The following is a 57,671-nucleotide window of genomic DNA, read 5'->3' as shown; positions in this document are numbered from 1 at the left end:
GCCCATTGGAGTACCTGTTCCTCGGTCCAATCCTGAGAGGTCTCGATTCGAACCAGACGCGGTTTGCCCTCGGTCACCGTTCCGGTTTTGTCCAGCACGATGCAGGTCAGTTTCCCCGCCGATTGAAGCGCGTCGCCGTTGCGGATGAGGATGCCCTTCTGCGCCGCCTTTCCGACCGCCACCATGATGGATATCGGCGTAGCCAGCCCCAAGGCGCAGGGACAGGCGATTACCAGCACCGTCATGGCCGTGACGAAGGCGTAGCCGAGCGCCGGGGCCGGCCCGGCCGTCCACCAAACCAGGAAGGTCAGCAGCGAAACCGCCACGACTGCCGGAACGAACACGGAAGCAACACGGTCCACGAGGCGGGCGATTTCCGGCTTGCTCGCCTGCGCCTTTCGAACGCTGGCGATGATTTGCGCCAATACGGTGTCGCGCCCGATCCGGGTTGCCTTGAACAGCAGCGTTCCAGACTGATTGAGCGTGCCGGCGACGACTTCGTCTCCCACGGTTTTCTCGACCGGCATGGGTTCGCCGGTGAGCATGGATTCGTCCAGGCTGGAATGACCCTCGATGACGACGCCGTCCACCGGGATTTTTTCGCCCGGCCTCACCCGCAAGGTTTCATCCAGACCAACCTCCGCGATGGGAATATCGATCTCTTGACCATCCCTCAACACGCGTGCCGTTCGCGGCTGAAGACCGATCAACTGACGGATTGCGGACGACGTTTTGCCGCGGGCGCGCATTTCCAGGGCGCTTCCCAGGTTGATGAACGCCAGAATGATGGTCGCCGCTTCGAAGTAGGCGTGCCGCGCCAGCATCGGCAGGCTGTCGGAAAAGAAAATGGCCATGGTCGAGTAGAACCAGGCGGCGCCGGTGCCGAGCGCGATCAGGGTATCCATATTGGCCTGGCGATGCTGCAAACTCTTGATCGCCCCCCTGAAGAAATGGCCGCCTGAGAAATACAGAACCCACAACGTGACCATGGAAACGATCAGCCACACGCCGCGGGCGGTCGGCTCCCCCAGCATAGGAAACCATCCGAAGTGCTCTACCAGCATCAAAGGCGCGCCGACCGCGCCGGCGACGGCGGCCTTGTTGAGCAGCGTATGGTAACGGGCGGTTTCCAGCGCCTCCTGTTCGGCCGGATCTTCCAATCCCTCCATTACCGCCGCATCGTAACCCGCATCCTGCACGGCCTTGCGCAAGACGTCCGGGTCCACGTTCCCTCGCACCAGAGCGGAATGATCGGCAAAATTGACATCGGCGGAAAACACATTGGGCAGCGAGCGCAGCGCGGTCTCGACGGCCTCGACACACCCGGCGCAGCGCATGCCGGAGACGGAAAGGCGGATAGTTTTCGATTCGGGATGGAGAGTCGATGCCATAGTGTTCTCTATGAAAAAAAGCTCTTGTGCGGAATTAATACCCTTTCGCCGCCATTATTTTTATCGGCTGTCCAGCGGAGTTGCTGTCCGCATAACGTATTGGGCCGTGCCTAATACCCCGCTACCGTATACCAAACCGAGCGCCCCCGCTACTACGGATGTTTTACGGTACAATAATCGGTTTTTCCGGAACCGATATTCTGACCGTGACATCATCACTTTTATCCGTTTTGGTGCCCGAATGGGCGGAGCAATCAGCGGTTTTGATCGCTTGGCCTTATTCTCAAGGCGATTTCGAGCCGTGGCTAAATGCGGTCGAAAAAACATACGACCTGATCGCACTCGAAATCGCTAGCCGTGAAACTGTGATTATTATTTGCCGGGATGATGCCCATCAAAGGCATATCCATCAACGGTTGGCGGCATGCGCCGCGAATCTCGACCGGGTTCGGTTCGCTCAGATGTCTTACGACGACGTGTGGGTGCGGGATACGGCGCCGCTCACGCTAGCAACCGAACAAGGCGTAAGGCTTATCGACTTTCGCTTCAACGGATGGGGCGGAAAATATCCGCACGAGGCTGATGCCCGATTGGCTCAGCACCTCCACGCGTCTGGATTGCTTGGCGACATCCCGATGGATAGAGTCGACTTTACATTAGAAGGCGGAAGTGTGGAATCGGACGGTGAAGGCACGATCATGACAACCAGCCGCTGCCTGCTCAATCCCAACCGCAATCCGGAACTGACGCGCGAACAAATCGACAATCGGCTGAAAACCAGCCTCGGCGCCAACCGTATTCTTTGGCTCGACCATGGCCATGCCGAGGGCGACGATACCGATGCCCATATCGATACCCTGGCCCGCTTTTGTTCGGCAGATACGATCGCCTACACCGCCTGCAACGATCCCGGCGATCCGCTATACGACGAATTCAAAGCGATGGAAAATCAACTGCGAACCTTCGTCACGTTTTCGGGTCAATCTTATCGCTTGATACCTTTAAATATTCCGCAACCGATTTTCAGCGAAGAAGGCGATCGATTGCCGGCGACTTACGCCAATTTTCTAATCATCAATGGAGCCGTTCTAGTCCCTGTATATGACGATCCGGCGGACTCCGAAGCTGTGGCGCGTTTGGCCGATGCCTTTCCGGATCGCGAAATCGTGGGCATACCTTGTATACCGCTCATCCGACAATACGGCAGCCTGCACTGCATGACCATGCAGTTTCCGAGAATAGTTCGAGTAACCTGATATGACACAATCGATCAAAATAGGTTTGGTACAACAAGCCTGCGGCTCTGCGGACAAGGATGTCAATCTGAAGATATCGATTCAGGGTGTGAAAGATGGCGCGGCCCAGGGTGCGAAACTGGTATTGCTGCCGGAACTCCATCTCGGCCCTTATTTCTGCCAGACGGAAGATTGCAGCCGTTTCGATCTGGCCGAACCCATACCGGGACCGACCACCGAAATCTTGGGCGTACTTGCTAAAGAGCTTGGAATAGTCATCGTAGCTTCGCTATTCGAACGGCGCGCTCCGGGGCTATATCACAACACGGCTGTCGTACTGGAAAAAAACGGCAGTTTAGCGGGTAAATACCGAAAAATGCATATACCCGATGATCCGGGATATTATGAAAAATTTTATTTCACGCCCGGTGATATAGGTTTCAAACCGATAACCACCTCATTGGGAAAACTCGGAGTCTTGGTATGCTGGGACCAATGGTATCCGGAAGCCGCGCGGCTAATGGCCCTTGCGGGTGCCGATCTGCTGCTGTACCCCACGGCCATCGGCTGGAATCCGGACGACGACGCCGACGAACAGCAAAGGCAATTGCAAGCCTGGATAACCATTCAACGGGCACACGCCGTTGCCAATGGCCTACCGGTCATCTCCTGCAATCGCATCGGGCACGAGCCTGATCCAAGCGGTCAAACCAGAGGCATCATGTTCTGGGGAAATAGTTTTGTCGCCGGCCCCCAAGGGGAAATTCTTTGTCAGGCCAACGAGAAAGAAGAGCGGGTTATGGTGGTTGAAATAAACCGCCGCCGATCGGAGGACGTCCGTCGAATCTGGCCGTACCTGCGTGACCGGCGGATCGAAGAGTATGGCGGATTGACTAAACGTTATCTGGATTAGCAAAATCGCCGCGAAACCAGGTACAAGAATTCATCGGCAGCCAAGTTTCAGGAGCCAAAATCCTTTCGATCCTGTTCACTCGATAGCAGAATTGCAGTGGAACCCGGCGGTCCGGCCGGGGACCTTATCTTGCTCTCGATCAGGACTTCACTTCAAAGTCCTCCAGCTTATGGCCTTGCTCGATGAGCGTTTGCAGCCATTTCGGTTTCATACCACGGCCGGTCCATTTTTGAGACAGATTATTGGGGTTTTGGTATTTAACCGGAACTTTACTGCCCTTTCTCCCGGAGACCTTTGTGCCTTCAGTGATGTCCACATTAACACCGATCGAAGCAGCCAATTCCTTTATCTTGCTTATGACTTCCTTGCGCTTAGTTTCCTTCTTTTCTTTCAACGCTTTCTGAGCGTTTTCGATCATGTTTGCCAGTTCGGCTTCGGAAAGGTCTGCTAAATTGCCCTTCATAAACTACCTCTATTATAAAATTGACGTAACAAGATATAGGTTAACCTTGTGAAGACGTAATTAGTATATTAAAAAAATATAAAAAATAAATCGCTCATATTTTAGACAATTAGATAGAAGCAATGAGCGCTGATTCCGCAGTGCCCGTGTTAAAACGGAAGATTGGCGTTATTTCGATTGAATTCCAAGAACCAGGCTGTATCGATGCCGGTCCTACCTGTCAACAATTTGACCGTATATATATAGGTAGACATCCGAATACCGCTAACCCGGTCGCACGAGAGCCTAGAGCGGATTTTTCTGCGACACTACCCCTTTAGTTATTCGTTCGACATTCATCACTTCAGAGCCATGAATCAAGCTGCAAAACAGTTCGGAGCCATTTCACCGTTCACGCCGACCGTTCCGGGCTACAACGCCCCGTCCATGGTCTGGCAAAACCTAAATGGCTGCGGCGATTCTCTGGCCTTGGCTCAGGCGGTAAAGCAAGATAAACGGCTCTATCTGATCGTGACCGAAGATACGCAAACCGCTCTGAGGCTCGAACACGAAATCGAGTTTTTTCTGGACGGAAGCGCGCCGGTACTCCACTTTCCCGATTGGGAAACCCTGCCTTACGACGTTTTCTCTCCCCTGCCCGAAATCGTCTCGGAACGGCTGAAAACGCTCGCCCAATTGGCGCGCATCGAACACGGAATACTGATTACTCCGGTCGCCACCTTGATGCAGCGGTTGGCGCCGCGCTCGCATGTATTGGCCAACACCTTTGCGCTAAAAGTAGGCAGCCGGCTTAATCTAGAAGAGACCCGGCAAAGACTGGAAAGCGTCGGATACGAGTGCGTGTCGCAAGTTCTGCAACACGGGGAATTTGCGGTACGGGGATCGATCATCGATCTTTTCCCTATGGGCAGTACCGTCCCGTATCGTATCGAGCTTTTCGACGATGAAGTGGAATCGATCAGGACTTTCGATACCGAGACTCAACGTTCCCTGGAGAAAGTCAGAGAAATCAGCTTATTTCCCGCTCGCGAGTTTCCTTTCGACGAGGAAGCGATCAAACGGTTTAGACGGGCATTCCGAACGCATTTTTCCGAGGCGTCCATCAACAATCCTTTGTATCAGGACGTCAGCAAAGGCATCGCGTCGGGCGGCATCGAGTACTATCTGCCGCTGTTCGTGGACCAAACCGAAACCTTGTTCGACTATCTGCCGAAAACGGCCGCGGTCGTTCTACACCGTGCCATCGACGATGCCGCCGAGGTTTTCTTTCGAGAGGTCGAAAAGCGGCACGATCACCGGTCGGGGCATATCGACCGCCCTCCACTCCCGCCGGAATCGCTGTTTCTGACGCCCAGCATTCTGGCCGAACGGCTTGCCGTCCATCCCAGAATCTGGATTGCGTCCTCTCCCGCGCGTCCTACCGAAAAATTCGATTCGGTCGACTACGATTGCCGGCCGCTTCCCCCTGTCGCGATAGACCCGAAATTGAAGCAGCCGGCTGTCGCATTGTCCTCTTTCCTAAGCGAGAAGGCTGGCAGGATTTTGTTCGTCGCGGAAACCGCGGGTCATCGGGAAGCACTGCTGGATACTCTGGCGAAATACGCCATAAAGCCGCAAGTCGTCGAAAACTGGCAAGGATTTCTCGCCGCCGAGAAAAGCCCCTGCCTGGTCGTCGCGCCGATGGACCACGGCCTCTGGCTTACCGATCCGCCGTTGGCCATCATTACCGAAACTCAGCTTTCCGGAGAAAGGGCTCAACAACGGAGACGGCGCCGGACCGCAGCCGATCGCAACCTCGAACAGATCTTCCGTAACCTGGAGGAACTGGATATCGGCTCACCGGTCGTGCATCAGGATCACGGCGTCGGCCGCTATCTCGGCCTGACCAAGCTGACAGTAGGCGGGATCGAAACCGAGTTCCTCGCACTGGAGTATGCAAACAACGACAAGCTGTACGTCCCGGTTTCCTCTTTGCACCTGATCAGCCGGTACAGCGGCGCCAGCCCTGACACCGCCCCCCTGCACAAACTGGGCGGGGAACAGTGGCAAAAGGCCAGGCGCAAGGCACTCGAGAGGGTAAGGGATATCGCGGCGGAACTGCTGAATATTTACGCCAAGCGAGCGGCCAAGGAGGGACACGCCTATAAAACGGTGACCGAGGAATATGCCGCTTTCGCCGCCGGCTTTCCCTTCGAGGAAACGCCCGATCAGGAGAACGCCATCCTCGACGTCGTCAAGGACATGGCCGCGCCCCTCCCCATGGATAGAGTCATCTGCGGCGATGTCGGCTTCGGCAAGACCGAAGTAGCCATGCGAGCGGCTTTCATCGCGGCGCAAAACGGCAGACAGGTGGCGGTTCTGGTGCCCACGACCCTATTGGCACAGCAGCATTTTCAGAATTTCCGGGACCGCTTTGCCGACTGGCCGATTCGGGTCGAGGTGGTTTCACGCTTCGTCGGCAAAAAACAGCAGGAGCAGCTCCTCGAAGACTTGGAGAAGGGCACGATAGATATCCTCATCGGCACCCACAAGATTCTGCAAAAGGATGTCCGCTTCAAGAACCTGGGACTGGTGATCGTCGACGAGGAGCACCGGTTCGGCGTCGCCCAGAAAGAGCATTTCAAGAAACTCCGCAGCGAACTGGATTTTCTCACCCTGACCGCGACGCCGATTCCGCGCACGCTCAATATGGCGATGTCCGGGCTCCGGGATATTTCCATCATCGCCACTCCGCCGCCTAACCGGCACGCCATCAAGACCTTCGTCAGCGAATGGGACGATGCCCTGATTCAGGAAGCAATACTCCGAGAAATCAAACGCGGCGGGCAGGTTTATTTCCTGCACAACAAGATCGAAACCATGGAAAAAGCGGCGCGGGACTTGGAGAAGCTGGTGCCGGTCGCCCGTGTCCGCACCGCTCATGGGCAGATGGCGGAGCGGGAACTGGAGCGGATCATGCTGGATTTTTACCATCAGCGTTTCAACGTACTGCTTTGCACCACCATCATCGAAAGCGGTATCGACGTTCCGACGGCAAACACCATCATCATCCACCGCGCCGATTTGCTGGGACTCGCCCAGCTGCACCAGATTCGAGGGCGGGTCGGCCGCTCGCATCATCGCGCTTACGCTTATCTGGTGGTACCGCCGAAATCCTTGATGACCGCCGACGCGGTCAAGCGGCTCGAGGCGATCGAGGCCACGGGCGAACTCGGAGCAGGGTTCATGCTATCTTCCCATGACCTCGAAATCCGCGGCGCCGGCGAGTTGTTGGGCGATGAACAAAGCGGCCAGATTCAAGAAATCGGTCTCAGCCTGTATACCGAGTTGCTGGAACGGGCTGTGGCGGCACTCAAATCGGGCAAATCGCTGGATCTCGACATGCTTCCCCACGAGGCCGGCCCCGAGATCGACCTCCAGTGTCCAGCCCTCATTCCCGACACTTATCTGCCGGACGTTCACACCCGTCTCGTGCTCTACAAGCGCATCGCCAATGCCAAGAACGAAGAGGATTTGCGCAAGCTGCAGGTGGAAATGATCGACCGGTTCGGACTCCTGCCTCCGCAGACCAAGAACTTGTTCGCGATCACCGAACTCAAACTGAGAGCGGAAGCCCTCGGGGTCCACAAGATCGAAGCGGGCTCCGGAAACGGCCGGCTATTATTCAATCCGAATCCGGCCGTCGATCCGGCCCAGGTGATTCGTCTGATCCAAGCCCAACCGCAAACCTACAAACTGGACGGCCCGGATAAACTGAAATTTTTTGCCCGCTTCGATACTCCCGAGAGTAAGGTCGTTTTCATCGGCCAATTGCTGGAGCAACTTGCCGCTTAGTTCGACTGACCGCTTTCGCCTGGACGGCGGCTCTTGGCGGAAAGAACGGTTACCGACCCTCATGGCCGTACTTTTATTTAATGCGGAGTTTTTTGTGCGGTATTTCTTGTTTTCGTTCTTGATTTTGCTGATCGGCTTATCGACCGCTTACTACTGGGCCGGACTGGCCGGTCTCTTCCTGGCGGGCATTTTGAGCGTGATGGAGGTCAGCCTTTCGTTCGACAATGCCGTGGTCAACGCCTCGGTACTGAAAAAAATGACCCCGCGCTGGCAGAGGCGTTTTCTCACCTGGGGCATGGTTATCGCCGTATTCGGGGCCCGTTTTCTCCTGCCCATCCTGATCGTCGCCGTCATCACCGGGCACAGCCTACAGGATGTGGTGATCATGGCTTTCCGAGAAAGCGACGAGTACGCCCGTCACATCACGTCCGCGCACATACAGATTTCCGCGTTCGGCGGCATGTACCTGCTGCTCGTGTTTTTCAGCTTTCTGTTCGAATCGGAAAGAACGCTGCACTGGCTGGGCTGGGTCGAACGCCGCTTGTCGCGCCTGGGCAAACTGGAATCGATCGAGGTCATCACCGCGCTCACGGCTCTTTTGACCGCTCAACACTATCTGCCGCACGAAGAGCGCCTGGACGCCCTGATCGCCGGATTGGCCGGCGTCATCCTATTCGTCCTGGTAAAAAGTCTGTCCGCCCTTTTCGAAACCCCGAAAGCCGCCGAACACACGGCACACAAAGCCGGCTTCATGTCCTTTCTTTATCTGGAAATACTCGATCTGTCTTTCTCTTTCGACGGCGTCATCGGCGCTTTCGCATTATCCAAGGACGTCGTGATCATCATGCTGGGCCTGACCATAGGCGCGATGTTCGTGCGCAGCCTCACGGTTTTCCTGGTTCACAAGCGCACCCTGGACGAATACCTGTTCCTCGAACACGGCGCCCACTACGCCATAGGCGCGCTGGCCCTCCTGATGCTGGCCAGCATGGTCGTCGAAGTGTCCGAAGTGATAACCGGACTGACCGGGATGGGGTTCATTCTGCTGTCGCTGCTGTCGTCTGTTCGTCACAAACGGAGACACCTACGCCGGAAGACCGCTTGAGACAAACGTTATATAGCCTTGAAGCCGGACTCTTAATCGACGATAATACGTTCTCTTCAGCCCCGCCATAGGACATGGCCGGGTCTTCGAGTTCAATGGCGAGTCGCGTCGGTCCCCTCGCAACGATACGCTGTAAACCCCGTCAGGCCCGGAAGGGAGCAGCGGTAGCAGCGGATTCGTGTGCCGAGGTGCGGCTGGCGCGGCTTGCCGCCCTAATTCATTCATCCCGGTCGATAGCGTGCACAAACCCAGAATGCCGTATCAGGCCCTAGCCCGGAAATGGCGACCCCGCACTTTTAGCGAAATCGTAGGCCAGGAGCATGTGGTCCGAGCGTTGACCCACGCGCTCGAATTCGACCGTATGCACCATGCCTATCTCTTCACCGGCACCCGCGGCGTCGGCAAAACCACCATCGCTCGAATCCTGGCCAAGGCGCTCAATTGCGAGGATCGAAAAACTTACGACCCGTGCGGCGAGTGCGTGATCTGCCGCGAAGTGGACGAAGGCCGCTTCGTCGATTTGATCGAAGTGGATGCCGCTTCGCGCACCAAAGTCGAAGATACCCGCGACCTGCTCGAAAACGTGCAGTACGCCCCCAACCAGGGGCGGTACAAGGTCTACTTGATCGACGAAGTGCACATGCTTTCGGGGCATAGCTTCAATGCCCTGCTCAAGACGCTTGAAGAACCGCCGCCCCACATCAAATTCCTGCTGGCCACGACCGATCCGCAGAAAATTCCGGTCACGGTGCTGTCGCGATGCCTGCAATTCAATTTGAAGCGGCTGACGCCGGATCAGATTCGCGCCCAGATGGAAGAAATCCTAAGGCGCGAGAGCATCGAATACGAGGCCGCCGCCGTGAAGCTGCTAGCCCGTGCCGCGGAAGGCTCCATGCGCGACGGGCTGAGTCTTCTCGATCAGGCAATCGTCCACGGCGGCGGCCGGCTCAGGGAAGCCGAAGTCAGCCTGATGCTGGGCACCGTGGCGAGGCATCCGGTCTTCGAGCTTCTTTCGGCACTGGCCGAAGGCGATGCCGCAACCTTGCTCCGGCACATCGAGCAGATGGCGGAGCACACGCCGAATTTCGCCGACGTGCTGCAACAAATCCTGATCATCCTGCACCATGCATCGCTCGCCCAATGGATTCCCGAGGCGATCAAGCGGGAGGACGACGCCGACCTGATTTTGAATCTCGCACAACGGATCGGCGCAGAGGATTTGCAGCTGTTTTATCAGATCGGCTTGATCGGACAGCGGGACTTGCCGCTCGCCCCCGATCCGCGCTCGGGTTTCGAAATGGTGATGCTGCGCATGCTGGCCTTTCGTCCGGCGACGAAATCTGCGGACCTGCGGAGTGCCGTCGACGCGGCTCCCCCACGGAAAACCGATCCGCCGAAAATTGCTCGTCCGCTCGACGCCAGCCCCGTCTCCATGCCGACTCAGGTCGAAGCCGAGCCTGCTCCCGAACCGATTAAGACCGAGATCGGAACAGCTCCTGCGCCGCCCGCGTCTCGAATCGGATCGAGCCATGACTGGCACGGACTGATCCAGGCGATGGGCGTCGCCGGACTGACTCGCGAACTGGCGAACAATTGCGTATTGCAAGACCTGGACGAAAAATCCTGTATCCTGGTGCTCGATCCACAACATGCTCACCTCCGCGTCAGCCGGGTGGAGGCCAACCTGGAAAAGGCTCTGAGGGATTATTTCCGAAGTCCTTTGAAACTGACGATCAAAATCGAGGCGCCCGGACGGGAAACGCCTGCTTCGCTGATTCAACGCGAAAAAGAGGAACGCCAGCGGACCGCGGAAATCGAAATAGAGCAAGACGAGAACATCAGGGCACTGAAAGAGCGTTTCGACGCCCGTATCATCCCAGGTTCCACCAAACCCATTGACTGACGGAGAATCCCATGAAAAACCCGCTCGCCAATCTCATGCAGCAGGCGCAGAAGATGCAGGAAAACCTGCAGAAGGCCCAGGAGGAATTAGCCGCTTTGGAAGTTCAAGGCGAATCGGGCGGCGGACTGGTCAAGGTCGTCATGAACGGCAAAAAGGAAGTGAAAAAGGTCAGCATCGACGAAAGTCTGGTAAGAGACGATCGCGACATGTTGGAAGACTTGGTCGCCGCCGCCGTAAATGACGCGGTAAACCGGGTCAATCGCCTCAAACAGGAAAAAATGTCGGCTTTAACCGGCGGTATCGAGCTGCCCGCCGGATTCAAACTTCCGTTTTGAACGAGTCCTGCCCTAACATTCGACCGCTCTATCGCCAATGCCAAAGACCGGGGCCTTGTCCCAATTGATGCAAGCCCTGCGCTGCCTGCCGGGCGTGGGTCCGAAATCGGCCCAGCGGATGACGTTCTATCTTCTTCAGCGCGACCGGCAAGGCGCGCGGAGTCTCGCCGAATCCCTGCTTTCCGCTCTCGAAAAAATCGGACATTGCGCGCTATGCCGCACCTTGACCGAAGGCGAACTGTGTAATATCTGCGCCAGTCCCAATCGCGACAGAACGCAGTTGTGCATCGTAGAAACGCCTGCCGAGGTTTATGCAATCAGTCAGGCAACCGGATTCAAGGGTCTCTTTTTCGTGCTCAACGGAAGGCTTTCTCCGCTGGATGGCATCGGCCCGGAGGAGTTGCGCCTCGATTTGTTGGAACAGCGGTTGAGGTCGGGCGAAGTCGCGGAAATCATCCTAGCCACCAATACCACGGTGGAAGGAGAAGCCACAGCTCACTACATCAGCGAGATGGCGAGGAAGAACGGAGTTCGGACGACCCGCATAGCCTACGGCGTACCCTTCGGCGGCGAACTGGAATACGTCGACGGCGCCACCTTGGCACATGCGTTCGACGGCCGCAAAGACTTTTGAACCTCGAGACGGCAGTTGACCGCTTTGATGGTGTAGAAAAGCCCTAGGGATTCCGACTGTCCAGCCTTACTATTCCCGTTTCTAGGTTAGACCCAGCGGAGGAAACGATGACGGATTGTCTGTTTTGCAAGATGGTCGCCGGCGACATCAAGCCTGCGGTGGTATACGAGAACGATCACGTGCTGGCGTTTCGGGATATTCGGCCGCGTGCGCCGGTTCATGTGCTGGTCATACCGAAGCGGCACATCCCGACTCTCGACGATCTGCCCGAGGCCGACTCGGTATTGGCTTCCGAGCTACTGCAAGCGGCCAGGAAAGTCGCCCGATCCGAAGGCATCGCGGAATCGGGCTACCGCACGGTCATCAATTGCCGAGGGGATTCCGGCCAAGAGGTCTACCACCTCCACCTCCACGTTCTCGGCGGACGCCCGATGAGCTGGCCGCCGGGTTAATGCCGACGCCGACGGGCTACTCAGATCCGGATTAAAGATCCGGCGTTTTTCCGCCGGATCTTTAATCCGCCACTACGGATTTTCCGGAAACCCCGGCCGGGTACTTATTCCTCCTCGTCTTCCGAGTGGAAATCGATACCCAGAATCGACCAATTCTTGAAATCCGTCGGGTCGTTCTCGACCAAACGGATTTTGCAAGCAAACTTCCTCTCCATCTGTCCCTTCTCGGGATCGACCACCCTGATGCCTGAACGAATGATGTAGGTTCGATTGCCCAAGGCCCACGCATCGTACTTGGCGTCGAGAAAGTCGGCATTTTCAGGCAACATACCCTCTTCTTTCATCGAATTTTTGCAGTGCATCAGCGCGAAGTCGGTACGTTCATTTTTGACGTTACCCAACTGTTCTTCTTCCGTTTCTTGCTCAAAGAACACATCCGATTCGACCACTTTCATCACGAAAGGAAGCACTGCTTTGTCCAAAAGGACATAAAGCAGGATGATGAAGAGGAATAAGAAAAGAAGTGAATACTTGCTACGCAATAAATCTTTCATGGCTGACGCTTTGTTATAGTCTTAGGTAAATTGATAATTGAATAATTTTGGCACGTTCATAAAAGGAGGACAGATTTTGCGGCAGCAGAAAAAAAATGTATATATTGATCGCTTAACCAAACGGCTTTTCGAAGCTCCCTCGGCTGGGCGAAGCAACAGACCGCAAAACAGCAGCTAAGACCCCTCAGATTGCTATTAGTGCCCGCATTGACGTTACGAATTATTTTTCTATGGATTTTTTCGCGACGTGACCAGCCTTCCAGATTTGACAGCCAAGCTTACCAAACAGGATAAGAAACTGGTCGTGGCCATCTCGTCCAGAGCACTATTCGACTTGGACGAATCCCACGCTATTTTCGAACAGGACGGCAAAGAAGCCTTCTGCCGGTACCAGGTCGAACACGAAGACAGCGTCTTGGCGCCGGGCGTGGCTTTTTCGCTGGTCAAGAAACTCCTGGCACTGAACCGGGTATTGGCCGCCCCGATGGTCGAGGTCATCCTGCTGTCGCGCAATAGCGCGGATACCGGACTCCGGGTTTTCAACTCGATTCGGCATCATGAACTCGATATCTGTCGCGCGGCGTTCACCAGCGGCCAATCGCCTTTCAATTACATCGCGGCTTTCGGCGCGCACCTGTTTCTCTCCGCGAACGCGGAGGACGTGGCCAAGGCCTTGGATGCCGGATACGCGGCGGCGACCATCATGTCGGCCAGCAAGTCCGCGAACGAATCCGAGCAACTGAGGATCGCTTTCGACGGCGATGCCGTGCTGTTTTCCGACGAATCGGAGCGCATCTATCGCTCCGACGGGCTGCAAGCGTTTACTGAGAATGAAATTACCGAGGCGCGAAATCCGCTCTCCGGCGGCCCGTTCAAGGCCTTTCTGGCCGCGCTCCACCAAATTCAGACCCTGTTCGGCCCGGACCAGTCGCCGATCCGGACCGCTCTCGTAACGGCCCGCGCGGCTCCCGCCCACGAACGGGTGGTCCGTACCTTGCGCGCCTGGAACATCCGCATCGACGAAGCGCTGTTTCTGGGCGGGATGGATAAAGGCCCGTTTCTGCGGGCGTTCGGCGCGGACATTTTTTTCGACGACCAAAAAGGCCATTGCGAATCCGCCTGCCTCCACGTCGCCACCGGCCACGTACCGCACGGCATCGCCAATCGTTAGCGTCCTACGCTTTTAAAACCGGCGTCAGCGGACTTCCGGACCACGTCACACAAATGCTCGAGAAAGATAACGCCTTCTTTTCCTCCGGAGCGTGTCGTGAGCCCAACATGTAAGTTGGGTTGAGAAACGAAACCGGGCATTTTCGCGGAAATGGCGGGATCCTTCGTCATCCGAGCCTACTAGTCCACCTCAAATGCCTATGGCGCTTCCGCTCGGCGTCGATTTGCTCCTCGACCTCGCCTTTTGAAAAACCGAGCATGGTCAGAACTTCCGCCGCAATCAGCAGGCTGGCCTCGAACATCTCGGGCACCACGTGATTGGCGCCGGCCATGATCAAGCCGGTGTAATCGCTGTGGTGCTGGGTCCTGACGATGACGGGCAGCGCATAACCCGAGGAGCGTATTTTCGAAACCGCTCGCTGGGCTTCCTTAAGCGATTTGAAGGTTAGAATCGCCAGGCGCGCGCGGGCGATGTGGCAACGCTCGAGCAGCTCGATCCGCTCACAACTCCCGTAAATCACCAACTCGCCGTCCTTACGCCCTTTTTTGACCTGCTCGCTGTCGATATCCATCGCGATGAACGGAATCTGGTTGGTCCGCAAAAATCTCCCGATCATTTGCCCGACCCTACCATAACCGGCAAGGATCACGTGATCGCTCAAATCCGGCGGGACATGCTCACTCTCTCTGTCGCGCGCCGAGAACCGCTGCCCTGCCATTCCGGCCAGAGCTTCGCTGATTTCGAAGTTGTAGCGGATCAGCACGGGACTCAAAACCATAGTGGCCCAGGCAATCAAAAGCACCCGTGAACTGGTGTCCGTGGCGAGTATGCCCACTTCGGTGGCCAAGGCGATCAGGGCGAAACCGAACTCGCTCACCTGAGCCAACAGCAGCCCGGCCTTGCAGGCGGTGGGGAAGGATTCGCCGACGATCAGAGCCGATGCGACTGTGATGGCCCATTTGCCCAGTACCGCCAAGGCGGTACCGATCAGGAGCATGGACCACTCGCCGCTCAACAGCCCGATGTCGAGCTTCATGCCGAGACTCGCGAAAAACAGTCCCATCAAGATATCGCGGAACGGCCGTATGCTCATCTCGACCTGATGGCGGAATTCGCTCTCGCCCAGCATGACCCCGATGATGAAGGCGCCGAGCGCCATCGATAGGCCAAAGGCACTCATCAGCCAACCGGAGAGCAATACGATTACCAGAGTCGTCAGCACGAAGATTTCTTCGGATTGAATCTTGGTGATCTCATAGAAAACGTGCGGCAACACCCATCGCGCCACGCCGAGAAGAAAACCTCCCAAGAGCAGACTCGATCCGAGAGTCCACGCGATTTGCCGGTAAACCGGTTGATCGGGGGTAACGGCGAGCGCCGGAATGAGTATCAAAAGAATTACGGCGGCGAGATCCTGAAGAATCGAAACGCTTATGGACAGCTGGGCGTGGTGCCGATTGATGAGTCTCAGCTCATTTAATTCCCGCACGATGATCGCGGTCGACGACACCGTCAGCGCACCGGCGATCACCAGAGAGGCGGCGGACGAATAACCGCCGAACCAGATCAGGACGCCGGACATTACGGCGATCGTAAGGGTCAGTTGCAATACCCCCAAGCCGAACACCGACCGGCGCAGAACGAGCAGCCTGGGCAGGGAGAATTCGAGCCCCAGATCGAATAGCAGGAAGGTGACGCCCAGATCGGAGAAGAGACGGATATTCGCGTCGTCTTTCACCAGGCCCAGCGCATAAGGCCCAATCACGGCGCCGGCGAATAGATAAGCCAGAATGTCCGGAATGCGGAAACGCCGAAAAACGACGACACTGACCAGCGAACTGGTCAGAATGACCAGCAGTTCAAGAAAAAATGCCGGTTGTTTCCAGTCGATCATGACTACCCCGGCTTAGGCGTGGCAGCTACTTTATAGATAAAGCCGGCGGCGAATAAATATCCGACAGGCGCTTATCCCGTTCGTTCAGCTAATCGAACAAGTAAATTTGATCCGGCGATACCGTCAAACGAACGGCCTCATCCTTGGAGAAGAGATGCAATCCGGGCAGTCTTGCCGTCCAGACCGGCGCATCCGACAGTTGATCGCTGGCGCGTCCGGGACGAAAGTGAAGCAAAGTCTCGTGGCCCAGGTATTCCGCGTTGACGACTACGGCCGGAAAGCCGTTTCCGCCCTCTTCCGACAAACGCACGGCTTCCGGGCGAAAACCCGCGGTTACCGGCAAGCCGCGGTCGCGAAGGCTTGCCGCGCACTTGTCGGGCAACACCAGGAGGGCTTGTCCGTTGACCAAGAGTTGCAAGCGTCCGTCTAAGTCCTTTCGCAATTCCGCGGTAAACAAATTCATCGGCGGGTTGCCGATAAATCCCGCGACGAAGGCATTCGCCGGATGCTCATACAGTTCCTTGGGATTGGCCACCTGCTGAATGCGGCCTTGATCCAGCACGGCGATACGCTGCCCCAAGGTCATGGCCTCCACCTGGTCGTGAGTGACATAGATCATGGTCGCGCCCGTGCGCCGCTGCAGATCGCCGATTTCCGCCCGAACCTGAGTGCGCAGCTTCGCATCGAGATTCGATAGCGGTTCGTCGAGCAAGAACACCGTCGGCTCCCGCACCAGCGCCCGCCCCATGGCGACACGCTGACGCTGGCCGCCGGAAAGCTGCTTGGGCAGGCGGTCCATGACATCCCCCAATCCGAGCATGTCCGCGGCCCAGCCTACCCGCCGTCTGATTTCCTCCTTGGAGAGCTTCCGCATCTTCAAGGGAAATTCGAGATTGCCGCGCACAGTCATGGTCGGGTACAAGGCATAATCCTGGAACACCATGGCGATATTCCGCTGCTGCGGACTGAGCTCGTTCGCCACGCGGTCGCCGATTCTTATGATTCCCCCGGTGATCTCCTCGAGTCCCGCGAGCAGTCTCAGCAGGGTGGATTTGCCGCAACCCGAGGGACCGACGAAAACCATCAGCTCGCCGTCCTCGATGCGGAGACTCAGGTCGGAAATGGCCCGATGGCCATTCGGATAGGTTTTATCGACGTGCTCGAATTCGACGCTGGCCATCCTCGACAGGCCTAAAGTGGATGATGGACGTTTCGGCGCGCTGCGCCGCGATCGAAGGTGCGGATAAGCTTCGCTGTCGATGCCACGGTCAAGGCGCCTGATCGACGAACTTCTCGAAGCCGATCAGGGGCAAGGCCCGTTGTACGATCGGATCGGCCGCGAAGCGCTTCTGCACCGCATGGTCGGCGAGATGGTCCGCCAGAGCCACGAGAATCATCGCCTGATTCAGGCACAGATAGTTGTACGCCACTTCGCCCGTCACCGGATTCACCGCGTCGTAGAATCCGAAATCGCCGTAAATGGGATAAAGTTCGATCAGTTTCCGCAAATTGACCGCCGCTTCGGAGGGTTCGGTGAGCAGGGCCAGGGCCGCCGCATGAGGCGTTACCACGCCCTCGCCGTAGCCCGCCGCACCGAGAAACTTTACCCCGTACTCCGAATAACGGTCCGCGCCCGGAGTAGAACTGGGCGACATGCCCCAGACCGGATAACCGAGCGACTCCAGCGCGTATGCCCGCTGTATGTCGGTATGCACTTTGCCGTTGTAGCCGAGGCTGCCCGGTGCGTGCTGCGCTTCATCCAGCACCAGCGCCGGCATCAGCGCCTCGAACAAACTGCCTCCCCACGAAGGCACATAGCGGTAATCCCGCCATTGGTAATAGCCGCCGATCCAGCGAAAACCGTTCACGCTCTTCTCCGTGCGCTCCAGAGGCGTAAGCGACTGCCAATCGAATTCCGCCGGCAGGGTGCGCGCCATCCTGAACCAGTGTTCCTCGGGAACATCGCCCTTGCCGATGGCGATCAAGCTTCCGATGCGGGATTCGGCGTAAAACACCCCGTAATGGAAGGTCGACCGCAAGGCCATGTTCACATAATACCCGTGGGACATGAGCTTATGGTCGGGATCGTAAAAAAAACGGTAGTTGCCGTTTTCGATCAGCCGCGTGCAACGGGCAGCGAACTCCGGAAACGTCTGCCGCGCAACGACGAGACCCGCCGTCAGCCAGGACGAATCCACGAACGAGACGAAATTGCTGGTACGCTCCAGTGTCGTGGTGTTGTAGTAATTGAAATAAAAGCCCCGATAGGTTTCCAGAACTTCCAAGGTCGCGAGCGTCGCCGCGAGCCGTTCCAGCGCCTGCTCGCGGGTAATGAATCCGAGCTCGTGAGCGGCAACCACCGCTAGAAAATGAAAACCGATATTGGTGACGCTAGTGTAATCGCCGATTTTCGAAACCGAGAGATCGACGGAGCCGTTGCCGAAATGCACGCGATCCAGCGGCAAACCGTGCAGCTTGTCGGTCAAAGCGTCGAGGCCGCGCCAGGTATCCTGCGCGATGCGGCGGAGAAATTCCCGCTCGTCGGCAGGCAGGGTTTTGCCGTCGATCAAGGGCGTAGCGGGCCAGCCGGCCAGTCGCTCCCGCAGTTTGGGACGCGCCGCCGCTTCGCCGCCTAAAGCGTCTTCCCAGGCTTTCTTCTTTTCGGCGATGACTAGATCGCCGGTGCCGGGCCCCGGTTTGCCGGTTTTGATCAGCGCGATATCGTCGATCCAATAGGCCCCATTATGGACGCGCATCTCGCGCGGCGAAAAAGTAATGACGAAGGAAGACAATTGGCTCCAGTCCTTGATGCCGATCATGTAATTCAAAGGCACGACGACCTGTTTCCATTGATCGGTAATACCGCTCACCATAAAGCTGCCGACTTCCTTCATCCCGCTCCCTGCCGGTTCCGGACGGCGAAACTGCACCTCGAACTCGGGGTTGAAACCCTCGGCCGGATCTCCCTTGACCCAGAACCTCAAATGATCGTAGTCCGCCGCATCCAGCGAGTTCAAATTCAGCGACGCGCTGAACTCGCCGCTGGTTTCCGGGAGATCCACCGAATCGGCCGACGGCGGCAAGGCGTATCTCACCTGGAGGGACTTCCCCGAAACACCGTTTGTTCGGTCTTCGCCCAGCCGAAACGCCATGCTGGCCGGTTGTCGCTCCACTATGATCTTCCAATCGCTCAATAAGGCGGCTTCGTCCGCCTTACCGTCGAAATCCGCCAAATGAAATTCTTTTAATAAAGGTTCGTCGCTCAGGCCCAGATCGCTTCCCTTAACCGAAACAGCCATCAAACCCAGGCCGACCGTCAATAACAATTGCTGGATTAGGTTCACATCTCCGCCCGCCGGTTATCGTCTTATTGAGCACGAATCGGCTAATTTCATTAAAGTCGCTAAGAATAGAGGATGCCGGCAGGCATCTCAATTCGCGGACGGCGGGCTCGTGCGATGCCGAGTATGCGTAGTTCTCGTGCAGCTCGGCTTATTTCCAGGTCTGAAAAAAGTCTCCGCGTGAAACGGTCATGCTTTTTCGAACCGCCTCAGACAGCATTGCGCAATGGAATGGATTCCAAGCGGAACGATGTACCCCATTTTATTTCCAGTTTCAGCATGAGCGATGCTTTTCACGGTGTGCCAAGATAATAAGAGGGGTGGCAATGCCTCCTCATCTTGCCACCCCTTCATGCGCTCCACCGCTCGAGACTACCTGCGATTCAGCGCGATGATGTTCTCGATCAAGCTTCTACCGGGAAAATCGGCCCAGATGAGGCCGACGCGGGGATAGGGGATGCGCTCCCGGTCTTTGTTTCTCGGGTCCATGTTGAGCAGGTCCACCGTCATCCGCTGCGTCAGAAGCCAAAGGTTGGTCAACTGGTTGGTGCCCAGAAAGGCGATGGAGCAGATGCCCAACACGCAGTTGACCCGCGGAAAATCCGGATACCAGTCCTTCCAGCCCGGCGTGGTCAGGCCGGTCATCAGTTGGGGCGCGTTGGTGCCCGGCGAGCTATGGCCGCTGGCGACGAAGTAGGGAAAAGCGATTTCGGCGCCGTTCAAGCCGATGGAAAAAACCGTATCGGTCGACGCCGTCGCGGCCAGTTGGAGCTGGGATTTGACCGAGGTCCATTTGTCGTAGAGTTTCCAGTTGGTGCTGACTTTCCAATCGTTATCCCGCTTGACGAAGCGGTCGTAATCGAGACCCACTGCGGGCGAGTGATAGAAATTCTGAATGACGACGACCTTGCCTCGGGTTTCGCCCAGGGTCGGATTCTCGCCGGTATACTCCCAGAACAGACCGGGATACCGGGACTTGTAGTCGTCGAAGGTTTCGGCGAAGGACCGGGTGTTTCCCTTGGCCGGCGTGATGTCTGTGGTTTCCGACTGGATATACATGTAAACGGTTTCCCGGGGGTTTTGATTCAGGAACTGCTGCACGGCGTCCAGCACGGTCTCGAAGCTCGCAAACTGGTACACGAAGCCGTGATAGATCTGGAAAGTGTTTTCGTAATGGCGGCAGCGGATATCCAGTGCCCGGATGCCCGCATCGAGTTGTTTCGCGAGCGACATGGATTGCGCCTGAGCATAGTCGCCGCCGTACAACGCCATGGTGTCGTGGGTTCCCGGCACGGATAGTTCGCTGAACTTGCGGCTATCGGGCAGCGAACTCATCCACTGCGGATTGCGGGCGCCGTTGTCGGCGTCGTGCGAATAGGCGGAGTTGTCGATGGCCTGGGAAACCGTGCTTCCCAGGGCGGTGGCTGCGGTAAGGAACCAGGCGGTCAGTGTTTTAAGAGTGTTCACGGCTCGTCTCCTGAATGTATGTAAAGAGATTTCTTTTCGGGTACGGTGACGATGCGTACTGGCGCAAACCGCGGGCCAACACTCGCCTCCTCATGTAAGCGACTGAATTGACTGGGTTATGCCTAAGAGCATGGGGCAGCGAGCCGATCGTAATCCGTCGAGGAATTACGATATTTCGTACACAAAACGATATGGCGTAAAAATGGCGCTGATTTGAGGGGGGCGACCGAGGGGGAACCCAATCCGAAGCGCGTCACCCTGCCTGGCGAGCTTCCCGAGTGCGGGAATTCGGCGCGCGTGTGTCCAGTCTTCGAGGCGATGGCATCCCGGTTGCTTTCAAGGTAAAAGCGCCGTCGTGCCCGGCGGGGCATGGCGAAAGTAACGGGCGAACCCACACCGAACGAGGTCTTGTGATCATGATCCACCGGAAAACCATTTTAGGAGCCGTCGCACTGTTGGCGGGAGTTTGCGGCGAAGCGCTTCCGGCCACTTCCACGGTTGAACCCGAAGCGCGCTATACCGATCAGCGCCTGAGCCTGCGCTGCGAAAATCAAACCTTGCAGCGTTGCCTGGAAGAAGTCGGGGCCGCCGCCGGAATCCGCTTCCTCATCGGCGAGGCGGAAGCCGACCGCCGAAAGGTATCGGTGACGTTCGCCGACCTCGACGTGCCCGAGGCGCTGCGACGACTGCTCGACGGTTATTCCTTCGTAGCTTATCCCGACAACCAAGGACGTTGGGTGACGCGAGTCCTGGGAAATCCGGGCAGCGCGGACACGCTCCGGCTGATCGCCGCGGAGCCGAAACCCGCTCCCGGCGAGCCTAAGAGCCTGGACGAGTTCCGCCCACTGCCCGGATCGTACGCGGGGATCGATCCGGACGAAGCAAGAGATCCCGAAGCCCAACAGAAACTTTTCGAAGAGGCTCAAAGGCGCCGACTGTCCGCTTCGGTGGAACGGGCCCTGGATGCCTTACGATCGCCGTATAGCCGATTGCACGAGGAGGCGCTGGATGTACTGGAGGGCGTTGACGATCCCAGGGCTACGGAAGCGCTGATCGCCACCGCCCAAGCGTCCGGCCGCACCTCCGAGTTCCGTCAGCGTGCAGCGCACCACTTATGGCAGCATGGCGCTAGTCAGGGATTCCGCGATCGTGCGGTGATCGATGCATTCGAGCGACTCGCCGGAGATGCCGATCAAGGAGTGCGGTCGTTTGCGCAACGCGTGGTGCGGGACTGGAACGTCGCCATGAACTCGGGTGCCGAGACTGGCGAGGCTTCCACAGAAACAACGATGACGGAATTAGATGGCGGCGCCATTCCCTGACCGGCCTGCTGCGGCGGAAGCTGAAACTGGTCGGTCATCGCGGCCTGACTCAACGTTAACTGTCTCCGGGAAAACCGGGGCGGTTCAGCTGGACGGTGCACGCACCGCGCTGGAACGCGAAAGCTTTAGCGTGAACAAGGCTGCGCACCGGGCCGGTTTCACCAGTGCCGCCAACTTCGCCACCGCGTTTCGCCGCCAATTCGGCGCCCCCCCTGAATCAACTGCGTCCGCGGAACTGAGTCGGAATATCCCAAACGTCAGTCCGCATTTCTCAGATTGATTCGCAACAAGACCACACCGTCGATCCCGTTCGCGCTACCTATTACGCACTATTTTGCTGTGTTATTATCGGCCTCCACACTGCCTTATTTCACTCGTGTTACCGCCGAATTATGTCCGTATCCGCTCTTGCCATACAGCAATTTGCCCTATTGGATGACGCCGAGTGCGAGCAACGAATCATCGCCGCGAAGCGAAAACTCGGCGATCGTTGCGTGATTCTGGGCCATCATTACCAGCGCGATGAGGTGTTCCGCCACGCCGACCTGACCGGCGATTCCCTCAAGCTGTCCCGCGAAGCCTCCAAGTCCAGTGCCCAGTACATCGTGTTCTGCGGCGTGCATTTCATGGCGGAGGTGGCGGATATCCTGTCGCGTCCCGAACAAATCTCGATTCTCCCCGACCTCGCGGCCGGCTGCTCGATGGCCGACATGGCGAACTTGGCCGCCGTCGAGCGGTGCTGGAACGAACTCGGTCAACTGTTCGATCCCGACGAAATCGTGACGCCGGTGACCTACATCAATTCCGCAGCCGATCTGAAAGCCTTCTGCGGGCGGCATAACGGCATCGTCTGCACCTCCAGCAATGCCCAAAAGATTCTCGACTGGAGCTTCGCCCAGCGGCAGAAAGTGCTGTTCTTTCCCGACCAGCACCTCGGACGCAACACCGGCTATCGCATGGGCATTCCGCTCGACGAGATGGTGACCTGGGATTTCGCCAAACCCATGGGCGGCCTGACCGAAGAGGAAATCCGCCGGGCGAGGATCATTCTCTGGAAGGGCTTCTGCTCGGTGCATCAGATGTTCCGCCCGGAGCATATCGACCGCTTTTTGGAGCGTTCCCCGGACACACGGGTGATCTCCCATCCCGAGTGTTCTTTCGAAGTCTGCCAGAAAGCCCAGTACATCGGCTCGACCGAATACATTCTGAAAACCGTACGCGAGGCGGAGCCGAACACCCGCTGGCTGGTGGGCACCGAGCTCAACCTGGTCAATCGGCTGGCCGAGGAACTCAAGCCGCAGGGCAAGGAAGTTCATTTCATGTCCCCGACCGTGTGCATGTGCTCGACGATGTTCCGAACCGATCCGCAACACTTGCTCTGGGTGCTGGAAAACCTTGTGGAAGGACACGTCGTCAACCGCATCAAAGTACCCGAGGGTGACGCACGCTGGGCCAAGCTGGCTCTGAACAAGATGCTGCAACTGGCTTGATTCGCAACGCGTCGATGGCGAGCCGGTAGGATGCGCTGACGCAAGGAAGCGAATCGTTCGCAACCGATGCGCTTCCCTTCGGTCAGCACATCCTACGTGCTTTTTCTTTCAGCCACCCCATTTGTCGCAGTCGGTAAATTAGGCCGATTGCCTTATAATTCGTTTTTTTGTCCCGCGCTGTCACATGCGGATTCATTTGGTGGCCGTCGGTAACCGTATGCCGGATTGGGTGACGGAAGCTTATTCGGAGTATGCCAAACGCCTGCCCCGGGAGTGCGAACTGGCGCTGAAGGAAATCGCCCCGGCGAAACGCGGGAAGAATGCCGACATCGTCCGACTGACCGAGGATGAAGGAGAGCGGATGCTGGCGGCATTGCCGCGCGATGTGCATGTAGTCGCGCTCGATGTGGCGGGAAAGGAGTGGAGCACGCCGGACTTGGCCGCAACTTTGGCGCGCTGGCTGGAAAGCGGACGCGACGTGGCGCTTCTGGTGGGAGGACCGGACGGACTCTCTCCGGCTTGCCTGGAACGCGCGAATCAACGATGGAGCTTATCGAAGTTGACTTTTCCTCACCCGGTGGTGCGTATCATCGTAGCCGAGCAGATCTACCGGGCGTGGAGCATTCTGCAGCATCACCCTTATCACCGATAGCATGGACACCCGAAGTCCGCAGATTATTTTGGCGTCGGCATCGCCCCGCCGCCGCGAACTGCTCGATCAACTCGGCATCGCCTATGACGTGATGCCGGCCGCAGTTCACGAACACCCGCAGCCGAACGAGTCCCCCGAAGCCTATGTCCAGCGCGTGGCGGCGGAAAAATCGCTCGAAACATGGAAGAGCAGCGGCGGCAGGCTGCCGGTATTGGCGGCGGATACCGAGGTCGTATTGGACGGGAACATCTTGGGCAAGCCGCAAGATTTCGAGCACGCTTCGCGCATGCTCTCGCAGCTGGCCGGTAGGGAGCATCGGGTCCTGAGCGCCGTTTCGCTGCGGAAAGGCGACCGGCATTGGGAAGCGCTGACTGTCAGCAGCGTGAGCTTTCGCCGAATGAGCCAGGAAGAAATCGAAGCTTACTGGGCCACCGGCGAACCCCGCGACAAAGCCGGCGCCTACGCCATTCAGGGCAAGGGTGCGGTCTTCATTCGGCATCTGTCCGGCAGCTACTCGGGCGTCATGGGTTTGCCGCTTTTCGAGACGGCGGAACTGTTGAAATGTGTCGGGATCTCGGTCCTCAACGTTTCTGCCACCTAGCCGGCGCATGAGCGACGAAATACTCATCAACGTCACACCGCGGGAGACTCGCGTAGCCATCGTCGAAAACGGCGTCTTGCAAGAGGTCTTGATCGAGCGGACCCGCCGCCGCGGGCTGGTCGGCAACATCTACAAGGGCAAGATCTGCCGAGTGCTGCCCGGCATGCAGGCCGCTTTCGTGGATATCGGGCTGGAACGGGCGGCATTCCTGCACATATCGGATCTAGGAGCCACCGATCGGGAGAAAACACCGACCGACCAGATCGAGCTGATTTTTCACGAAGGGCAGGAACTGGTCGTACAAGTCGTCAAAGACCCCATAGGTGCCAAGGGCGCGCGGCTCACCACCGAAATCGCCATTCCGTCGGTGTACGAGGTCTATATGCCTTACAGCCGAACCTGCGGCGTATCGCAGCGCATCGAGTGCGCTCAGGAACGGATTCGGCTGCGCACCGTCATCGAAACCTTTCAGAAGGAGCACGCCACCGGAGGATTCATCTCGCGCACCGCCGCCGAGGGCATCGAAGAAACCGCGCTCCGCACCGACATGCTGTTCCTGCTTAAGCTGTGGAACTCCATCGCTCAGCGGATCAAGACCGTCAAGCCGAAAACCTTGCTTCATGAGGACCTGCCGCTCAGCATGCGGGTCTTGCGCGATCTGCACCGCGCCCGAGTCGAGAAAATTCGGGTCGATTCTCGCGAAACCTACGGTCGCCTGGTCAAGTTCGCCAAGGAATTCGTTCCGGAACTGGCTCCCCTCGTCGAGCATTATTCCGGCGAACGGCCTTTGTTCGATCTTTACGGCGTCGAGGACGAAATACAGAAGGCTCTGGAGCGCCGGGTCATGCTCAAGTCAGGCGGCCATCTGGTGTTCGACCAGACCGAGGCGATGACGACCATCGATGTCAACACCGGCGCCTTCGTCGGCGGACGCAGCCTGGAAGAAACCATCTTCAAGACCAATCTGGAGGCGGCCCAAGCCATTGCGCGCCAGCTACGGCTGCGCAATCTCGGCGGCATCATCATCATCGATTTCATCGACATGCGGGACGAGGACCACAAGCAGCAGGTCCTGCAAGCGCTGGAAAAAAGCCTGGAAAAGGACCACGCCAAGAACACCATCAGCGAGGTGTCTTCGCTCGGGCTGGTGGAAATGACGCGTAAGCGCACCCGCGAGAGCCTCGAGCACATCCTGTGCGAGCCCTGTCCGGCGTGCAGCGGACGCGGGGTGTTGAAAACGCCGGAAACGGTCTGCATGGAGATTTTCCGCGAAGTCATTCGCGAAGTGCGTCAATATAATGTCCAGGAACTCCTCGTGCTGGCATCCAACGAAGTCGTCGAGCGACTGCTGGACGAGGAAGCCGACACCTTGTCGGAACTGGAGACATTCCTAGGGGTTCGCATCAAATTCCGCGCCGAAACGCAGTATACCCAGGAGCAATACGATGTCGTCCTGCTGTAGCGCCGTCTTTTGAAAAGAATTCTTCGTTTTACCCACCGAACGGCGCTGTATTTCGGTCTTTGCTTCATTGTCATATTGGCGCTGACGGTTACTGTCCTGCGCTTCTGGCTGTTTCCCGGAGCGGCGGAGTATCGCCGCCGCCTGGAAACCGAAATCGGTTTCCTGATCGGCGAAACCGTCCGAATCGACGAACTGTCGGCCCGCCTGCATGGCTTCCATCCCGAGTTTTCCCTGAACGGCTTCCATATCCTGGACTCGCAAGGCCAGCCGGCGATCCGATTCGCCGCAATCCGCGTCGACGTCGATCCGCTTCGCACCTTGTTGACCGGCCAACCCAGCTTCGACCGGCTGAAGATTATCGGAGCGAAACTCTCGATCCGGCGCAGGCAAGACGGCACGATCGGCATCGTAGGTCTGCACGTGCGCGACCAGCCGCCGGCCTGGCTCATGGGCGACGGCCGCTTCGAACTGTTGGACTGCGATCTGGAATGGCTGGATTTGCAAGGGAACAAACCGTCTCTGCACTTAGGACGGGCGAATATCCGGCTTGCCAACAAAAACGGAAAACATAAGCTCGGTGCCGATATCATCTTGCCTCAAAGTCTGGGCCAAGCATTCCGGCTTGTCCTGAATGCGGAAGGCGATCTCTTCCGGGCCGAGGAGTGGTCCGGAAAGCTTTACCTCGAAGGAAAGCGCATCGATACGGCCCGGATAGCCGACGCCTTATCGACGCCGCGTTTCGCCATGAAATCCGGAATAGCGGATTTCAGACTTTGGGGAAACTGGAACGGCGCGCTGAATTCCGTGACGGGAGACGTCAAGCTCGCAAAGCCGTTATTCGTTTTCCATGGGGATTCAAACACCGAAAATCAGCTGGCTTTGGCCTCCCTGGAAAGCCGGTTCAGGTGGCAACTGGAAAACGACGGCTGGCGACTGGATCTCGATCGCTTCAGGCCGGCGTTGACCGACACCTGGCCCAAGACCCGCCTTTCCTTCGCCCTCACCCGTCGCGCCGACGGAACGCCTGCCGTCATACGCGCCGCGGCGTCGTACCTCGAATTGGGCGATATCAACACCGTCTTGCACGCTCTCCCGGTGCTCGGCGAAAAAGCCGACGGAATGTTGAGGGACTTGGCTCCGCGCGGCACCGTACGGAATACCAGTTTCTTTTTCGCACCCGGAAGATCGCTGGGCGAACGCGTAGCCCTGTGCGGAACATTCGACGATTTCGGCTCGAATGCCTGGCAATCGCTTCCGGGCGTTTCCGGTTTCGCCGGAAAACTCTGCGGTACCGACAAAACCGGCCGGATCTCGGTATCAGTCGAAAACGGGGATATCCAACCGGCCGCGCTGGGACTGAAGAGCCCGGTTCATCTGAATAAGGCCACGGCCGATCTGTCCTGGCGGCAAACCGACACGGATTGGTCGATTTCATCCCGTTCGCTTTCGCTCGAAAACGCCGATCTCGCCGCACGCGGCCGGTTCGGAGTCGTCCTGCCGAAAAGCCCAAATGCCTCTCCCTTCCTCGATCTTCGCGTGCAACTCGGCGAAACGACTGTGGCCGCCGTCAAGAATTACCTGCCTTTCGCCGTAATCCCCCAAACTTCGCGTTGGTTGGAGCAGGCGCTGATCGGCGGACAAGTCCGAAATGCCCATCTCCTGTTTCACGGCGCGATCGCCGATTTCCCGTTTTATCGGAACGAAGGCGTATTCGAATCCTCGATCGAAGCGCAAAACATCGAACTTCGCTTTCATCCGGACTGGCCGCCGCTGACCCAAACCGACGTCCGCGTGCAATTCCACGGTCCCGGCATGGAAATCGGCTCGACCAAAGGACGAATCGGCCAGGGCCAGATTGTGGAAGCGCACGCCGAAACCAAGGACCTAAAGTCTTCGCCTTGGCTCAAACTGAGCGGAACCGCTCGCGCGACGGTGCCGGATGCCCTGGATTTTCTCGCCCACACTCCCCTTCGGGATATCCCTGAACGGCTCGGCAAGTTCGTGAGCACCGCCGGCGAAACGGATATTTCGCTGAACCTGACCATTCCGCTCGATCAAAAACTGGGCGATACCGAAGTCGAAGGCAAAGCGGAATTCAAAAATGCGACCCTCCGCGTCGAGGATGCCGGGCTGGAACTGGGGCACATCAACGGCCCCTTGCATTTTACGCGAACCGGTTTGAGCGCCGATGCCATTCGAGCCTCGGCGTTCGATCGTCCCGCCGTCATCCGCATCTCGGGACAGAAGGCCGAGACTTCGGTCGAGATCAAAGGCCGCATCGGCGTGTCGGACCTGCAGGAACAAATCCCCGGCAGTCTTTGGCGATGGGCGCGGGGAGCCACGGATTATCGGCTCAATCTCCGGATTCCGGAATCGCTCGATACCGAAAGCGATCCGCTGGTTCTGTCGCTGTCGTCCGGAATGACGGGCCTGGAGTTGAATCTGCCGGCGCCACTCGGAAAGCGCGAAAAAGCGAGAAAAGATCTATTCATCGAAACGGCGATTCTCGCCGGCAGCAAGATCCCGCTTCGGCTGAGCTATGGACACGATGTCACCGCACGGCTCAGGCTCTCGGAATCTGATACCGGCATCGAGCTGGAAAGGGGCGATATCGCCATCGGAACACCGCTCCCCTCCTCCTCATCGAAACCCGGCCTCGCAATTTTCGCCCGACTGGATGAACTCGAAGCCGCCGAATGGCGACGCTTGCTGCCCAACTCCTCGGACGAGCCGGGCAGTACCGGTCTCTTGCGTAAACTGGAACTGAACGTCGGGACGCTATATTGGAACAAAGAAACCTTGGGTCCCCTGATCATCGACATGGAGAGCGAAGACCGACATTGGCGGGGCCATATCGCCAGCGCTTACGGCAAGGGGGGCTTCAAAGCCACGGCCGATTCGATCGCTTTCGATCTGGAACACCTCAAGTTACCGAAACTGAAGGCCAATAAAGCCGGACCGGCGAACATCGAACCCATCGATCCGTCCGCCGTACCGAATCTGGCGCTTAATGCCAAGCGGCTACTCTGGCAGGACGCCGATTTAGGCCCATTCACACTTCAAACCGAACGCCACGCTCATGGCATGATCATAAGAACACTCGAGGGCGGGACCAAAAATCACCGCTTCGACATCCACGGCAGTTGGACACGGTCGGCGGACCAAACCGTATCCACGCGTATCGAGGGGAAACTCCGCATCGAGGACATGGGTGATTTGTTGACCGTCATCGGTTATTCCGGCGAGGTCAGGGAAACCCCTTCCGACGTCGACTTCACTTTGTCCTGGCCGGGCGCGCCCCAGCAATTTTCCCGTGCCAGCGTCAACGGCGACATCCGGATGAAGCTGGGCAAAGGCGCGATTCTCAAGGTCGAGCCGGGGCTGGGCCGGGTGCTCGGTATGTTAAACTTGGACACGTTGTGGCGCAGGCTGTCCTTCGATTTCAGCGATTTGTTCGGCAAGGGCCTAGCCTATGACAGCGTCCTGGGAACCTTTCAGCTCGGCAACAGTCAAGCCGTAACGAAGGGTTTTCTAATCGATGCGGTTCCCGCCAAGATCGTCATCAACGGCCGCGCCGGATTGGTGGCGAGAGATTTGGATCAAGTCGTCACCGTCATACCCCACACCAGCGTCGCTCTGCCCATTGCGGGCGCTCTGGCCGGCGGACCCGCAGTCGGGGCTGCCGTGCTTCTGGCACAACAACTGGTCGGCGAGGAAGTGGACAGCATCACCGCGACCCACTACGCCGTCAAGGGTAGTTGGGACGAACCGCAAATCACCAAGATTAGCCGCAACCTGCCGCTCGACATTCTCGACCGGGCCTGGAGCGGCATGAAAGATTTATCAGGTTTTGGCACCGAAACGGAGAAAAAGACGAATGAGTAAAACGGTTCTCGCCGCCATCCAGATGGCGTCCAGTCCCAATGTCAGCGCCAACCTCATCGAGGCGGGGCGACTAGTCGAGAAAGCCGCGTCCCGGGGCGCTTCCCTGGTCGTGCTCCCGGAAAATTTCGCCATCATGGGTACATCCGAAGCCGACAAACTGGCCGTAGCCGAAGCCGACGGTTCCGGACCGATCCAGGATTTTCTCGCCCAGACGGCGGAGCGGCTGAAGGTCTGGCTGGTCGGCGGCACCATGCCGATCCGCGCCGACAACGGCAAAGTCCGCGCTGCCTGCCTGGTTTATAACGACAAAGGCGAGCGGGCAGGACGCTACGACAAGATTCATCTGTTCGACGTCAACGTGCCCGGCACCGACGAACAGTATCACGAGTCCAAGACCATAGACGCCGGCAGCGAGGCTCTGGTCCTGGACACGCCGTTCGGGCGACTCGGTTTGTCGATTTGCTACGATCTCCGCTTCCCCGAACTGTTCCGGCAGATGGCGGACAGCGGCATGGACATTCTCGTCGTTCCCTCGGCCTTTACTGCGCAAACCGGCGCCGCTCACTGGGAAATCCTGGTGCGCGCCCGTTCGGTCGAAAACCTGTGCTACACCGTCGCCGCCAATCAGGGCGGGTTTCACGTCAACGGCCGCGAAACCTTCGGCCACAGCATGATCGTGGACCCTTGGGGCCAGGTGCTCGGCAGCCTTCCACAGGGCGCCGGTGTGGTGACTGCGGAATTCGACCGCGACCGGCTGCAGAAAGTGCGGGCCGCGTTTCCGGCCCTGACCCACCGCAAACTGCATTGCCGCTGAGGGCTATGGCGTGTAGGCTAGTTTTTATCATCAGCTTAATTCTCACACCTCATCATGAGTCATGATCCTCTTGTAATCGCCCGGCAAACCCTGCTGGAGCCGGCTGGACTCATAGGCGGCGACATCGACCGCGTCATGGGACAGCTCTTGAGCGCGTCGGTGGATGCCGCCGACGTCTATCTGCAATCCACCCGGTTCGAGTCCTGGATGCTGGAAGACGGCATCGTGAAGGAAGGCAGCCACAGCATAGAACAAGGCGCCGGGGTACGCGCCGTTTCCGGCGAAAAGACCGGATTCGCCTACAGCGACGAAATTACGCTGCCGACCCTGCTCGAAGCCGCCAAGAACGCGCGAGCCATCGCTCGAGAGGGAGCACAGGGCAAACGGGAAGTCTCCGGACTATACCGCCCGCCACAGCTTTATCTGCCGATCGATCCGCTGCAATCGTTGCCCGAAGAAGAGAAAATCGCCCTCCTCAAACGTCTGGACGAGGAATGCCGGAGACTCGATCCGCGCGTCGAACAGGTCATGGTGAACCTTGCCGGCAGCCACGAAGTCGTTCTGGTGATCGGCCAGGACGGAGCGCTCCATGGCGACGTGCGTCCGCTTGTGCGGCTCAACGTCAGCGTGATCGTCCAGGAAAACGGGCGCCGCGAACAAGGCAGCTGCGGCGGCGGCGGCCGCGCGGATTACCGCTTCTTTTTGGAAGAAGACCGGGCCATCGAATACGCACGGGAAGCCGTGCGCCAGGCCCTGGTGAATCTGGAAGCGGTCGAAGCTCCCGCGGGAACCATGACCGTGGTCTTGGGACCCGGCTGGCCGGGCGTTTTGTTGCACGAAGCGATAGGCCATGGACTCGAAGGCGATTTCAACCGCAAAGGCACTTCGGCCTTCGCCGGGCGAATCGGCGAACGCGTGGCTTCGCCGCTCTGTACGGTAGTCGACGACGGCACCCTGCCCGGCCGGCGCGGTTCGCTCAATATCGACGACGAAGGCACGCCGACGGAATGCACGGTTTTGATCGAAAACGGCATTCTCAAGGGCTACATGCAGGACAAGCTCAACGCCCGGCTCATGGGCGTATCGCCGACCGGCAACGGCCGCCGCGAATCCTATGCCCACCTGCCCATGCCCCGCATGACCAACACGTACATGCTGGCGGGACCTCACGACCCGCAGGAAATCATCGGTTCGGTGAAAAAAGGGCTGTTCGCCAAGAACTTCGGCGGCGGCCAGGTCGACATCACCTCGGGCAAATTCGTGTTCTCCGCCAGCGAAGCCTATTTGATCGAAGACGGGAAAATCACCCGGCCGGTCAAAGGCGCGACCCTGATCGGCAACGGCCCGGACGTGCTGACCCGCGTCAGCATGGTCGGCAACGATTTGCAGCTCGATACCGGCGTCGGCACCTGCGGAAAGGACGGCCAGAGCGTACCCGTGGGCGTCGGCCAGCCGACCTTGCGGGTGGACGGGCTGACCGTGGGCGGTACTCGGGTTTAAGACCAGCGCCCCACCCGTTCCTATATCCGAACGATTTAACGATTAGAAGGAGCCATCCGTGCAGGAACCCACGACTTTCGCACGTGAAGCAAAACAACTCGAACAATTGAAATCCCTGGTGGCGGATTGCCTGGCCGAAGCCCGGCGGCAAGGCGCCACCTCGGCGGAGGCCGGCGTCAGTCTGGAGCACGGCCTTTCCGTCACCGCGCGGATGGGCGAGGTCGAAACCATCGAACATCATCGCAGCCGGGGACTCGGCGTCACGGTCTACGTGGGCCAGCGCAAGGGTTCGGCCAGCACCACCGACCTCAGCGCAACGGCGATGCGGGAAACCGTAGAAGCCGCCTGCCGGATCGCTCAATATGCGGCTGAAGACGAATATGCCGGATTGCCCGACCGGGACATGCTGGCTACCGAGTTCCCCGATCTCGACGTTTATCATCCTTGGGACCTGGACGCGGAAACCGCTATAAACCTGGCAATAGGCTGCGAAAATGCCGCACGCCGGTTTCATCCCGAAATCGTCAATTCCGAGGGCGCGAGCCTCAACACCTTCCAAGGGTTACGAGTCCTGGGCAACTCGCTGGGATTCCTGCACGGCTATGCGTCCAGCCGCCACAGCCTGAGCTGTTCGGTCATCGGCCAGCGGGGCGACAGCATGCAGCGGGACGACTGGTGGACCGTGGCGCGAGACGCCCGAGACATGGAAGCGGCCGAGCTGGTGGGCCGAAAGGCCGCCGAGCGCACGGTAAAGCGGCTCGGCGCCCGTTCGCTGAGCACTCGGCAATGCCCGGTGATCTTCGCGGCGGATATCGCGTCCAGCCTGCTGGGCCATCTCATCGGCGCCATCCGCGGCGGCAATCTCTATCGGAAGTCGTCGTTCCTGCTCGACCATCTGGGAAAGCAGATCTTCCCGGCCTTCGTACGGATTCACGAGGAACCGCACCTCAAGAAGGCCTTGGGCAGCGCACCCTACGACGCCGAGGGCGTTCGGACCCGACCTCACCACATCGTCAAGGACGGCATACTCGAATCCTACGTGTTGAGCACATACTCGGCCCGCAAGCTCGGCATGAAAACCACCGGCAATGCCGGCGGCGTGCACAATCTCGTCATCGACCCCGGCGAACTCGATTTGAAGGGCTTGCTGAAACGCATGAATACGGGACTTCTCGTCACCGAACTGATGGGCCAGGGCGTCAACCCGGTCACCGGCGATTATTCCCGCGGCGCATCCGGATTTTGGGTGGAGAACGGCGAGATCCAGTTCCCCGTGGAGGAAATCACCATCGCGGGCAACCTGAAAGATATGTTCATGAATCTACAGGCCGTCGGAAACGATGTAGACCTGCGGGGCAATACCCGAACCGGGTCCATTTTGCTCGATAAGATGACGGTGGCGGGAAATTGAAGTTTCCCTGACGAGACACCTTCGTCGGCAAGGGATTGCCGACCTACCACTCACGAAAGGACAGCGTTATACAGGGCTAAAGTTTCGGAGGTTATCTTTTCCGAGGAAAATTCGGTCTCCGCGATTTCCCGGCCGCGACGCCCCATCCGCTCCCGCTGCGGCCCATCCTCGATTAACGTTTTGAGCGCTTCGGCCAGAGCGAGCGCATCCGCTGCCGGTACCAGCAGACCGTTGTCGGCGTGACGGACCACCTCCCGACAGCCGGGGGTATCGGTGGTGATGATGGGTTTTCCCGCGGCTGCCGCTTCGAGCAGCGCCTTGGGGAGGCCTTCCCGATACGAGGGCAGGCAGACGATATGGCATGCGGCGAGCACTTGAGGCATGTCGTCCCGCCGCCCCCACCATTCGACCGCCCCTTTCTGCCGCCAACTTTCGAGTTGGTCGATCGAGACCGATTCCGGATTGTCGGGGTCAGGATCGCCTACCAGGGCGAATCGCGCCGCAACGCCTTCGGCGCGCAGCCGCTCGGCGGCCGTGACGAACTCTCCTATCCCCTTGGTCCAGAGCATACGCGCCGGCAGGACGACCAAAGGGACCTCATCGCGCTCTACCGCCGGACTGAATTCCCGGAGATCCACACCGGCGCCCCGGATCAAGCTCAAGCGGGCGGCCGGCAACCCCAAGCTCATCATCTGCTCGTAATCGTCCGGGTTTTCCACGATAACGTGCCCCCGTGCGAGGAGCCGCCCCAGCACGGCGCGGACCACCGGACGAAGCAGCCGCGCCTTGACGCTGTCCGAAGTGAACACCCAGCCGAGCCCGGCCATGTAATTCACCACGGCACATGGCTGGCTGAACCAGGCGGCGATGGTGCCGTAGACGACGGGCTTCATGGCGACATGCTTCACCAGATCGGGCCGAATCTTTCGGTAAATCTTGATCAGATCGGCAATCACCCGGAGTTCCGCCATCGGATTGCGGCCGCGCCGCGACAATTCGAGCGGAACGACATGGACGCCTCGCGCTTCGATGATAGCCCTGTGCCGCCGTACCCGCGTCACCACGTAGACCTGGTAGCCTGCGTCACGGGCGGCAGTCACGTGGGGCAGCCAATGTGAGCAAACGAACCAGTCTTCGGTAACGAAAAATAAAAGTTTCTTGTTCAAAACGGCTTGGCTCAATGACCTGGGAAGGCGGAACGTCGTCTTTTCGTATGGCCCGTGTCTTGGTTGCCTGTTCGCGCTCGCCCCGGAGCCCTTCGTCCCGAAACTCGCGAAGAAAGACTCAAGAAAATAGGACAGTATAATACCCGATGGCGCAAACTTGATCGGTTCAGGGTCAGCATCCGCCGCTTCGTGCCGCAACCGAAAAAGGATCGGTCGCGCGCCCGCGCAAACCCATTCAAACCTTATCGGAATCAATGATCGCAAAGCCGAGGTTCGGGAAAGACCGGACCTTTTTTTATCTCGTTCGCAACGCAATAGGCACTTTCAGCCTCCGAGCGGTCGGCATCGGCCTGTCGTTCACGGCTCAGGCGATTACCGCGCGGTTCATGGGTTCCGACAATTACGGGCTATTCGTGTACGCCCTCGCCTTCACCCCGATCTTATCCTGGCTGGCCCAACTGGGCATGGTACAGACCTCGATCCGGTACGTCGCGATTTACAACTCGCAGGAAGACTGGGGCGCCATTCGAGGTTTCATGGCTTTCGCGACGCGCAGCACGCTCGGAGCTTGCCTTGTCGTCGGGTCAGCCGCAGCGATGATCGGCTGGCTGCTGAAAGACACAATGGACGATCTGCATCGTTATGTTTTCATCCTGGCTTTCCTCCATGTGCCCTTCATGTCCTTGTCCGAATTGCGCGTGGGCGTTCTCCGCGGCCTGCTCAAAATCAGTTTCGCCGAACTCCCGGAAAACCTCGTTCGCCCCCTGCTCCTGATCATTCTGCTGTCGGCGATTTATTTCGGGTTTCACGACTTCGTCGATCCCGTGACGGCAATGCTGATCAGCCTGGCCGTAGCCATGACCAACTTCCTGCTGGGCAGCGCATGGCTTCGGCAATCCCTGCCGGGAGGCGTTTCCGGCAGCCTGCCGTCCTATCGAAAAAAAGAATGGCTGACCATGGCCGTTCCCATGTTCGTCGTCGTCGGCATCCAGCTGCTGATCAGCCAATTGGACATCCTCCTGATCGGATCGATGGTGGGCACGCGGGAAGCCGGTTCGTATGCGGTAGCGGCCAGAGTCGCAGATTTCGCAGCTTTCGGCTTGGTCGTGGCCAGCAGCGTAACCGCGCCTTTAATCGCCGCACATTGGAACAATCGCTTGATTCCGGACCTCCGGCGGCTACTGAAAATCACCACAATAGGCAATGCCTTGTTCGTTTTGACGGCCGCCTCATTCATTGCCGGCACCGGAAAATACATACTCGGTATTTTCGGAGCATCGTTCGTGGATGCTTACCCTCTTCTGATCATGCTCCTGGCCGGAAAATCGCTGTACGCTCTGACCGGACTCGGGACCATCCTGCTGACCATGACCGGACATCAGAAGGAAGCCACGTGGCTCATGGGCGGCGGCTTGGCCGTGCAACTGCCTTTAGAGCTGTATCTCATCGGCGAACACGGCGCCATGGGCGCGGCTATTGCCAGCGCGATCGCGGTCGCCGGCATAAACCTTTCAGCGCTGGTAATCGTCAAAACCAGGTTAAAATTGAGCCTCATCGGCTAAACGCCAACAACAAAAATCAACGATGAACATGGATCTAGCGATCAGCCCGATACCGCCTTTCGTCAAAGCCGCCAAAGCCGTGACGCGGCTTATTCCGCCCGTTTGGCGGTTTAGCGGAATCAGCAACCGCATCGTCAAACCCTTGGTCTGCTCGTTCATCTCTGGGGCCTGGTTTCGCTCCACCATCTGGACTTATCGGGGACGCGACATCGAGATGATCGTCGATCCGTCCGATTGCGTGGGCGGCAATCTGTTCTTCATCCCGCACATGTACGACCGGTGGGAGCGAAAATTCCTGATGAAGCGTTTGCCGAGAGGCGGCGTATTCGTGGACGTGGGCAGCAATATCGGCGCCTACGCGCTGTTCGCCGCGGAGATCGTCGGCGCATCCGGCAAGGTGATCGCCTTCGAGGCGGCGACGGAAAATTTCCGACTCCTGCGAAAAAATATCGAAATCAACGGCCGGAACAGCGTGATCGCCGCTTATCAAATCGGCATCTCGGACAAGAAGGAGATGCTGCGGCTAGGGCTCAATCGGCAAGGCAACCGAGGCGCCAACAGTTTCCTCAAGGCCGAGGGAGAGACGGAGGAGGTCCAGTGCTATTCCTTGTATGACGCTTTGCAGATGGCTGAGGTGAAAAAGATCGATGTCCTGAAGCTGGATATCGAAGGATTCGAATATCCGGTCCTGAATCGGTTTTTCGATGACATTGCCGATATTCCCCAGCTTAAACCGGCCTACATCCTGGTCGAAATCGAAGGCGGTCCGCAAACGGCCGAGCGGAAACAACTATTACGATCCCTCATTTCGGATAACGGATACCGTATTCTCCGGGAACGGGAAAATACCCTTTTCGAGCGGTCTGCCTGATCGGTTCGACGATGCCGTCATACACATTCACGGTCTTCACCCCGACCTACAACCGGGCTCGGTTGCTGGCCGAGGTTTTTGAGAGCCTCAAGGCGCAGACGTTTACCGATTTCGAGTGGATCATCGTGGACGACGGTTCCACCGACGATACCCGTGCGCGGGTCGAGGAATGGCAAGCGAGCGCCGGTTTTCCTATCGTCTACGTACATCAGGAGAATCGAGGCAAGCATGTGGCGATCAACCAAGGGCTGATGCTGGCATCCGGCGAATTGTTCCTGATTCACGACTCGGACGATCTCCTTCTGCCCCACACTCTGAAACGATTCCATGAAATCTGGCATGCCATTCCTCCCGAAGAAAAAATGTCCTTGGATGGCGTCATGGGATTGTGCGCTTATCGCGACGGGAGCATCGTCCCGAAGCGGTTTCCCCGGGACTCCATGGATATGAGCCATCGGGAATACTGGTTCGAAATGAACATGAAAGGCGACAAGTGTTATTTCGTCCGGACCGAACGGCTGCGGTCATATCCTTTTCCGGAAATCCCCGGCGAAAAATTCCTGGCGGAAGGCGTCGTTTTCAACCGGCTCAACCCTAGGTTCCGGTGCGTCAACGAGGTGATGCGGATCATCCAGTATCTGCCCGACGGACTGACCGCCAAAGCGAGGGCAATACGCTATCGAAGCCCGAGAGGCGCTCGGCTTTATTACGGCGAAGCGGTACGCTTGCCCACCGGAATCAAACCCAAGCTCAAGAATATGGCCAACTTCATCCGATACTCGGTCCATGCCGGAGAATCCTTATATGCCAGCTTGGCGGAAGTCGGCTTTCCGCTGCTGTTCGGGATCAGTCTTCCGATCGGTCTGGGCCTGGCGTGGATCGATAAAGCCCGTCTAGCCAGCTCTCGCTAAACATCAATATGGTTTCAACTGATACGCCAGATTCTATTGCTCTTGAAAGCAAGCCCTGTCCCATGGGCTGCGAAAGCCGCGATGAATTGGTTCTGCAAGGAAGGGACAGACTGCATGACCTGCCCGGCACGTATTCCGTGGTTCGATGTTCGGCGTGCGGGTTGTTGCGAACCGATCCGAGACCGACCGCGGACACCATCGGCTATTACTATCCCGAGACTTACGGGCCTTACGCCGGCACCCGCATTACCCATTCGCGTTTCAGAACAGCGGCGAATGCCATTAAGGAATTCGTCAGAAATGCCTTGAGGATACACAGCCTGTCCTTGCCCGCACTCGAACCGGGACGAATGCTGGAAATCGGTTGCGCCTCGGGCAGCTTTCTAGGGCGAATGGCCGATAAAGGCTGGCGAGTGGAAGGCATAGAATTTTCGCCCACGGCGGCGAAGAATGCTCAAGATGCAGGCTTCTCGGTTCATTGCGGGAGCCTGGAATCGGCGCCCGAACCCGCCGAACAGTTCGATCTGGTGGTAGGCTGGATGGTGCTGGAACACCTGCACGACCCCGTGCTCGCGCTCAACAAGCTGCATCGCTGGACCCGGAAGGACGGCTGGCTGGCCATCTCGGTTCCCAACGCGGCCTGCTTCCAACTCGGCTGGTTCAAACAGCGATGGTTTCCCTTGCACTTGCCCGCCCATTTGTACCACTTCACCCCGGAGACTTTGGAAGCCCTGCTGAACGCTACGGGTTGGCGCATCGAGAAGATTCTTTACCAGAAAGTGATGACCGATTTAGTGGCGAGCACGGCTTATCTCATCGAAGACAAATGGCCCAATTCGACCGTTTCCCGCTTCCTCAAGCGGCATCCCGAAATTTTCAACCTGCCCCTTTATCCGCTGGCCCTGATCCTGAGCCGGCTCGGCCAAACCGCACGGATGACGGTTTGGGCCAGACGCGCCGATCGATAAATGAAGGTGCTGCTTCTTAGCCGCTACGGCCAACTCGGGGCCAGCAGCCGGCTCCGCTCGTATCAGTATCTACCCTATCTCGAAAGCCAGGGATTTCGGATCACGGTCGCGCCTTTCTTCAAGGACGAGTATCTCGAACGATTCTATGCCGGACACGGAAAATCGCTGCGCTATGCGCTCGCCGGCTACGGCAGGCGGATCGTATCCCTGATGGGATTACGCGCATACGACCTGATCTGGATCGAAGCGGAGGTATTGCCCTGGCTTCCGGCTTGGATCGAGACCGCCATGGCGCGCGCGGGAATTCCCTATGTCGTCGACTACGACGACGCCATCTTCCACCGCTACGATCGTCACGCCAATCCTGTCATCCGCAAAATCCTGGGCGATAAGATAGACCGCGTCATGCGGCATTCCAAAGCGGTGATCGCGGGAAGCGAATACCTCGCCGAGCGGGCGACTAAAGCCGGCGCCGCACGTGTGGCGCTTATCCCAACCTCGATCGACTTGAACCGCTATCCCCAGAATCCGACCGAACCAAACGACATCTTCACCATCGGCTGGATAGGTTCGCCCACTACGGCGCAGTATTTGCGAAATTTGAACGACGTTTTTTCGGCGATAGCACGGGACCATCCCTTACGGATAAAAGTGGTGGGGGCGGAAGCCGCGCATTTGCGGCTCTCCAATGTTGACATCGAGTATCGCGACTGGTCGGAACAAACCGAAGTGGACGAAATCCGGCGCTTTGACGTCGGCATCATGCCCCTGTCCGATACCCCTTGGGAAAGGGGGAAATGCGGCTATAAACTCATCCAGTACATGGGCTGCCACAAACCCGTGGTCGCCTCGCCGGTCGGAGCCAACCTCAGGATCGTCGAGCATGGCGTCAACGGCTTTCTCGCCTCCACCGAATCGGAATGGAAAGCCGCCTTGCTGGAACTACTGCATAACCCCGACCTGCGCATCCGCCTGGGACAAGCCGGACGAGCCGCGGTCAAACGCGAATACTGTACCGCAGTCAACGGGCCCAAAATGGCAAGAATTTTAAGCGAGGCATGCGGACAATGATGTGTTCGGCTTTATCCTGAAGCTACCGCCCTGGAAATGTTACAGTCCTTTCTTTAGCACCGGTTTAAACATCATGCACAATCAAATCGTCATCTCGATTTTCCTCGCCCTGATCGCTGCCGGTCACGTTTGTGCCGAAACCGTCGATCAAAAGATCAAAATCGGCATGCTGGCTTTCGGCACGCTCAACTGGGAGCTTGCCGTTATTCAAGAGGAAAAACTCGATAAGGCGCAGGGGATCACCATAGAAACGACTCCCCTTGCCAGCGCCGAGGCGGGGAAAATCGCCCTGCAAGGAGGAAGCGTCGATGTAATCGTGTCCGATTGGATCTGGGTGGCCAATCAGCGCGGGCAAGGCATGGATGTCACTTTTCTGCCCTACTCTACCAGCCATGGGGCGTTGATCGTACCGGCCGGCTCTTCCATCCAAGGGATCGCCGATCTCAAGGGAAAGCGGCTAGGCATCGCGGGCGGCGGATTGGACAAAAACTGGCTGCTGCTGCGCGCTCTGGCTCAAAAACAGCACGGCCTGGACCTCGACAAGTCCGCCGACAAGGTCTTCGGCGCGCCGCCGCTGCTCAACCAACAGTTGCAACAAGGCAAGCTGGACGCCGTCCTGAATTACTGGAATTTCGCCGCCAAACTGGAGGCTCAGAATTATCGTCGTCTTATCGATGGACGCGGCATACTTCGAGGCTTGGGGGTAGACGCCGATGTACCGAGTCTCGGTTATGTTTTTAGGGAGGACTGGGCCAATGCTCACGAGAATGCGCTTTCAGGATTTTTGAAGGCGGCGGACGCGGCCAAAAAATCGATCTGCGAGTCGGACGCCGTTTGGCGCAAGGTCGTCCCCTTAACGCAGGAAACCGACGAACGGATTCAAAACGCCCTGCGACAGCATTACTGCGACGGAAGAATCAAAAGCTGGGGGGAAACCGAGAAAAAAGCCGCCGCCGAAATTTTTGCGCTGCTGCATCAATCGGGCGAGGGACGATTGACCGGAAAGTCTGGAACGTTACCTGAAGGAGTGTTCTGGCGCTAACCGATTCGGCTTATTTGTAAAAAAAGCTGACACTTTAACTTCCTGATAAAGATGTAAAAACATATGAAAAAGGATACGGACATAGGTTTATCCGGATTAATCACTCATTCCGGCTTCTTGATAACAGAAAATGTCAGTTTTTTTTACAGTCGCAAAACGGTATAGCCGGTTTATAGTCGTGCCATTTGTCTTAGCAATCTAGATTTAATGGAAAATCGCTTCCTGGAAAGCCCGTATTGTCTTTTGCAACACTGGGACAAAAGACATGGCCCGCTTTATGCTCCTGTTATTGTCGAAATCTGACTTCAAACCCTGTTAATTAATGCTTTTTGGGCTTTTTTCTTAATTTGCCTGTAATCCGCCGGCTGCGGACGGTACGCTCAATAACTTTATTTGTCTTTCAACACCAACAAACGAATGGAAATTCTGCTATGAAATCAAGAGAAATAATAATAGCCTTGGGGGCGGCTGCCTTGGCTTGCAGCAATGTTATGGCGGATTCTTCCGCTGGCAAGGAGGCGTGCAACGGTTTGCCCTCCCATGCCGAGCTGAAAAATGCTCTCATCAGCGCCGTTGCCAGCGAAAGCAGCGGACTGGACTTCGACATGTGGGGCACCATCGTCAATCGTGATGGCGTAGTCTGTGCGGTTGCCTTCTCCGGAGCTAACCGTGGCGCCCAATGGCCCGGCAGCCGCGTAATTTCCGCCCAAAAAGCCAATACGGCCAATGCATTTAGCCTTAATGGCCTAGCACTCTCCACCGGTAACCTTTACTCGGCCGCGCAAGGAACCTCCGGCGCCAACGCGGAAACGATGCTCGGCGGCAGTTTGTACGGCCTTCAGTTCAGCAATCCGGTAAATCCCGGCGTGGCTTACGGCGGTAACCCGAAGCACTATGGTCAGGCCAATGACCCGATGGTGGGCAAACGTCCCGGTGGCGTAAACGTATTCGGGGGCGGATTGGGCCTCTACAAGAATGGAAAGATCATCGGTGCCGTGGGTGTTAGCGGCGATACCTCCTGTGCCGACCACAACATCGCCTGGCGCGTTCGTAAGAACCTGGGATTGGACCAGATGCAGGGTGTCGGCGGTGTATCGGGCGATCCCGCTCGTCCGGACAATATTATTCTCGACCAGTATAACGGCAACGGGGATGGCGTCACGGCCGGCTTTGAACAGCCCGGCTGTATTAATGACGCAGGTGGCAGTCCTCTCACTTTGCCGGCGGTACAGAACTAGACGAACGCCTGTTATCGATCTGCATTTAGCCGGGCCTTGCGCCCGGCTTTTTCATTTCAGCCGAGCGGCCATAAGGCGTTTCGTTCCGCTCACTGTCACTTGGAAGTGAGAGAAACTATTTTTGTCCCTTTCTTAACTTCGGCACTGCCTCCAACAGACGCTTGGTGTAAGAGTGAGCCGGCTTAAAAAGAACTTGCTGAGTCGACCCCATTTCGACGATCTTGCCCCGGTGCATGACCGCCACCCGATCGGCCAACTCGGCCACCACGGCCAAATCGTGGGTGATGAACAAATAACTGAGACCACGCCGATCGCGCAGATCCCTCAAAAGCTTCAAAATTTGGGCTTGGACCGAAACGTCGAGGGCGCTGGTCGGCTCGTCGCACACGATCAGCTTGGGATCGACAGCCAAGGCCCGCGCGATGCAGATGCGCTGCCTCTGTCCGCCGGAAAATTCGTGCGGATAACGCAATCGGGCCTCTTTCGGCAAACCGACGCTGTGGAGCAAATCCTCGACTCGTTCGCGCCGCTCCTTCTCGGTCATGGACGGATGCAAGGCACGTAGTCCCTCTTCGACGATGTCGCCCACGACCATGCGCGGATTCATGGAGGAATACGGGTCCTGAAACACGATCTGCATCTCGGCGTAACGTTTCCGGCGTTCCTCGCCGCGAAGCCCGGTGATATCGGCGCCATCGAAGCGGACCCGCCCACCGGAATTCTCGATCAGATTGAGAATCCCCTTGCCCAGGGTAGTCTTGCCGCATCCGGACTCGCCCACCAGGGCCAGGGTCTCGCCCTGCGCCACCGAAAGCGAAACACCATCCACAGCCCTGACATAATCCACGGTCCGCTGAAGGATGCCGCGCTTGATCGGGTAATGGACCTTGAAGTCCTCCACGACTAGCAGCGGGTCCGAATGATGTGTTTCGGGCCGGGCTAGGCAGGCGTCCAAGCGGGGCATGACCGTGAACAGCTCGCGGCTGTAAGGATGCTCCGGTTTTTCGAAAAACCCTTCTCGATCGCTCTGTTCCACGATCTTGCCGGCGCGCATGACGGCCACGCGGTCGGCCAGTTCCGCGACGATGCCGAAATCATGGGTGATCAGCCACAGCGCCATTCCGCTTTCGCGCTTCAGTCGCTCGAGAAGCTCCAGAATTTGCGCCTGAATCGTCACGTCCAAAGCGGTAGTCGGCTCGTCGGCGATCAAGAGGTCCGGCTCCCCGGCCAGAGCGATGGCAATCATGACCCGCTGCCGCATGCCGCCGGAAAGCTGGTGGGGATATTCATTCAGATGCCGCTCCGGATTCGGCAGTCCCACATGATCCAGGAGCTCCGAGGCACGATTTCTCGCCGCCCTGCCCTGCAAACCCCGTTGCAAGCGCAGGACTTCGCCGATTTGCCGTCCTACCGTCATGACCGGGTTCAGCGAACTCATGGGATCCTGGAAAATAATGCCGATGCGCAGCCCACGGATGGCGCTCATGGCATATTCCGGCAACCCGAACAAATCGGTGCCCCCAAGACTCACTTGCCCCCTCATGATTCGTCCATTGTGGGGCAAGAGCCTTAATACCGACAGCGCCGTGACCGATTTTCCCGAACCCGACTCGCCCACGAGGGCGAAAGTCTCGCCCTTGTCGATATGAAACGAAACCCCGCTAACGGCAGGTATCAGCTCCGCGCCCTGACGGAAACTCACGTGGAGATCGGAGACCGACAAAAGCGAGCTGGCCGGTTGCCGCTCTACACCGGTTTCCAGCACCTCAGAGACAACACTCACAATTCATGCTCCGAAATTTCGGCCACCTTAAGAAAATGTTTTAGAAGCCCGATTTTGAGCGGCTCATTGCCGTGAACAGGAACCGAAATACGCGCCGAATAACCTTGCTTTCCGTAGACATGATGGCTGCCGTTGATTCTCTTTAGCTCCCATCCATGCCGCTCCGGCAATTTCCCTAAAGCTTTGCCGGAAATGGTTTTCAAACGGCGATCTCCAAAATCCTGTCCGTCTGTGCGAGACCTTTCTCCTCGACCTCAATGGACAAGCAAGCTTCTACGGCCTCATGAAGATTCGCCAACAACTCCTCTAAGGTTTCGCCTTGAGAAGCACAGCCTGGAATCGCAGGAATTTCAGCCCAATAACCGCCCTCCTCGGCCTGATGGACGATCACTTTTAATTTCATGAAAAGCTACCTCCGGGAATCTGGAAAAAATACCATGGCCTTATCGAACATGATGACAATGGCTAGTCCATCACTCCGCCCGCCTCGGATCGAAAGCATCCCGCACGGCATCCGCAAAAAGATTGGCGGCGAGCACCAGGGTGAACATGAACAGAAACGCGGCCGCCAACGACCACCACACCACCGGGTCCCGCGCCATTTCGAGCCGGGCGCTGTTGATCATGTTGCCCCAGCTCTCCATGGTGGGATCGACGCCGATATTCACGTACGACAGCACGGCCTCGGCCAGCACGAGCGAACTGAAATCCAGGGCTACCGAAATCAGCACCAGATGGAATACGTTGGGCAGGATATGCCGCGCCAGGATCGTGCCTTGCCTGACGCCCAGCGCCCGAGCCGCCTGAACGTATTCCATTTCGCGCAACTTCAGGGTTTCCGCGCGGAGCAGGCGGCACAAGCCGGTCCAGCTGGTCATGCCGAGAATCAGGCAAAGAAACAGCAGCCTGAAATCGGCCCGCAGCGCCAGGCTGGCGAAGTCGTCCTCGTGCCGGGCCATGTACACCTGCATGATGAGCATGGCGGCAGCGATGAGCAGCACGCCGGGGATGGAATTGAGGGTGGTGTAAAGATACTGGATCACATCGTCGACCCAGCCGCGGAAATAACCGGCGAGGATACCGAATCCCAAGGCCAGCGGCAGCGTAGCGAAGGTGGTCAGGGTGCCGATCAAAAGCCCGGTCCGAACGCTCTTGAGGCTTTGGTAGAACACGTCCTCGCCGACCTTGTCCGTGCCGAGCACGTGATAGCGCAGCCCCAGCTCGCCCAGCGTGCCGCCGCATGCCAAAATGAGGAACAGCGTCAGTAATGCGGCCCGCCACGGAATTTCCGTTCGGCCGAGGGCGATGCGCTTGAAACTCTCGGCCGGACCGATACGGTCCTGGCGGCTGCGCCAGGCGACGACCAGCAAAGCCGGCAATAGCCAGACCAATACTCCCTTTCCAAATCCCTTCATGCCGGTCGTCAGAATATCCGCTATATTCTCGTGTTCCGGATCGGCCAGATGCGCGCCGCCGTATTGCAAACGGGGATAGTCCCATCGTTGCGTACCGTCCGGCTGACGGATCATTTCCTTGGCATAGGCGTAGGACGAAAAAGGCGCCGAATAGGTTTTTTCCACGCGCGTCCGGATCGGCGTCATCCAGCTGTCCAGCACGCTGATCACCTCGCCTTGGTATTGGCCGTTTTCGCCTTCAATCCGCGGATGAAAGTGGATCGAATCCAATACGGCAATGAAAAGGTAAGCCAGCAGAATTACCAGCGACACCATGGCGCTGCGGCTCTGCGCCACCTTGCGCCAGGGCCGGCGCAAATGCTCGCGGCCCCTGGCCCGGACGACGAGCACGGCGAACCCCGCCAGCAGGATGAAGAACAGAATGTCGGTCCAGAGCAGCTTCAACATGTCGGATTACTTTGCGAGCGGCACACCTAAGTCCTTGCAAATCTTGAGAAGATTAATTGTAGGGTGGGTTAGCGCAGCGTAACCCACCAATCCGAGGTCTCTCGGTGGGTTACGGCCTCGCGGCCTAACCCACCCTACGAGAACTCGCCTCCTCGTGATTGAATTGCAGCGCCTCGATCAGAGTTATCCTGAGGCTTTTCAACAACTCTTCATGAGTTCTTTCCTGGCAATTCACGCCGGGGATTTCTTCGATCCATCCCACCCGCCATTCGCCGATTTGCTTGGTAATCGCCGTGTATTCTCTGTTCATGTGCGTCTCCGCATTTAACACCGTTGCAATGGCCTGTCTTTTTCGACGCTTGCGAGTCCCGCTCAACCCAGCCTCACCCTTGGATCGACCAGCGTATAGGAAAGATCGGTCAGCAGAAGACCGAGGACGTAAAGCGCAGAGCCTAGAAACACCATGGCGCGCACGATGGCGAAATCCTGCTGGCTGATGGCATCGATGGTATAGCTGCCTAGCCCCGGAATGGCGAAGAACGATTCGGTGATCAGACTGCCGGTGAACAGCAAGGGCAGCACCACGACCACCCCGGTCAAAATAGGAATCATCGCATTCTTGAGCACATGCCCGAACAGCACCTGCGGCTCGGACAGCCCCTTGGCCCGCGCGGTACGGACATAATCCTTCTCCACTTCCTCCAGGAACAGGGTTCGATACCAGCGCACGCCGGAACCAATGCCGGCAACCACGCTGATGGCCAAGGGCAGGATCAGGAAACGGATAGCGTTGACTCCGGAGTCGTAACCCGAGATCGGCGTGAGCTGCAGCAGTTTTCCCAATAGGTATTGTCCGCCGATGATGTAGAACAGGAACGAAACGGACATCAGCGCGACGCACAAGGCAATGCCCCAGAATTCCAGATAAGTCAGCCGGAAAAACACCAGGAGTAGCGCCAGGCTGATGTGCACCAAAAGCCCGACGATGAGCGAAGGCACCGCGATGGCGAGGGACGGCCACATGCGCTGACGGATATCGGCGCCGATTTCGCGTCCGCTGTCGGAACGTCCGAACCGAAACATAAACAGACCCACCGACTTCTGATAAAAAATCGTCCGGGTCGCCTTCTCGGCGCCTTCCGCTTTATCGTTCCAGAACAGGGGCAAATCGTAGCCGCGCTCGTGTTTCCACCCTTCGACCGCCTCCTGGGTGACATGCTTCTCCCCGAGATGCATACGCGCCATGTCGTCCGGCGTATTCACCACGAAGAACAGCAGAAAGGTCAGGATGTTCACGCCCAATAGCAGCGGAAGAGCGTAGAGCACGCGGCGGATGATATAGCGGATCATAACGCGGTGGACCTCATGCGGCGGCGATAGGTCGAATAGGCCGGGACGATCGCCGCGACCAGCAGCCCCGAACCCGCGGCCAGCGGCCAATAGATCGGCCGGTTCCACTCCGCCCGCTTGAGCTCCCGCTGCTCGGCTTCGATGCGCCGGTACTTGAGCCCGTTGTTGGCCATCAGATTGGGTTTGAGGTTGCGGAACCAGTCATGATGCAGCGAAAAAGCCTTGGGATGATAACCGAATAACCAGGGCGAATCGTGCCTAAGGATTTCCTGCATGGCCTGGATGATACGGAAACGCTCCTCCCCGTCGTCCATGTTGCGCATACGCTCGAACAAGCGATCGAATTCCGGGTTCTTATAATTGGCCGCGTTCTCTCCGCCCTTGCCCACCTTGGCGTTCTCGCCGTACACCAGGAAAAAGAAGTTTTCCGGGTCGGGATAATCGGCATTCCAGCCCCACATAAAAATCTGTGCGTTGCCGTTCAGCATCTTCTGCTGGAACTGGTTGTAATCGGTGGTGCGCAGCACCAGCTGAATGCCGAGCTTGGCGAATTGCTTGCGGTACCAGTTCAGAATCGATTTGTCGTCGGGGCCCCGCGCCACGGTATCGAGATAAAGCACCAAGGGCCTGCCGGTCTTGGCGTCGACACCGTTGGGGTAGCCGGCCTCGGCCAGGAGCTTTTTCGCGGCCTCGATGTTCTTGCGGCGCGGCGCGCCGTCCGCCCAGTCGTACACGTAAGGGTTGATCCCGTCCTTGCCCTCGACGTGACCGAAAATGTCCGGAGGCAAAATCCCCAGGGCCGGAACGCCGCGTCCGTTGATGAAAATATCGATGAATTCCTCGTAATCGACCGCGATGTTGATGGCTTGGCGAAGCTTGGATTTGGCCTCGTCCAGCCCGCCCACCGTGGCATCGAGCATGTTGAAGCCCATATAGAATATGGTCGTCGTGATCGCCGTCTCCAAGTGGATATCCTTGGCCTTCATCTCCGGCGTCAGTTCGGCATCGTTCTGCCCGGTGAACTGGACGGCCTGATCGAAATTGTCCGAAGCGATCCCCGAGGCGTCGTAATAGCCCTGCAGGAACTTGTTCCAATAGGGAATCGTTTCCTTTTCCAAAGTGAAGACGACTTTCTCGATAAACGGCAGCTTTTGCCCGGCATCCTTCAAGTAACCCTTCGCCGCATCCTCCGGCTCGCCCTCTGCCGGGTAGAACTCATCGTGATAATTGGGGTTTTTCAGCAACACCATGCGCCGGTTCGGATTGTTCTCCGCCAGCATATAGGCGCCGGTGCCGACCGGATACCAGTCGAGGGTGATGTTCTTTTCGATCAACCCCCTCTGGGCATAAAACGCATCCGCTTCCCAAGGCATGGGGGCAAAAAACGGCATCGCCAGCCAGAAGCGGAACTGCGGATACTTGCCGTGCAGCCGGATCTTCAAGCGGTGCGCATCGGCGATGTCGACGCCCTCCACGGTATAGCCGCGAATATCGAAAAATTCCGATTTATCCGGCCGGGCTTCGAAATCCTTCGCCATCCGCTCGCCCGTCTCCTTGAGACCGACGATATAACTCTTCATCATCTCGGCGATCGGAGAATGCAGCTGGGGATGCACCAGCCGCTTGATCTGATAAGCGTAATCCTCGGCCGTCAGCTCTCGGGCGCCGGTTTCGGCAAAATCGGTAATCGTGCTTATTTTCGCCAATTCGCCTTCGGTCAGCGCGTGATAGCGAAAGCTCCCATCGCCGTTCCTGGCGAATGCCGGATGAGGCTGAAACAGGATGTTCGGACGAAGGCGAATATCGTATTCGCTGTACGCTATCCGTTCCTCAGGCGCGTTGTCCGGGAGCGGACGCAAATCCTTATCGAGGTAAGTCACTATTGGCAGAGCCTCCGCCGTCAGCGGCTCGAGCTGATAGGGCCTTTTCAGATAGGCATACTGCAACAGCGGCTCGTAAATCTGGGCGATGATCTCGTATTCATTCGAGCTGTAGGCCCGCGCCGGGTCCAGGTGCTTGGGCCGCTCGGTGAAGGAGGTATAAAGAATGTTCCTGCCCTTGTCCCCGGCCGGATAAGGATTGTTCAGAGGACTGCCGCAGGCGGCAAGCAGGAAAGTCAGCAGCAGAACCGCGGCCGGCCGGAATAAATGTATAAAGCTTCGACGTGCAAAAAAAAGCTCGCGGCCGGAACTTGCCAGACCGGAAAAACGATGTACCGATTCTTGCCTGATCACCATAGGCGGCCATTATACGCGAGCGAACGGTGCGATAGTCGCATCGTTAGCCGCGTTGCAGGTGAACAGACACCGCTCAGTCCGTAGGTCGGCAATCCTTTGCCGACAGATCCGCTGTGTCGGCAAAGGATTGCCGACCTACTTAAGGAAGCTCTGAATAAGTGCGTTTTATTGGTGGCTCCGATAAACCGGCCGGGGCTGCCAGCCGAAAAAGGTCGTTTTTCCCTCCCCAATTGGCGCCCGCCATCGGCGCTCTTTCCGCCCCTCGCCCCCGGTTTTCCGGGACGATGCACGGATTGATCCCTAGGCTGCCATCAACTCCTCCCGCACCTGGTAGAGATTGCCGAGGGCAAACAGCAGGTAGAGTTGCTGCCCGTTTTTGAAGAGTCCCCGGTACCGGACCTTGGTATAGCCGAATTGGCGTTTGACGATCCGGAATGGGTGTTCGACCACCGCCCGCAGCGCGGCCAGCATGCGGTTGTGAAGCACTTGTTCCGCAGGCAAGTCCTCGCCCTTCTTACGCTTGAAGGGAAATGCCCAGACCGGCTCGCCCTCCTGGCGTTCGACCTCCAGATTGCGGTCCTTGCGGGTATAGGCCCGATCGCCCAGGACGACCCGCTCCTCGCCGTGCAACAGGGCATCGGTCATGACCCCGTCCGCCACCTTGGCGGTGGTGACTTCCACCGTGTGCACCAAGCCTGAATCAGCATCCACGCCGATGTGCGCCTTCATGCCAAAGTGGTAATTGTTACCCTTCTTGGTCGAACTCATCTCGCCATCCCGCTTCCGCTCGCGGTTCTTCGTGGACGGCGGGGCGGCGATCAGGGTGGCATCCACGATGGTCCCTTGACGCAACAATAAGCCCTTTTCCGCCAATAGGGCCGCCGTTTCATCGAATAGGGTTTGCGCCATCTGATGGGTTTCCAACAGGCGCCGGAACTTGAGGATCGTGGTTTCATCCGGCATGGCGTCCTCGCCCGCATCCAGCCCGGCAAACTCGCGCAGCATCGGAATGTCGTGCAGCGCCTCTTCCATCGCCGGATCGGAGTAGCCGAACCAGTGCTGCATCAGGTGGATGCGCAACATCGTCTCCAAAGGAAAGGGACGCCTGCCCCGGCCGGCCGTCGGGTAGTACGGTGCAATTCGGCTCGTCCACAACGCCCAAGGAATCACCTGCTCCATGTCCTGGAGAAATTTCTGACGCTTGGTCAGCTTCGGTTTCTTCACAAACACGGTGGCACTGAGTCCGAGTTGCTTCATCTGGGGTCGACCTGTCGAAAATTGGACGTTGGGCGTTATTTTATCGGGGCCAGGGACTTATTCAGAGCTTCCTTAAGCGACCGTTTGCGATTGAAGGGGGGGAGAAATGCAGGCTAGACAGCATTCGGCCTCTAGCGGATACTTTCGCGCCATTTCCAGACGAAATCGGAGATTCACCATGGGTTTCATGCAAGACAAGCGTGCTCTTATCGTCGGTGTCGCCAGCAATCGGTCCATCGCCTACGGCATCGCGGAGGCGATGCGGCGGGAGGGAGCGGAAATCGCGCTGACTTATCAGAACGACAAGCTCAAGGAGCGCGTCGAAAAACTGGCGGCGGAACTGGGCGCGAAAATCGTCCTGCCCTGCGAAGTGGCGAGCGATGAGCAGATCGACGCGCTTTTCGACGAATTGGGCAAACGCTGGGACGGGCTCGATTGCATCGTCCATTCCGTCGCCTTCGCCCCTCGCGAAGCCCTGGAAGGCTCTTATCTCGACGCGGTAACCCGCGAAAATTTCCGTATCGCCCACGACATCAGTTCCTACAGCTTCGCCGCGCTCGCGAAAGCCGGCCGCAAGCTGATGGCGGGACGCAAGGGTTCGTTGCTGACGCTGAGCTATCTCGGTGCCGAACGGGCCATTCCGAATTACAACGTGATGGGCGTCGCCAAAGCCAGCCTCGAAGCCAATGTCCGTTATCTGGCGGCTTCCCTCGGCCCCGAAGGGATCCGCGTCAATGCCGTCTCCGCCGGAGCCATCCGTACCCTCGCCGCCTCCGGCATCGCCAATTTCCGCGAGATGCTGGCCAAAGGCGAACAAGCGGCTCCCTTGCGCAAGAACGTCACCATCGAGGAAGTGGGCAACGCCGCCGCGTTTCTATGCTCCGATCTCGCATCCGGCATCACCGGGGAAATCCTGTACGTGGACGCCGGCTACAACATCGTCGGCCTCTCCGGGATCTGATCTTCGTCATCGGCGGGCCGGGACGATCGTCCCGGCTTGCCCCTCGCCCCTTCACCGCGGCTTCTTGCGGGTTTCCGACCGCCCTGCTTGCCCTGGAATCGAACTCATTCCATTGGGCATTCGAGTGACCATTATGTAGGGTGGGTTAGCGGAGCGTAACCCACCGATTCGAGGTCGCTCGGCGGGTTACGGCCTCGCGGCCTAACCCACCCTACAAAAATTAATTCCTCATCGAAAGCGACTTTGAATGGGTCCGTATTCGTACGGCTATCGCTATCGAGATGACTGCCATTTAATTAAACATTTCGTCTACGGACTTCAACCATCGCGGCTTTCGAGGCTGCATTCAGCAAAGTGCCGATAGGGAGGAACGGACGATGCCAGAAAAAGCACTCGAAACGGTTCTGCGTGGATTCGCAATCCTGGGCCTGACCTTCACCGGCCTCGCGATGTGTCCCGCTCCGGCGAGGAGCGCCGAGGAATTTCAGCAGTTCATGGCGCGCATGAAGACCGCAAAGCTGGATGCCATGGAGCGCCATTTGAAGGCTCTCGACGAACGTTACGATCTCAGCGACAACCCCTCCAAAACAGTGACGATGACCCATGGCAAACCCATTCAGGAAGGCGTGCGGGTCAAACTGCGGGAGGTCATAACCTGGGAAGAATTAGTGGAAATGTCCCCTGAGGACATTCGAAAGCAAGACTTGTTTCCGAAGGGGTTCATGCCTCTGCCCCACCCCAATCCCGCCGAGGGCGGCATCGTGTTCAGCAAAAATTTCATAGAAGCCGTCGAGGAGCAAGAAGGCCGGGATCTCACCCGTTTCGACGTGGGCTTCGACATTCCGGATCGCTTCCAACCGGAACTCCCGTCTCCGCTCTTTCTCAAGACACGGCCGGACCTGGGCGATGTCTCTCGAAGCCGCTTGATAACGCTATCCAACTACCGCGAACTTTTCGACGGCATCATCAATGCGGAACAGCTGGAAGGGCTGCGGCTCTTGCTCACACCTTTTCCCCAGCAGCAGTTCAACGCCACCGATGACCGCCGTACCGAAGATCCTTCTTCCGGAGTCGCCTGTTTCGACTGCCATGTCAACGGCCACACCGGCGCGGCCATACAGACGGCATCGAGCACCCGGCCGCGGGAACCCGGCCGTCGCATCGACACGCGGAGCCTCAGGGGCGTCGACGTCCAGCAGTTGTTCGACACCCAGGGCCGACTGAAAAGCATCGAGGACCGCTCGGAATTCGAACTGGAGACGGCTTATTTCGACGGAGACGCTGAAGCCGCCAAAAGAAAGGAAGCCCACATGGTCGAACGAGCCGACGAAGCGCGCCTCATGGCCGAGTTTCAAAAACTCATCGATTTTCCGCCGGCGCCCAGGCTCGATACGTCGGGCAAACTGGACCCGCAAAAAAACAACGACGAGGCCGCGCTCCGAGGGCAGGAACTTTTTTTCGGCAAAGCCCGGTGCGCGACTTGCCACACACCGCCCCACTATACCGACAACCAGACCCATGACCTGAAGGTGGAACGGTTTTACCGACCCGGAATCACCACCAGCCAAGCCACTTCGACGGACGGCTCCGTCAAGACTCCGCCTCTGCGCGGCATCAAGGACTCGCCGCCCTATCTGCACGACGGCCGCTTGCTGACGCTGGAAGACACGGTGGAATTCTTCAACCTGGTGCTCGGACTGAAACTCACCAAGTCCGAGAAAGAGGATCTGCTCGCGTTTCTGCTAACGCTGTAAAGCATTCGTCGCATCCTCCATATCGATGCTTGCGCATTTCTCGAAAGCCCAACTATACTGCTTATAAAAGCACTGCTTTTATAAGCCATGAAGAACACGACTCCGCGCCAACAGGAAATACTCGACCATATCCGCCAAACCCTGCGCCAGAGCGGCGTACCGCCGACCATCGCGGAAATTGCCGATGCGCTGGGTCTCAAATCCACGAATGCCGTGCGCGGCCATCTTCAGGCATTGGCCCGAAAAGGTCTGATCGAGCTCATGCCCTCTCTGGCGCGGGGTATCCGGCTGCTGGAATACCAGGCTCCGGCCGACGCCCTGCCCGTCATCGGCAGAGTCGCCGCCGGCCGGCCGGTGCTGACAGAAGCCCATATCGAGAAATATTGCCGCCTCGGCCCGGAATTGTTCCAGGGCAAAGCGGATTACCTGCTCCGCGTGCGCGGTCTCAGCATGCGCGATGCGGGCATTCTGGAAGGCGATCTTCTGGCGGTGCAGCGCACCGACCAGACCCGCAGCGGCCAAATCGTGATCGCCCGCATCGGCGACGAAGTCACGGTAAAACGGCTGCGGCTCGAAGGCTCCGTGGCCTATCTGGAACCGGCCAATCCCGACTTCGAAACCCTGGCGGTCGACCTAGAGCGCCAGGAGTTGTGCATCGAAGGCGTGGTAGTCGGCGTCATCCGCAGCGAGTGGGTGTGATGAACAGCCCAAATGGACTTGATGAACTGCTCCGCACGACGCCGCTTCTGTGGCGCGGCCGCCGGCCTCAACCTGCCGAGAATGCTGCGATTCCCACCGGCTTTCAGGAATTGGACCGCGCATTACCGGAAGGAGGCTGGCCTTTTGCGGCATTGATGGAAGTTTCCGTTCCCGCCTGGGGCATCGGCGAACTGCATCTCTTGCTTCCCGCCATGCGGCACGTGCAAGGATCGGGAAAACGCCTGGCCTGGATCGCGCCGCCTTATCTGCCATATGCACCGGCCCTGGCGGATGCCGGCATCGATTTGGGCCGCCTGCTCCTGCTGGACAAGCTCTCGAACGACAAGGACATCTGGTGGAGCGCGGAAAAACTGTTGCGCAGCACCGCCTGCGGCATGGTCCTGGCCTGGCCCCGCAAACCGTCTCCTTTTCCGGTATTGCGCCGCTTGCAACTGGCGGCGACGGAAGGCCATTGCCTCGGTGTACTGCTTTTGTCCGACCTGCCCGCCGGCACCCCGGCCGCCCTGCGTCTTCGCCTCGAAGCGGGAGAGCAAGGGCTTTGGGTTCACATTCTCAAGACGCGCGGCATGCCGGTCGTGAATGCCGTACTGATTGGCGGGGCGGACGATATGTTTCCCAATTATTAATCAGGCCCGTAAATACCCTCCTGGTATTTCGGGCCGCCGCCCAGGCCGGTACACGCCCGGCCTGGGCTCACGCGGCTTGTCGCCGCGCCGGGGCATCCCTGCCCCGGATTAACCCGGCCTATATTTATAGGCCGGGTTAATAGGCAGCATGCAGAAGCAGCCACGTAAGTCGGGAATCCTTTCCCGACGCAGCCGGATGTAGGCCAGGATAAGCCTGTCCTGAGCGAAGTCGAAGGGGCGATAGCCGTTCCCGGCACAATGTTATGTCCCACTGAGTTTTGCCGGACCAAGCGGCCGGGAGCGGATTGGCATGCGCAGCGCCCACAGGGGACGGCACACGGTGTGCCGTATGAAACGCTTTGCTTATTCCGGCCTACAACTCAAACGAAGCTATCGCGCAACGATTCCTTCTTTGATCGACTTATGTAGATACCTCTGCCCGGAAAGAAGGAGCAAATTGGGCAAGAGCATTTTCAGTTCGAATTTATGGTGTAGGGGCGAATTCATTCGCCCCTACACCCGATATAAAAATGCCCTAAACATTGGAACACCCCATGGCTTTGCAGGCTTTTCCGACAGTTCCGGCAGCCCAGCTCACATTGTCGGCCACGCAAGTCTCCGCTACTTCGCAGCCGGCGCCGGCGGCACTTTGGCTGTGCTGTTATCTGCCGCGTTTGCCGCTGGAGGTCTTCAAGCTCGAAGACGACTGTCCCGCCGCCGTATGGGTGGACAGCGGCGGGCGTTCCCTGATTTCTGCCGCCACCCCTGCCGCCGGGGCTTTCGGCATCCATCCCGGCTTACCTACGAACGCGGCCCTGGCCTTATGCGCCGGTCTGCAACTGCATCGCCGCGACGAACGGATGGAACGCGAAGCGCTGGAAAAGCTGGCGGAAGCCGGGCTCGGCTTCACGCCTTGGGTGAGCCTCGATTATCCGGCCGCCCTGGTCCTTGAAATCCGCGGCAGCCTGACCCTGTTCGGCGGCTTGAATGCCTTGACGCAGCGGCTGCGTGCCAAGCTCGAAAACCTGGGCCATTGCAACATTCTCGCGGCGGCACCGGCACCTTTTCCGGCCTGGCTCATGGCCTCCTCCGGGCTGGAGCGGACGGTGGAGAACCCGGCGGCACTCCGCTCCGGGCTCGGCGATCTGACCATCGCCCGCTTGCCCCTGGAACGGAATACGGCGAACCGGCTCGCCAAGGCCGGTCTCCACACCCTGCGCGATCTCTGGCGTTTGCCGCGGGACGGCCTAGCTCGGCGTTACGGTCTTGCCGTGCTACGCCAACTCGACCGAGCCGCAGGGCGGGAAAAGGAAATGCCCGGGCTCTTCCGAACGCCGCCTGTCTTTCAAGCTTATCGGGAACTCGCCGCGGAAACCGAGAACCTGGCTCACCTGCGCCCCGTGTGCGCGGTTCTGCTGGAAAATTTGGCTGCCTTTTTGCGCCAGCACGACGCCGCCACGGACCGGCTGGAACTGGAGCTTTTCCACTTCCGCCGGCCAGCCACGCGCCTGGAACTGAAGCTTCGCTACGCCAGCCGCGATCCGGAGAGAATTTCGATGCTGCTGAGCGAGCGTCTGGAGCGAACGCCCCTGCCTGACGCCGTTACCGCCCTTCGCCTGCGTTGCGGCGCGCTACAACCCTATCGGGCGCACGAGGCGGATCTATTCGCTGCCAAAACTCCGGGCGTTTTGGACTGGGAGACCTTGCTGGAACAATTGCAGCAGCGCCTGGGACGCGATGCCTTGCGCTTTCTGGACACCCCGGCCGATCACCGCCCTGAGCTCGCCTGGAAGGGGGTCTCCGGCGCTCCCGAAGACGCCGTTTGCGATTGGACGCGGAACGAATCGCCCATCGGCTTCGCCATCGGCAAGGAGCGCCGGCCGTTGTGGCTGCTGCCCAAGCCTCGACCGTGCGATCCAACCCGTTACCGGTTGCTGCCGGAGCGGGAACGCATCGAGAGCGGCTGGTGGGACGGCGCGTCGATCCGGCGGGATTACCGCGTGGCGGTGAGCCCGGAAGGCGTCCGCGCCTGGATATACCGGGAACTCGATGAGAACGGCGGGTGGTACCTCCATGGTTTCTTTGCTTAGGACTTGGCCGCCCTCAGCGCGATACGCTCTCCTGCCGCTTCTTCTGCAATTCAATCTCGTAAATGAATTTCTGAAGGCTGATTTCGAAATTTCGGCTGGCGCCGCGGAAAATACACCCCACCCGCTGACCGACCGGCGGGTTAGCCCAGGTCATCGCGACTTTATTGCGCACTTCGAGACCCAGCATCATTTCGCCATGGCCGGGCAGGATCAGCCTGCATTCTTCGAGAATATGCCCGACGGAGAACAAGTCGCCGAGCCGATTGGCTTTGTCGATCAGGGCTAACCCAGAAAGACTGATGTCGGCAATACCGAACTCTGCGGGCATGTCGTCGAGCCTGACCACGCATTTGGCCGGCATGGCTACCGGAAT

The 57,671-nt window shown here is 58.2% G+C and carries 47 protein-coding genes, 1 other RNA gene and 1 pseudogene (2 of these 49 only partly in view); 32 read left to right on the top strand and 17 right to left on the bottom strand.

The window, feature by feature from the left end:
• Positions 1-1,391, bottom strand: the 5' portion of a protein-coding gene (locus ACR2TX_RS13205) for a heavy metal translocating P-type ATPase (RefSeq protein ID WP_240502425.1). Its footprint begins 841 nt before the window's first position; 1,391 of the gene's 2,232 nt are visible here — the first part of the coding sequence; its start codon is at positions 1,389-1,391; its stop codon lies off the left edge, out of view.
• 206 nt (positions 1,392-1,597) lie between these two features.
• On the opposite strand from ACR2TX_RS13205, the gene ACR2TX_RS13200 reads away from it, so the two are divergent.
• Both ACR2TX_RS13200 and ACR2TX_RS13195 read left to right on the top strand, forming a co-directional pair.
• Positions 1,598-2,647 (top strand): agmatine deiminase family protein, encoded by a 1,050-nt coding sequence (locus ACR2TX_RS13200; protein WP_434132373.1) that lies wholly within the window; start codon positions 1,598-1,600, stop codon positions 2,645-2,647.
• Position 2,648: 1 nt separating this feature from the next.
• The gene (locus ACR2TX_RS13195) at positions 2,649-3,539 is read left to right on the top strand and encodes a carbon-nitrogen hydrolase (RefSeq protein WP_077728963.1); all 891 of its coding nucleotides are present in this window, start codon (positions 2,649-2,651) and stop codon (positions 3,537-3,539) included.
• 139 nt (positions 3,540-3,678) lie between these two features.
• Here ACR2TX_RS13195 and ACR2TX_RS13190 read toward each other — a convergent pair whose 3' ends face one another.
• Complete coding sequence (locus ACR2TX_RS13190) at positions 3,679-4,002, bottom strand: H-NS family nucleoid-associated regulatory protein (RefSeq protein ID WP_077728962.1); 324 nt, start codon at positions 4,000-4,002, stop codon at positions 3,679-3,681.
• 351 nt (positions 4,003-4,353) lie between these two features.
• Here ACR2TX_RS13190 and mfd point away from each other — a divergent pair, with 351 nt between their 5' ends.
• From mfd to ACR2TX_RS13155, 7 genes are all read left to right on the top strand, one after another.
• Complete coding sequence (mfd, locus tag ACR2TX_RS13185; RefSeq protein ID WP_077728961.1) at positions 4,354-7,836, top strand: transcription-repair coupling factor; 3,483 nt, start codon at positions 4,354-4,356, stop codon at positions 7,834-7,836.
• A gap of 94 nt (positions 7,837-7,930) precedes the next feature.
• A complete protein-coding gene (locus ACR2TX_RS13180) occupies positions 7,931-8,941 on the top strand; it encodes a DUF475 domain-containing protein (protein WP_077729113.1) in 1,011 nt (336 codons plus the stop codon).
• A 106-nt stretch (positions 8,942-9,047) separates the two neighbouring features.
• Positions 9,048-9,144: signal recognition particle sRNA small type (ffs, locus tag ACR2TX_RS13175), an RNA gene on the top strand.
• A 50-nt stretch (positions 9,145-9,194) separates the two neighbouring features.
• Positions 9,195-10,844, top strand: coding sequence for a DNA polymerase III subunit gamma/tau (dnaX, locus tag ACR2TX_RS13170; protein ID WP_077728960.1), 1,650 nt, complete (start codon positions 9,195-9,197; stop codon positions 10,842-10,844).
• Between the two features lie 11 nt (positions 10,845-10,855).
• Positions 10,856-11,179, top strand: coding sequence for a YbaB/EbfC family nucleoid-associated protein (locus tag ACR2TX_RS13165; protein ID WP_077728959.1), 324 nt, complete (start codon positions 10,856-10,858; stop codon positions 11,177-11,179).
• 37 nt (positions 11,180-11,216) lie between these two features.
• Positions 11,217-11,813 (top strand): recombination mediator RecR, encoded by a 597-nt coding sequence (gene recR, locus ACR2TX_RS13160; protein WP_077728958.1) that lies wholly within the window; start codon positions 11,217-11,219, stop codon positions 11,811-11,813.
• Between the two features lie 107 nt (positions 11,814-11,920).
• A complete protein-coding gene (locus ACR2TX_RS13155) occupies positions 11,921-12,265 on the top strand; it encodes an HIT domain-containing protein (RefSeq protein ID WP_133716663.1) in 345 nt (114 codons plus the stop codon).
• Positions 12,266-12,369: 104 nt separating this feature from the next.
• Here the strand turns inward: ACR2TX_RS13155 and ACR2TX_RS13150 are convergent, their stop codons facing one another.
• Positions 12,370-12,819 carry a hypothetical protein gene (locus tag ACR2TX_RS13150; RefSeq protein WP_240502423.1) on the bottom strand — a complete coding sequence of 150 codons (450 nt, stop codon included), beginning with the start codon at positions 12,817-12,819 and terminating at the stop codon, positions 12,370-12,372.
• Between the two features lie 247 nt (positions 12,820-13,066).
• Here ACR2TX_RS13150 and ACR2TX_RS13145 point away from each other — a divergent pair, with 247 nt between their 5' ends.
• On the top strand, positions 13,067-13,990 hold the full coding sequence (locus tag ACR2TX_RS13145) for a 5'-nucleotidase (protein WP_240502422.1): 924 nt from the start codon (positions 13,067-13,069) through the stop codon (positions 13,988-13,990).
• A gap of 166 nt (positions 13,991-14,156) precedes the next feature.
• On the opposite strand, the gene ACR2TX_RS13140 is transcribed toward ACR2TX_RS13145, so the two are convergent.
• The 4 genes from ACR2TX_RS13140 to ACR2TX_RS13125 form a co-directional block, all read right to left on the bottom strand.
• Positions 14,157-15,884 carry a cation:proton antiporter gene (locus ACR2TX_RS13140; RefSeq protein ID WP_434132370.1) on the bottom strand — a complete coding sequence of 576 codons (1,728 nt, stop codon included), beginning with the start codon at positions 15,882-15,884 and terminating at the stop codon, positions 14,157-14,159.
• Between the two features lie 88 nt (positions 15,885-15,972).
• The gene (locus ACR2TX_RS13135) at positions 15,973-17,064 is read right to left on the bottom strand and encodes an ABC transporter ATP-binding protein (protein ID WP_086135323.1); all 1,092 of its coding nucleotides are present in this window, start codon (positions 17,062-17,064) and stop codon (positions 15,973-15,975) included.
• A gap of 88 nt (positions 17,065-17,152) precedes the next feature.
• Positions 17,153-19,228 (bottom strand): glucoamylase family protein, encoded by a 2,076-nt coding sequence (locus tag ACR2TX_RS13130; protein ID WP_434132367.1) that lies wholly within the window; start codon positions 19,226-19,228, stop codon positions 17,153-17,155.
• A gap of 369 nt (positions 19,229-19,597) precedes the next feature.
• Complete coding sequence (locus ACR2TX_RS13125; protein ID WP_434132365.1) at positions 19,598-20,692, bottom strand: phosphatidylinositol-specific phospholipase C; 1,095 nt, start codon at positions 20,690-20,692, stop codon at positions 19,598-19,600.
• A gap of 416 nt (positions 20,693-21,108) precedes the next feature.
• On the opposite strand from ACR2TX_RS13125, the gene ACR2TX_RS13120 reads away from it, so the two are divergent.
• From ACR2TX_RS13120 to pmbA, 10 genes and pseudogenes are all read left to right on the top strand, one after another.
• Positions 21,109-22,014: a hypothetical protein gene (locus tag ACR2TX_RS13120; protein WP_143735082.1), complete on the top strand. Its 906-nt coding sequence runs from the start codon at positions 21,109-21,111 to the stop codon at positions 22,012-22,014.
• A gap of 88 nt (positions 22,015-22,102) precedes the next feature.
• Positions 22,103-22,294: pseudogene (locus ACR2TX_RS13115) on the top strand (helix-turn-helix domain-containing protein); the annotation flags it as partial.
• Between the two features lie 112 nt (positions 22,295-22,406).
• Positions 22,407-23,504 carry a quinolinate synthase NadA gene (nadA, locus tag ACR2TX_RS13110; protein ID WP_434132363.1) on the top strand — a complete coding sequence of 366 codons (1,098 nt, stop codon included), beginning with the start codon at positions 22,407-22,409 and terminating at the stop codon, positions 23,502-23,504.
• Positions 23,505-23,688: 184 nt separating this feature from the next.
• Positions 23,689-24,156: a 23S rRNA (pseudouridine(1915)-N(3))-methyltransferase RlmH gene (gene rlmH / locus ACR2TX_RS13105; RefSeq protein WP_077728948.1), complete on the top strand. Its 468-nt coding sequence runs from the start codon at positions 23,689-23,691 to the stop codon at positions 24,154-24,156.
• Position 24,157: 1 nt separating this feature from the next.
• A complete protein-coding gene (locus tag ACR2TX_RS13100) occupies positions 24,158-24,757 on the top strand; it encodes a Maf family protein (protein WP_077728947.1) in 600 nt (199 codons plus the stop codon).
• Between the two features lie 7 nt (positions 24,758-24,764).
• Positions 24,765-26,219, top strand: coding sequence for a ribonuclease G (gene rng / locus ACR2TX_RS13095; RefSeq protein ID WP_077728946.1), 1,455 nt, complete (start codon positions 24,765-24,767; stop codon positions 26,217-26,219).
• 9 nt (positions 26,220-26,228) lie between these two features.
• Positions 26,229-30,104 (top strand): YhdP family protein, encoded by a 3,876-nt coding sequence (locus tag ACR2TX_RS13090; protein ID WP_086135316.1) that lies wholly within the window; start codon positions 26,229-26,231, stop codon positions 30,102-30,104.
• On the top strand, positions 30,097-30,918 hold the full coding sequence (locus ACR2TX_RS13085) for a carbon-nitrogen hydrolase family protein (protein WP_086135315.1): 822 nt from the start codon (positions 30,097-30,099) through the stop codon (positions 30,916-30,918). The genes ACR2TX_RS13090 and ACR2TX_RS13085 overlap by 8 nt, the downstream gene beginning before the upstream one ends.
• Positions 30,919-30,972: 54 nt before the next feature.
• Positions 30,973-32,418 carry a metalloprotease TldD gene (gene tldD, locus ACR2TX_RS13080; protein WP_086135314.1) on the top strand — a complete coding sequence of 482 codons (1,446 nt, stop codon included), beginning with the start codon at positions 30,973-30,975 and terminating at the stop codon, positions 32,416-32,418.
• A 58-nt stretch (positions 32,419-32,476) separates the two neighbouring features.
• Complete coding sequence (gene pmbA / locus ACR2TX_RS13075) at positions 32,477-33,829, top strand: metalloprotease PmbA (RefSeq protein ID WP_434132358.1); 1,353 nt, start codon at positions 32,477-32,479, stop codon at positions 33,827-33,829.
• Between the two features lie 50 nt (positions 33,830-33,879).
• Here the strand turns inward: pmbA and ACR2TX_RS13070 are convergent, their stop codons facing one another.
• Positions 33,880-34,995, bottom strand: a complete 1,116-nt coding sequence (locus ACR2TX_RS13070; RefSeq protein WP_434132356.1) for a glycosyltransferase — start codon at positions 34,993-34,995, stop codon at positions 33,880-33,882.
• A gap of 254 nt (positions 34,996-35,249) precedes the next feature.
• Between ACR2TX_RS13070 and ACR2TX_RS13065 the strand changes: the two genes are divergently transcribed.
• The 7 genes from ACR2TX_RS13065 to ACR2TX_RS13035 all read left to right on the top strand — a co-directional run bounded on the left by ACR2TX_RS13065 (position 35,250) and on the right by ACR2TX_RS13035 (position 42,658).
• Positions 35,250-36,557, top strand: a complete 1,308-nt coding sequence (locus tag ACR2TX_RS13065) for an oligosaccharide flippase family protein (protein WP_434132353.1) — start codon at positions 35,250-35,252, stop codon at positions 36,555-36,557.
• Between the two features lie 22 nt (positions 36,558-36,579).
• The gene (locus ACR2TX_RS13060) at positions 36,580-37,428 is read left to right on the top strand and encodes an FkbM family methyltransferase (protein ID WP_434132351.1); all 849 of its coding nucleotides are present in this window, start codon (positions 36,580-36,582) and stop codon (positions 37,426-37,428) included.
• Between the two features lie 11 nt (positions 37,429-37,439).
• Positions 37,440-38,339 (top strand): glycosyltransferase family 2 protein, encoded by a 900-nt coding sequence (locus ACR2TX_RS13055; protein WP_434132349.1) that lies wholly within the window; start codon positions 37,440-37,442, stop codon positions 38,337-38,339.
• A gap of 62 nt (positions 38,340-38,401) precedes the next feature.
• Positions 38,402-39,307 carry a class I SAM-dependent methyltransferase gene (locus ACR2TX_RS13050; RefSeq protein ID WP_205780681.1) on the top strand — a complete coding sequence of 302 codons (906 nt, stop codon included), beginning with the start codon at positions 38,402-38,404 and terminating at the stop codon, positions 39,305-39,307.
• Positions 39,308-40,378 (top strand): glycosyltransferase family 4 protein, encoded by a 1,071-nt coding sequence (locus ACR2TX_RS13045; protein WP_077728936.1) that lies wholly within the window; start codon positions 39,308-39,310, stop codon positions 40,376-40,378. It abuts the gene before it with no gap.
• A 73-nt stretch (positions 40,379-40,451) separates the two neighbouring features.
• Entirely contained in the window at positions 40,452-41,420 is a 969-nt protein-coding gene (locus ACR2TX_RS13040; protein WP_077729111.1) for an ABC transporter substrate-binding protein, read from the top strand.
• A gap of 431 nt (positions 41,421-41,851) precedes the next feature.
• Complete coding sequence (locus ACR2TX_RS13035; protein WP_077728935.1) at positions 41,852-42,658, top strand: GlcG/HbpS family heme-binding protein; 807 nt, start codon at positions 41,852-41,854, stop codon at positions 42,656-42,658.
• 115 nt (positions 42,659-42,773) lie between these two features.
• Here ACR2TX_RS13035 and ACR2TX_RS13030 read toward each other — a convergent pair whose 3' ends face one another.
• The 8 genes from ACR2TX_RS13030 to ACR2TX_RS12995 form a co-directional block, all read right to left on the bottom strand.
• On the bottom strand, positions 42,774-44,441 hold the full coding sequence (locus ACR2TX_RS13030) for an ABC transporter ATP-binding protein (protein ID WP_240502421.1): 1,668 nt from the start codon (positions 44,439-44,441) through the stop codon (positions 42,774-42,776).
• On the bottom strand, positions 44,438-44,644 hold the full coding sequence (locus ACR2TX_RS13025) for a type II toxin-antitoxin system HicA family toxin (RefSeq protein WP_077728934.1): 207 nt from the start codon (positions 44,642-44,644) through the stop codon (positions 44,438-44,440). Before ACR2TX_RS13025 ends, ACR2TX_RS13030 begins: the two co-directional genes overlap by 4 nt.
• Positions 44,641-44,844: a type II toxin-antitoxin system HicB family antitoxin gene (locus ACR2TX_RS13020; protein ID WP_077728933.1), complete on the bottom strand. Its 204-nt coding sequence runs from the start codon at positions 44,842-44,844 to the stop codon at positions 44,641-44,643. The genes ACR2TX_RS13025 and ACR2TX_RS13020 overlap by 4 nt, the downstream gene beginning before the upstream one ends.
• Before the next feature lie 70 nt (positions 44,845-44,914).
• Positions 44,915-46,303 (bottom strand): ABC transporter permease, encoded by a 1,389-nt coding sequence (locus tag ACR2TX_RS13015; protein ID WP_077728932.1) that lies wholly within the window; start codon positions 46,301-46,303, stop codon positions 44,915-44,917.
• Positions 46,304-46,427: 124 nt separating this feature from the next.
• Positions 46,428-46,613, bottom strand: a complete 186-nt coding sequence (locus ACR2TX_RS13010) for a hypothetical protein (RefSeq protein ID WP_077728931.1) — start codon at positions 46,611-46,613, stop codon at positions 46,428-46,430.
• Positions 46,614-46,675: 62 nt separating this feature from the next.
• Positions 46,676-47,653, bottom strand: coding sequence for an ABC transporter permease (locus ACR2TX_RS13005; protein WP_077728930.1), 978 nt, complete (start codon positions 47,651-47,653; stop codon positions 46,676-46,678).
• Positions 47,650-49,890 carry an ABC transporter substrate-binding protein gene (locus tag ACR2TX_RS13000; RefSeq protein ID WP_434132345.1) on the bottom strand — a complete coding sequence of 747 codons (2,241 nt, stop codon included), beginning with the start codon at positions 49,888-49,890 and terminating at the stop codon, positions 47,650-47,652. The genes ACR2TX_RS13005 and ACR2TX_RS13000 overlap by 4 nt, the downstream gene beginning before the upstream one ends.
• Before the next feature lie 300 nt (positions 49,891-50,190).
• Positions 50,191-51,147 (bottom strand): IS5 family transposase, encoded by a 957-nt coding sequence (locus ACR2TX_RS12995; RefSeq protein WP_077732841.1) that lies wholly within the window; start codon positions 51,145-51,147, stop codon positions 50,191-50,193.
• A 178-nt stretch (positions 51,148-51,325) separates the two neighbouring features.
• Here ACR2TX_RS12995 and ACR2TX_RS12990 point away from each other — a divergent pair, with 178 nt between their 5' ends.
• From ACR2TX_RS12990 to ACR2TX_RS12970, 5 genes are all read left to right on the top strand, one after another.
• Positions 51,326-52,108 carry an enoyl-ACP reductase FabI gene (locus ACR2TX_RS12990; protein ID WP_077731210.1) on the top strand — a complete coding sequence of 261 codons (783 nt, stop codon included), beginning with the start codon at positions 51,326-51,328 and terminating at the stop codon, positions 52,106-52,108.
• A gap of 377 nt (positions 52,109-52,485) precedes the next feature.
• Complete coding sequence (locus ACR2TX_RS12985) at positions 52,486-53,862, top strand: cytochrome B6 (protein WP_077731209.1); 1,377 nt, start codon at positions 52,486-52,488, stop codon at positions 53,860-53,862.
• An 87-nt stretch (positions 53,863-53,949) separates the two neighbouring features.
• Positions 53,950-54,561 carry a transcriptional repressor LexA gene (gene lexA, locus ACR2TX_RS12980; protein WP_077731208.1) on the top strand — a complete coding sequence of 204 codons (612 nt, stop codon included), beginning with the start codon at positions 53,950-53,952 and terminating at the stop codon, positions 54,559-54,561.
• A complete protein-coding gene (gene imuA, locus ACR2TX_RS12975; protein WP_077731207.1) occupies positions 54,561-55,208 on the top strand; it encodes a translesion DNA synthesis-associated protein ImuA in 648 nt (215 codons plus the stop codon). Before lexA ends, imuA begins: the two co-directional genes overlap by 1 nt.
• A 554-nt stretch (positions 55,209-55,762) precedes the next feature.
• Positions 55,763-57,298 carry a Y-family DNA polymerase gene (locus tag ACR2TX_RS12970; RefSeq protein WP_077731206.1) on the top strand — a complete coding sequence of 512 codons (1,536 nt, stop codon included), beginning with the start codon at positions 55,763-55,765 and terminating at the stop codon, positions 57,296-57,298.
• A gap of 13 nt (positions 57,299-57,311) precedes the next feature.
• Here the strand turns inward: ACR2TX_RS12970 and ACR2TX_RS12965 are convergent, their stop codons facing one another.
• On the bottom strand, positions 57,312-57,671 hold the final stretch of the coding sequence (locus ACR2TX_RS12965; RefSeq protein WP_077731205.1) for a flagellar brake protein. It continues 384 nt past the right edge of the window; the window shows 360 of its 744 coding nt (coding positions 385-744); its start codon lies beyond the right edge, outside the window; its stop codon occupies positions 57,312-57,314.

Origin of the sequence: Methylocaldum sp. GT1BB, from assembly GCF_051027545.1 — a bacterium.
Classification (GTDB): domain Bacteria; phylum Pseudomonadota; class Gammaproteobacteria; order Methylococcales; family Methylococcaceae; genus Methylocaldum.
Note: the sequence above shows the minus strand (reverse complement) of the source record. Positions and strands in the feature narration are given on the sequence as shown.

Bases quoted from the DNA above. Each gene is read 5' to 3' on its own strand.
- ACR2TX_RS13020 (WP_077728933.1), bottom strand. From the start codon at position 44,844: ATGAAATTAAAAGTGATCGTCCATCAGGCCGAGGAGGGCGGTTATTGG.
- rlmH (WP_077728948.1), top strand. From the start codon at position 23,689: ATGCGGATTCATTTGGTGGCCGTCGGTAACCGTATGCCGGATTGGGTG.
- ACR2TX_RS13065 (WP_434132353.1), top strand. From the start codon at position 35,250: ATGATCGCAAAGCCGAGGTTCGGGAAAGACCGGACCTTTTTTTATCTC.
- rng (WP_077728946.1), top strand. From the start codon at position 24,765: ATGAGCGACGAAATACTCATCAACGTCACACCGCGGGAGACTCGCGTA.
- tldD (WP_086135314.1), top strand. From the start codon at position 30,973: ATGAGTCATGATCCTCTTGTAATCGCCCGGCAAACCCTGCTGGAGCCG.
- ACR2TX_RS13100 (WP_077728947.1), top strand. From the start codon at position 24,158: ATGGACACCCGAAGTCCGCAGATTATTTTGGCGTCGGCATCGCCCCGC.
- ACR2TX_RS13040 (WP_077729111.1), top strand. From the start codon at position 40,452: ATGCACAATCAAATCGTCATCTCGATTTTCCTCGCCCTGATCGCTGCC.
- ACR2TX_RS13050 (WP_205780681.1), top strand. From the start codon at position 38,402: ATGGGCTGCGAAAGCCGCGATGAATTGGTTCTGCAAGGAAGGGACAGA.
- ACR2TX_RS13010 (WP_077728931.1), bottom strand. From the start codon at position 46,613: ATGAACAGAGAATACACGGCGATTACCAAGCAAATCGGCGAATGGCGG.
- imuA (WP_077731207.1), top strand. From the start codon at position 54,561: ATGAACAGCCCAAATGGACTTGATGAACTGCTCCGCACGACGCCGCTT.
- ACR2TX_RS13015 (WP_077728932.1), bottom strand. From the start codon at position 46,303: ATGTTGAAGCTGCTCTGGACCGACATTCTGTTCTTCATCCTGCTGGCG.
- lexA (WP_077731208.1), top strand. From the start codon at position 53,950: ATGAAGAACACGACTCCGCGCCAACAGGAAATACTCGACCATATCCGC.
- ACR2TX_RS12970 (WP_077731206.1), top strand. From the start codon at position 55,763: ATGGCTTTGCAGGCTTTTCCGACAGTTCCGGCAGCCCAGCTCACATTG.
- ACR2TX_RS13155 (WP_133716663.1), top strand. From the start codon at position 11,921: ATGACGGATTGTCTGTTTTGCAAGATGGTCGCCGGCGACATCAAGCCT.
- ACR2TX_RS13055 (WP_434132349.1), top strand. From the start codon at position 37,440: ATGCCGTCATACACATTCACGGTCTTCACCCCGACCTACAACCGGGCT.
- ACR2TX_RS13120 (WP_143735082.1), top strand. From the start codon at position 21,109: ATGATCCACCGGAAAACCATTTTAGGAGCCGTCGCACTGTTGGCGGGA.
- ACR2TX_RS13150 (WP_240502423.1), bottom strand. From the start codon at position 12,819: ATGAAAGATTTATTGCGTAGCAAGTATTCACTTCTTTTCTTATTCCTC.
- dnaX (WP_077728960.1), top strand. From the start codon at position 9,195: ATGCCGTATCAGGCCCTAGCCCGGAAATGGCGACCCCGCACTTTTAGC.
- ACR2TX_RS13140 (WP_434132370.1), bottom strand. From the start codon at position 15,884: ATGATCGACTGGAAACAACCGGCATTTTTTCTTGAACTGCTGGTCATT.
- ACR2TX_RS12995 (WP_077732841.1), bottom strand. From the start codon at position 51,147: ATGAAGCAACTCGGACTCAGTGCCACCGTGTTTGTGAAGAAACCGAAG.
- mfd (WP_077728961.1), top strand. From the start codon at position 4,354: ATGAATCAAGCTGCAAAACAGTTCGGAGCCATTTCACCGTTCACGCCG.
- ACR2TX_RS13195 (WP_077728963.1), top strand. From the start codon at position 2,649: ATGACACAATCGATCAAAATAGGTTTGGTACAACAAGCCTGCGGCTCT.
- recR (WP_077728958.1), top strand. From the start codon at position 11,217: ATGCCAAAGACCGGGGCCTTGTCCCAATTGATGCAAGCCCTGCGCTGC.
- nadA (WP_434132363.1), top strand. From the start codon at position 22,407: ATGTCCGTATCCGCTCTTGCCATACAGCAATTTGCCCTATTGGATGAC.
- ACR2TX_RS13045 (WP_077728936.1), top strand. From the start codon at position 39,308: ATGAAGGTGCTGCTTCTTAGCCGCTACGGCCAACTCGGGGCCAGCAGC.
- ACR2TX_RS12985 (WP_077731209.1), top strand. From the start codon at position 52,486: ATGCCAGAAAAAGCACTCGAAACGGTTCTGCGTGGATTCGCAATCCTG.
- ACR2TX_RS13085 (WP_086135315.1), top strand. From the start codon at position 30,097: ATGAGTAAAACGGTTCTCGCCGCCATCCAGATGGCGTCCAGTCCCAAT.
- ACR2TX_RS13135 (WP_086135323.1), bottom strand. From the start codon at position 17,064: ATGGCCAGCGTCGAATTCGAGCACGTCGATAAAACCTATCCGAATGGC.
- ACR2TX_RS13190 (WP_077728962.1), bottom strand. From the start codon at position 4,002: ATGAAGGGCAATTTAGCAGACCTTTCCGAAGCCGAACTGGCAAACATG.
- ACR2TX_RS12990 (WP_077731210.1), top strand. From the start codon at position 51,326: ATGGGTTTCATGCAAGACAAGCGTGCTCTTATCGTCGGTGTCGCCAGC.
- ACR2TX_RS13060 (WP_434132351.1), top strand. From the start codon at position 36,580: ATGAACATGGATCTAGCGATCAGCCCGATACCGCCTTTCGTCAAAGCC.
- ACR2TX_RS13005 (WP_077728930.1), bottom strand. From the start codon at position 47,653: ATGATCCGCTATATCATCCGCCGCGTGCTCTACGCTCTTCCGCTGCTA.
- ACR2TX_RS13035 (WP_077728935.1), top strand. From the start codon at position 41,852: ATGAAATCAAGAGAAATAATAATAGCCTTGGGGGCGGCTGCCTTGGCT.
- ACR2TX_RS13000 (WP_434132345.1), bottom strand. From the start codon at position 49,890: ATGGTGATCAGGCAAGAATCGGTACATCGTTTTTCCGGTCTGGCAAGT.
- ACR2TX_RS13165 (WP_077728959.1), top strand. From the start codon at position 10,856: ATGAAAAACCCGCTCGCCAATCTCATGCAGCAGGCGCAGAAGATGCAG.